We start from the raw sequence: 55719 nt of genomic DNA, 5'->3' as shown, positions 1-55719 counted from the left end.
AGCGCCCAGAACGACGCGAGCGGCACCAGCGTCACGACGATGACCGCACCGACCGACGCGCCACCGGCGACGCCGATGATCGTCGGATCGGCGAGCGGATTGCGCGTCACGGCTGGATCGCCGTACCCGCCACCGCCAGCGCGACACCGGCCAGCAGCGCTACCACCACAGCCCGACCACAGCCCGCGCGTTGGGCCTGTCGATCCCGTCAATAGTCGCGTCGTGCCAGCGAGACCTCGAGGATCGATCCGACGCTGCCCGCGCCCTTGCTGAAGAACTGGATCTAACAACTCGCTGCGAAGTCTGCCGATCGGCCGCAGAGTCTTGCGACAAACAGATTGGAGCAGTCGTGCCCTACTACTGCGTGAACATGAACGCTCAGTCAAATGGTGATCACGAGGTTCACGATGATACCGCCGACAAGTGGTCTCTACCGGCGCCCTCCAACCGACTGGGCCTCTCGGCTACCACGCCGATTGCTCCTCCGCCGTCCAGAAGGCCAGACGTCCTTCAGCAGCGCCAACGGCTGCGCGTGGTGCGCCTCTGCGTGCCACACCAGCTAGACCTTGCACCCATCCCGGAGCGACCACCGCGAGCTCGCGCACGATCCGTTGCTCAAAGATCTAGGTCGAACGCGGCTCGGATCGCCTGCGCCAGGTCGCTCTCCTGTGATTCGAGCAGATAGCCGATCTGCCGTCCCACCGATTCCACCGGCACGGTCACGATGTTGTCGCAACTCACGACGCTGTCGTGGTCGAGTCCATTGATCGAGCCGACAGGCACCTCGGTTGACAGCCCGCGAACCGTGCTCGTGATGGGAGCAACGGTGACTCGGCTGAGATGGGGACGAACGACCTCACGGGTCAGGATCAGCACCGGCCGAGTCTTGTCGAGACGGGCCATGTGGATCGGACGCATCAGTCGAGGTCGTCCATCGACACGCCGGCCGCGAACTCTGCGAGTCCGTCCATGTCGTTGTCTCTCGGTGAAGCAGCGAGGATCGCAGCGTCGCGTTCGGCGACCTTGCGGCGCTGCTCACGCTGGAGCGCCCGAGCGACTACTGCGGCACGGCTCGGTGCGTCGCCCTGCCGTACGAGTTCGTCCACAAAACCGACGAGTTCATCGTCCAAGCGCACTGCGATCTGGGTGGTCATACCAGGACGGTACCACTGTGGGATTCATTTGCTGGGCCTCGATCGCTTCGCGCCTCGACCGGCGGAGGGTGGTGGTCTCGATCGCTTCGCGCCTCGACCGGCGGAGGGTGGTGGTCTCGATCGCTTCGCGCCTCGACCGGCGGAGGGTGGTGGTCTCGATCGCTTCGCGCCTCGACCAGCGACCGGCGTACGAGTCAGCGCTCCGCGAGTGCCACGCCGTGGCGGCTGGTGACTGAGAGGATCGCCGCCATCGAATCCTCCACCGGCCGGTCCGCAGGGACCGAGCTGGCGAAGTCCGCGAAGAATCGCCCGGCACCGTCGCCGGAGGTGATCGCCACGAACCGCGCGGACTCTCCGTCGACGCCGAACGTGCTCGGTGTTCCGGCTGGGAAGACGACCACGCCGCCGGGCTCCACCTCGTACGTGGTGCCGTCGACGACGGCGGTGATCCGGCCCTCGATCAGGAACAGCACGCCGGTCCAGGGCGACACGTGCGGCGGTGCCATCGGCGCGGCAGGCGCGATCATCTCAAAGACCTCGAAGGCCCCGCCGTCGTCCTTGATGGCGACCTTCGCAACGTGGTCGCCGTCGATCATCGAGTAGTGCTGACCCTCTCCGGGCTGGACGTAGACAGTGTTCATGGCTCCTCCTCGGGCTGCGTACGACCAGCCTCGAGCGACGGAGCAGCGGGGACGCGAGTAGTGCGTTACTCGACTCCGAGGATGTCCGCCATCGCGGTGCGCTCGGACACGCCGAGCTTGTGGCCGGCGCGGTAGAGGTGGCCCTCGACCGTTCGCACGGACACGGTCAACCGCTCGGCGATCTCCTTGTTCGAGAACCCACGAGCTGCCAGCTCGGCGATCTCGCGCTCACGCGCGGTCAGCGGGAGCGGCCGGGCCGCGACCGCCAGCGCCGGCGTATGAGCACCGGACCTTCCGGCGAGCTTCTGCGCGAGGGCCGCAGCCGAGAGAGCGGAACCCTGCCTACGGTGCCGGCGGTGCTGGTCGGCAGCCTGAGCCGCCGCATCGCCCGCGGCGACGAGGTCGCCGAGCCGGGACCACGCTTCGGCAACTTCGAGGAGCGCGTCGCCGTCTCCATACACCCAGGCCCGCGCATGGTCGCAGGCCACCACGGCGCGGGGCCCGAGCTCGGTGAGTTCCGCGAGGTGAGCCACCGCCGCAGTCGCGTCGCCGAGCTGGACCGCGGTCTGCCAGGCGAGCACCTCGTAAGCGGGCGTGCCCATCTGGCGCGCGAGGTCAGCGGCGGCGACGGCGTGGCCGACGGCCTCGGTCGTGGATCCTTCGGCCGCCGCCCCCCACGCCCGCGCGAGGAGGTCGTCGGGGAGGAAGAGCCGGTACGCCGGGTGCTGCTCGGCGGCGATACCGGCCAGCAGCGGGGCGGCCTGCTCCGCCTCGCCAGCCTGCCCCAGCGCCGTTGCCAGCAAGGTACGGCAGCGGAACCGGAACTCGTGCCCCGAGTCCGCCAGCCCGGCCCATGCCTCGCGCAGCGCCAGCAGCGCGTCGTCGACGCGGCCCGCGGCGAGGGCGGCATGTCCGGCGACGACGAGGCCCATCAATCTCGCGGGGCCCGGCAGGTCGGCGGAGGCCACCTGCATCCTCCGCGCCTGCGCCTCGGCCACGTCCGGCGTTCCGGCGAGGCGGTGGCCGAGGACCTGCAGGTCCGCGAGCCCGAAGCCGGGGATGCCGGTGGGGACGCGGTCAGCGGTGAGGCCGCCGGCGACCGCAGCCTCGTCGAGCAACTTCCGCTCGCCGGTGACGGCGGCCGCTGCGGACACGGCGGACGCGACGAGGATGCGGGCGAGGTCGTCGGGCAGCTCCTCGCGCAGGAGCGCCGGACCACGGTCGAGGACGGGCGCGAGGTCTCCGGCAGCGGCGAACCACGCGAGCGACATCGCCGCGACGTACAGCGGAGCCGCCCCGGTCACCTCGGCCGCGGCCAGCGCCTCGTGCGCCTCGTCGGGCCGAGCCATCGTCCAGAGCAGGTTGCCGGTGCGGTGGAGGTGCGCCATCGCGCGCGTCCCCGCGTCCGGTGCACTCGCCGCGAGGTCGGTGAGAATCACCTCGGCCTCGTCGCCGCGACTGAGCCAGGACAGCGCCCCGGCGTGCACGAGTCGGGCGAGGAGGTCGCCGGTGGCGGCGGCCGCGCGGGCCAAGCGCTCGGCCAGTGGCAGGTCGTACAGGCGCGTCGCCGCCTCGGCAGCCCTCAGGAACAGCGCAGGATCCGGAGGCAGGTCGGAGTCGAGGGTGAGCACGGCCCTCGGGATCGGGTCCGGCTCCGCGTCGAGGGTCTGCGCGACCCGGCCACGAAGCCGGCGCGCGCGCAGCGTACCCATCGTGGCGCGGCGGACCTCGCCGTACAGGGGGTGCGCCAGCCGGGCCACCAGGCCGTCAGTACGCACCAGGCCGCGGCCCTCGGCCTCCTCGAGGTCGGCAGGCGAGGTGAGCGCGGACAGCGTCGGGACCGCCACCGGCTCGGCGAGCGCGACGACGTCGACGACCTCCTGTACGCCCGCCGCGAGAGCGCCGATCTCGCGCTCCAGCAGGTCGGTCAGCTCCGGGGAGATCGCGAGCTCGCTCGTCCACAGCCAGATGCCGGACGTCGGGGCGAACCGGCCCGCCGCCACCTCCCCGGCCAGCAGGTGCCGCAGGAAGAGCGGGCTCCCCTCGGTCAACGTCCACAACCGCTGCGCGGACGCCGAGTCGACCGGACCGCCGAGCACCCGAGCGACCAGGCTGGTGGTCTCGGTGACGTCGAGCGGTGCCAGCTCCAGGCGGGGGAGGTGGTCGTCCTTCCACAGCGACGTCACCGTGTCAGGAGCGGGCTCCCCGCTCCGGAGGGTGACCACGACGGTTGCCAGCCGCCGTACGACCAGGCGGTGCAGCACGATCGCGGAGTGCTCGTCGAGCAGGTGCGCGTCATCGACGGCCAGTACCAGCGACTGCTGCCGGGCGAGCTGGTCCAGCGCCCGGCCGATCGTGTCGGCGGCGTCGCCGGTCGGGACGTCGATGAGCCCGGCGAACGCGCCGAGCGGGAACGGATGGGCGGCCGCGCTGCCGTGGGCCCAGAGGACGGTGCTTCCGCGACCTTGGGCGATCGCAAGCGCCTGGCGGGCGAGCCGAGTCTTGCCGAGCCCAGCGGGGCCCGCCACCACGATCCCCGCCGCACCGGGCCGGATCGCCGCCGCAACCCTGCGCAGCTCCTCGTCCCGGCCGGTGAGCGGCCACGGCCGCTCCATGGCACTCAGGGTAGCGACGCGTGATTCGAGTACCGGACTACTTGCACCGCCTGTGCCGGTGCGCGAGAGCGTCGGTGCATGAGCTCTCGTACCGTCCTCGTCACCGGCGCCGGCCGCGGGATCGGCCGCGCCATCGCCGTACGTCTGGCCCGCTCGGGCTGGGACGTGTACGGCGGGGTCCGCACCGACATCGCGGGCAAGGAGCTGGCCGCGGAGTCCGACCGGATCACACCGGTCGAGCTCGACGTCACCGTGCCCGACCACGTCGCCGCGCTCGACCGCGACCTTCCCGAGCGACTCGACGTGCTCGTCAACAACGCCGGCATCGCGGTTGCCGGCCCGGTCGAGACGCTGTCCCGGGACGCGATGCACCACCAGTTCGACGTGAACCTCGTCGGGCCGCTCGCGCTGACCCGGTCGATGCTGCCGCGGCTGCGCCGTACCCGGGGCCGGGTCGTGTTCATCTCCTCGATCAACGGCCGGGTGTCGTTCCCGTTCACCGGGATCTACAACGCCTCGAAGTACGCGACGGAGGCGGTGGCCGACTGCCTGCGGGTCGAGCTGCACCCCTTCGGCGTGCAGGTCGGACTCGTCGAGCCGGGCGTCATCGACACCGATCCCTGGCACGAGATGGACCAGATCATCGACGAGCTCGAGGCTGGCCTCGACGCCGAGCAGCGTGCGCTCTACGCAAGGCAGTTCGCTGGTGAACGGATGCTGGTGGGGAAGATCCGGAAGAACGCCAAACCGCCCGAGCGCGTCGCCGCCGCCGTCGAACGCCAGCTGAACCGGCGACGGATGCGGCCTCGGACCCTGGTCGGTGCTGACGCGCGGATGATCCTCGCGATGAAGGCGCTGCTACCGACCCGCGCCCTCGACGCCCTCTGGGGGCAGGGCATCGAGAGATGACTGACCGTCAGCGGGGGCGGTACACGTCGGCGCGGTGTGCGATACGAGTCACCGTCACGCGGCTGATGTCATCCTCGATGCGATAGAGGACGCGATAGCTGCCGCGGCGCGCGCTCCACTCGCCGTCGAAGTCCTCGCGCAGCGGCTTGCCGACACGGTACGGCTCACGTGCGAGAGGTCCGTACAAGAACTCGATCACGGCAGGCACGACCCGGGGAGGTAGTCGGTCCAGGTCCCGAATCGCCGATCCGGACAGCTTCACCGACCACGCGCGGTCAGCCGTCACCGCGGTTCACGCCGTACCGCTCACGCACCGCGTCTTCGTCCCACAGCTCATCCGCACCTGCTTCCTTGCGGCTGGCGTCAAGGTCATCACGGACGCCAGGTTGAGACTGCCAGTAGATCGTCTCCTCGATCGACTCGAGGTCATCGACGCTGATGAGGACGACTGCCGGACGACCATGCTTCGTGATCGTCACGCGCTCGTGCGTCGACACGGCCTCGTCGACGAGCTCGTTGAGGCGTGTCTTCGCCTCCGTAAGCGGGATTGTGGGCATGACGCGATCGTAGCGCGGAAACAGATCTGAATAAAGGTCTGTTTATCCGGTTTACTCAGTGCGCGGCAGCGCTTCTGCGGCGGTTTCCCAGCATCACTCCACCGCCGATGAGGAGTCCGAGTCCGACCGCCGAGGTCAACGCCGCATGACGCACCGCTGAGCGTGCGTGACTGATGCAGTAGTTCTCGATCAGATCATCACGGCGGAAGCTGCGGGGTTCGCCATTGAGGTCCCAGGTCGGAGTTCGCCACACACCCTGAGCAGAGCCGCAATTGTGCGAGCCCTCGACACTCGCGCCGTATCGGTTGTACGGCGCGACGACGTCCGTCAGGAGGAGTCGGGCCGCGAAGACGAAGGCGAGCAACCCCGCGAGCGCAAGGGCGACTGCGATCGGGACCGACTTGGAGCGGAGGCGCGGGGGCATGGAGCGATCCTGGCAGGGGAATGGTCTCGATCGCTTCGCGCCTCGACCAGCGGAAAGGAGGCGCCTCGACCAGCGAAAAGGAGGCGCCTCGACCAGCGGTCACACCCTCCGGCGGGACTTCCTCAGCAGGTAGAAGAAGTACGGCGCACCGACCAGCGCGGCCAGCAACCCCGCCGACAGCTGCGTCGGCGCCGCCACGGTCCGACCGAGCATGTCCGCGAGCACCAGCAAGATCGCACCCAGCAGCGCCGCCACCGGGATCACCAGCACGTGCCGCCGCCCGACCAACGAGCGCGCAGCGTGCGGAGCCACCAGCCCGACGAACGCGATCAGCCCGATCGCCGCCACCGCCGTTGCCGTCAGCAGCACCGCGCACCCGAGCAGCAGGAACCGCGCCTGCGCCGGGCGTACACCCAGGACCCGCGGCGTGTCCTCGTCGACCGACAGCAGGTCGAGCTGCCGGTAGCCCACCAGCACCGCAGGCACGAGCACCACGACGCCGATCATCAACGGCACGAGGTGCTCGTACGACCGCCCGTAGGTGGATCCGGCCAGCCAGGTGAGCGCCTTCGAGGCGTTCCACGGGTCGGTGGTCACGATCATGAGCTTCACGAGCGCCTCGCAGGCGAACGAGACGCCCACACCGATCAGCACGAGCCGGTCCGTCGCGAACCCGCCGCGCGCCGACAGCCCGAACACGATCGCCGCCGCGATCAGCGCACCCAGACCGGACGCCCCGGCCAGCGCCCAGAACGACGCCATCGGCACGAACGTCACGATGATCACCGCACCGACCGACGCACCGCCGGCGACGCCGATGATCGTCGGGTCGGCCAGCGGGTTGCGGGTGACGGCCTGGATCACCGTGCCCGCCACCGCGAGCGCCACGCCCGCGAGCAGGGCAGCCACGACCCGCGGCACGCGAGCGCCCATCACGTTCGTGACGATCGGCCCCGCGTTGCCCGTCGCCCAGTTCACGAGATCGCCGAGCAGGAAGACCTTGTCACCGACCAGGATCGCCGCCACGACGATCCCAAGAAGGACCACCGACAGCACCGCGAGCAGCACGCCCGGGTGCCGCGTCCCCACACCCCGTACGTCCAGCGCGTTGGCTGAGTTGTCGAGCCGCGACGCGCGCAGCCGGAACGCGAACCACACCAGCACGACCGACCCGAGCAGCGACGTCACGACACCCGTCGGCACCTCGACCGCCCGCTGCGCACCGAGCGTCGCGCGGATGAGGACGTCCGCACCGAGCACGATGACGACGCCCACCAACCCCGACACGGGGATGAGCGCGCGATGCCGGTGAAGCCCGGGCACGATCGGCGCCGCGAGGCGGGTCAGCGCCGGAGCGGCAAGGCCGATGAACCCGATCGGCCCCGTGATCGTGACCGCAGCCGCCGACAGGACGACCGCCGTCACCAGCACGATCAGCTGCGTCTGGCGGACCGGGATGCCGACCGTACGAGCGGCGTCGTCGCCGAGCACCATCACGTCGAGCCGGTGCCCCAGGACGAGGAGCAGTGCGAGCCCGGCCGCGATCACCGGCACCATCGCGCGTACGCCGCCGAAGCCGTTCTGGCTCAGCAGCCCCGACTCCCACGCCTGCAGACCCTGACCCTCGATCGGGTTCAGGATGATCAGCGTCGTCGCGACCGACATGAGCACCATCGCGACGACGGTGCCGGCGAGGACCAGGCGTACGGTCCCGTAGTCGGTCCCCGCGAGCGCGAATACCACGGCCGCGGCCACGAGGCCACCGACGAACGCGAGTACGAGGTCACCGAAGATCAGCGTCGGCAGCCCGACCGTCGCTGCGACCGTCAGCGCCAGGAACGCACCCGCGTTGACCGCGAGCGTGTCCGGCGACGCCAGGGCGTTGCGCGAGATCGACTGCAGGACGCAGCCGGCGCCGCCGAGGGCGATGCCGACGACCAGCGCCGCCGCGACGCGCGGCAGCCGCGAGTCCACCACGACCGCAGCCGCCTGCTGCTCGGCGGAGCCGGTGACCCACGCCCACAGCTCGCCGAGCCCGACCTCCGCGGTCCCCTGCACGATGTCCACCGCGGCGAGGACGACGATCAGTGCGATCAGTCCGACGACCACGAGCGAGAGGCTCCAGGTCACCCGACGGGTGTCGTCCAGCCTTGGGGGTTCGGAGGGTCCTGCGGTGGCGGGCTCGGCGGTGAGGGTCATCTGCGGATCAGGACACCGTCTCGACGACCGCGTCGATGAAGTCGCCCATCGCCGCCGGTCCACCGAACATCCAGATGCCGTAAGGCAGGCGCTCGACGTTGTCGTCCTCGACGAACGGCAGCGAGGTCCACACCTTGTTGTCCGGGAGCGAGTCGGTGTAGACGTCGGCGTCGGTCTCGCCGGCGATGTACCAGTAGAGCGTGTCGTCGGGCAGCTTCGTCAGACCCTCGACGTCGGTCGAACCCAGGCCGTACGCCGGGTCGCCCTCGATGCCAGGAACCTGGCTCCACGCGTTCTCGAAGCCGAGCTCGGCGAGGATCGATCCGAGCTGCGAGCCCTCGAGGAACGGACGCACGGTGACCGCGCCGCCCTGCTCCCACGCGTCGTTGAAGGCGACGGGAGCACCGGCGGCGTCGGTCGACGCGATGGTCTCCTTGGCGTCGGCGACCTTGGCGTCGAAGTTTTTCTTCAGCTCAGCGGCCTCGTCCTCCTTGCCGGCGGCCTGCGCGACGAGGTCGACGTTCTTCCACATCTGACCGATCTGGTCCTTGGCGTCTCCACCGGGGATCACGATGACCGGCGTCGTCTTCTCGATCTGCGCGATCGCGTCGCCGACGAGCTGGTCGGTGACGATCACCAGGTCGAGGTCGAGCGTCGCGAGCGTGTCGATGCTCGGCTCGCCGCGGGTGCCGATGTCGGTGGCGCTGTCGTCGAGCTCGACCGACTTGTCCCACGTCTCGAAGCCCTTGATGTCGGAGACGCCGACCGGCTGCACGCCGAGGGAGATCAGGTACTCGGTCGCGTTCCACTCGGTGGTCGCGATGCGCTCCGCGGGACCGTCGAGGGTCACCTCGGTGCCGCGCGCGTCGGTGATGGTGATCGGCTCACCGGCGGCCGCTGTGGAGTCGTCGCCGGCGTCCTCGGTCGTACCGCAGGCAGCGAGCGCCAGCGTCAGCGCCGCCGCGGACGCGACGAGCAGGGGTCGGTTGAGCTTCACGAGGGTGTTCTCCTTAGTGGGGTGCTTCAGGCAGAGGTGGACGCAGGCGCGATGCGCGTTGCCCGGCCGTGGTGGCGGGCACGGGCGCGCGTACGGAGGTGGCCGTCGAGCGGATCGACGTGCACGTCGACGGTGACCCCGTACGCCGGGGAGAGGATCTCGGTCGTCAGCACCTCGTGCGGGGCTCCGACCGCGGTGACCCGCCCGTCGACCAGCAGCACGACGTCGTCGGCGACGGCGGCAGCCTGGTCGAGGTCGTGCAGGACAACCCCGACGGCGATGTCGTGGTCGTCGGCGAGGTCGCGGATGATGTCGAGCAGCTCGACCTGGTAGCGCAGGTCGAGGAACGTCGTCGGCTCGTCGAGCAGCAGGACCGGCGTGTCCTGGGCGAGGCAGCTGGCCAGCCAGACGCGCTGGACCTGGCCCCCCGAGAGGGTGTCGACAGCGCGGCCGGCGAGGTCGGTGACCCCGGTCATCGCCATCGCGCGCTCGACGATCATCTTGCCGTCGGGGTCGCCACCGCCCCAGCGGGTGCGGTGCGGGTGGCGGCCGTACTCGACGACCTCGCGCACCGTCACACCGCCCGGAGCCGAGCGCGACTGCGACAGCAGGGTCAGGCGGGTGGCGAGGTCGCGGGACTTCAGCTCGTCGACGGACTCGCCGCCGCGCAGCTCCACCCGGCCGGCCTCGGCGCGGTGGAGGTGCGCGAGAGTACGGAGCAGCGTGGACTTGCCGCTGCCGTTCGGGCCGATCAGCGCGGTGACCCGCCCGGGGACCAGAGCCACGCTGACGTCGTCCACAACGACGGCAGACCCGTACGCGGCGCGCACTCCGTCTGCGCGCAGCTCGGGCGCACGGTCGTCAATGTTCACCCCACCAAGGTAAGGCATACCTATGCCGACAGGAAATGCCGGGGGAGTGTGACGTGCCTACGGTTTGCCTGGCCGCGCCGGGTCGGTCTCGAACGATGCCTTGAGCCCGTCCATCACCGTCGTACGTTCTCGAAGCGCCATCCGCCGGAAGATCGGTGCCGCCAGCCGGTAGGCGCCGTACAGGTTCAGCTTCGCGGAGTGGCGGACGAGCGTTCTGTCATCTGCCGTCGCCGACAGCTGGTAACCGGGCCATCCCTCGGCCTTGACCTTGCCCTTCTTCGAACTCTCCCACCAGTGGAACACCACCGCGGTCGGCGCCTCGAACTCGACGACGTCGCCCGGCGTCTGGCCGAGCTTCGTCTCGTCGACGAACGTCGTCCCCAACCCGACCACGCCCGGCGACGTCTGGCGCGTCCCTCTCAGGATGGTGCCCTTGGCGGGCATCCACTCGCCATAGCGATCGATGTCGACCAACCGCGCGAACACCCGGTCGACCGGGGCCGCGATCGTGCGCTCGATGACGAACTCGATGGACGGCATGCCTCGAGGATGCGCTCACACCGAAGCAATGAGCACGTCATTGTCGAAATCCGGTGGCCCCATTCGGCGTAGGGGTGAGAAGCCGCTCGGCACTAGGGTCGAAGCGTTGGAATTTCTACTGGAGGAACCACCATGCGCACACTGATCGTCACCGCATTCGTCTCCCTCGACGGAGTCATGGAGGGTCCGGGCGGCGAGCCCGGCTACCGCAACTCCGGATGGACCTTCAAGGACGTCGAGTTCGACGAGGCCGCGTACGAGATCAAGGGCCGCGAACAGACCGAGACGACGGCGCTGCTGCTCGGCCGCACGTCGTACGAGGCGTTCGCGCCGGTGTGGCCGACGATGGAGGAGTTCGCCGAGTACAACGCGATGCCCCGCTACGTCGTCTCCACCACGCTCGAGCAGGACGACGAGCGCTGGCCGGCCACGATCCTGCGCTCGCTCGACGACGTCGCGGCGCTCAAGGAGACCGAGGGCGGCCCGATCGCGGTCCACGGGAGCGCGACGCTCGGCCGCAACCTCGCCGACGCCGGGCTCGTCGACCGCTACCACCTGCTGACTTTCCCGCTGCTGCTCGGCGCCGGCAAACGCCTGTGGAGCGATGCCGACAAGGACACGACCAAGCTGAAGCTCGTCGAGTACGAGGCGTACGGCAACGGCATCCAGAAGCAGGTCTTCGACGTCGTGAAGTGACCGTACGAGAGGAGAGCACCATGTCCGCGACCTACACGTTCGACGTCTTCTCCAGCCTCGACGGCTTCGCTGCCGCCACCGGAGACTGGACCGGGTACTGGGGCAAGCAGGGGCCCGAGCTGCTCGAACACCGCCATGCCTTGTACGACGAGGACCAGCGGATGGTCTTCGGGGCCAACACCTATCGCGTGTTCGTGCAGCTGCTGAGCGCGAGCACCGAGGAGTCCGAGGTGCGTGACCCGTGGGTAACGCGGATGGTGAACCTGCCGGCGACGGTGGTGTCGACCACGCTCGAGGGGCCTCTCGACTGGCCCGACGCGACCCTCGTGAGCGGCGACGCCGTCGACGTCGTCGCCCGGCTCAAGGAAGAGTCCGACGTGCCGCTGCGCTCGCACGGCAGCCTGTCGATGAACCGCGCGCTGATGGCCGCCGGACTTGTCGATCGCGTCCAGGTGACGCTGTTCCCGGTGATCACCGGGCAGAACGGCCTGGAGCCGATCTTCGAGGACGCCGCCGACTTCGACCTCGAGCTGCTCGAGACGCGGACGCTCGACGGCAGCATCCAGGAGCTCGTCTACCGGCCCTCTCTGCACGGCTGAGTCCTTCGCAACTGTCGGCGTCCAGGCGCACACTGACGGCATGGCGTACGACGAGGAGCTGGCGGAGCGGATCCGCGACGTGGTCGCCGGCGAGGAGGAGCTGTCCGAGCAGCGGATGTTCGGAGGGCTCGCGTTCCTCGTCGGCGGCAACATGGCTGTCGCTGCGAGCGGGCAGGGCGGTCTGATGGTGCGGGTCGATCCCGAGCACGTCGACGCGCTCCGCGAGTGGGTCGGCCGCGGCTTGGCATCTGCACGAGCGCTCCCACGAAAGTAGGCTTCTCCTACCAGCGGATGGCCGACCGTACGGGTCGCTGGTCCCGAGAATGGAGCCGTCCGTGGCCTCGACCGTGCCCGTGTCCTCCCGACACCGGGTCCCCGCAGAGCACCGCTTCCTCGGGCTCGACCGGAGGACGTTCAAGTACGCCGCCCCCGCGGTCGTCGTCTATCTGCTCTGGGCCTGGATCGTCCCCTGGGTCGACAGCCAGGTCGCCTGGGAGGACCAGACATCGACCGGCGACGTCATCCAGATCGCCGACGAGGTGACGATGACGCCGCAGCCCGGATGGGGGCTCATCAGCGGGCTGCGGACGAGCGACAGGACCCGGAGCGGCGAGCTCGCCGCCGACGAGACAGTCCTGGTCAAGGACGGCGTGCTCTTCCTCGTGCAGCAGGGCCCCTTCGACGGCTCGACCCGTACGCTGCTGCGCCAGATCGAGCGGATCAACAGCACGACGGCCGACAAGGGCGGCTTCAGCGTCGTCGGGGGCCCGCGCCCGATCGCGACCGACTCCGGCCTGAAGGGCATCGCCGAGGGATACCAGTCGCAGCGCAACATCGGTGTGACGGCTGCCTTCGTCGCCGGCGACACGGGCATCCGGGTCCAGGTCGTGGGGGCGCCAGAGGCGATGACGCAGCAGGCCGACGACGTCGAAGCCATGATCCAGAGCATCACCTACCCCCCCGAGGACGCGCGATGACCGCGACGACGGCACCGCGCGAAGACGACGTGCTCCAGCAGCGCCGCGATGCGATCGAGGTCTCGGGCTGGGGGGCACCCTTCCGGTTCCTGCAGCCGCACAACGCCTGTTTCTGGGTCTATCTGCTGCTCGTCGGCGCAGGCCTCTGGAAGCTCCTCGAGATCGCACTCCCGACGGCGGAGATCTTCGCCCAGGCCAACACGACAGCCGTCGTCACCTCCGCGCTCTTCGGCCTGGTCTTCCTGCTGTTCCTGCGGTGGTCCGACCGATTCGAGAAGACACCGGGGCGGCTGGCGGTCGCGGCGTTCATCGGCGGCGGCATCGCTGCTCCGTGGGCCTTCGCCCTCCCCGGCAACGCCGCGATGATGGACCTGTACGCCAAGCTCTTCGGCCAGGCGTTCGCCGAGGACTGGAAGGCCGGGCTGACCGCGCCCTTCGTGGAGGAGACGTCCAAGGCCGTCTTCTTCGTACTCCTGCTCGGGCTCGCGCCGGTGGTCATCCGGACCGTGTACGACGGCCTGATCGTCGGCGCGTACGTCGGCCTCGGCTTCCAGATCCTCGAGGACATGCTGTACGGCCAGAACGCGGCCGCCCAGCACTTCGGCACCGACCAGGCGTCGAGCGTGCTGCACACCTTCGCGCTCCGGGCCGTCGCCGGCATCCCGTCGCACGCGCTCTACACGGCACTCTTCTGCGCGGGTCTCGTCTACCTCATCGGGACGGTCGCGCAGCCGCGCCGGATCGGGCGCGGGATCGCGCTGATCGCGGCATCGATGCTCGCCCACGGCATCTGGGACTCGATGTCCGCTCTCTCCGGACCGCTCGGCGGAATCGGTGTCCTCGCGGTCATGCTGCTCGTGACCGTCCTCTTGCTCGCCGCACTGATGATCGCGATCCGGCTCGGCGCCGGGCGCGAGCGCGGCTACCTGCGCGCGATCCTCCAGCCCGAGGTCGCCAACGGCACGATCACCGACGCGGAGCTCGAGGCGGTGGCCGGTGAGCGGAAGCGTCGCAAGCACGACCGCCGAGCCGCGATCAAGGCCCGCCCGGAGGGTGTCAGTCGGCGGCGCGAGAAGCACGTCCTCACGGCGACGATGGACCTCGCGCACGACCTTGCCGCGTCCCGCGGCGAGGAGAGCGTCGACGTCGCCCTCTCCCGGTCGGAGATCGCGCGTCTGCGCGGCGGTCACTGACCGTCGAGCACCTCCCGCAGCCGTTTCGCGAACGCCTCCGGGTCGCCGTGCTGCCCGAACTCTCCACCGAGGAACCCGCCGTGGCCGCCGGGGAAGACGACGGCCTCCTGACCGAGAGCCTCGGCCAGGGCCTCCGAGCTGCGTCCAGTGATGAGACCGTCCGACTCCTCCCCGACCGCGACGACGATGCGCGTCGGGCAGGAGGCGAGGGCGTCCAGCGCCGGTTCGTACGCGGTGACGTCGTTCGAGTCGCCGGCGAGGAGCGGGTCGTCGCGTGAGCCGTCGTCCTCGGTGGGCAACCCGAACGCCTCCGGATCGGGACCGCCGTCGGAGAGGAAGTCGTCGGGGTACTCGCCCTTCCAGGACGTCAGCGCGATGAACGCCGCCATCCCGTGGCCCCACCCCTTGTCCTGATAGATCTCCTGGACCCTCCGTTCTGCGGCCAGGGCCTGCTCGACGTCGGGGAGCAGGGCTTCCAGGGGAGGTTCGTGCGCGACGAGGACCGACACGTCCTCCGGGTGCGCGACGATCAGCGGAAGCGCACTCACCGCGCCGCCACTGCTTCCGAGCAGCTCGACCGGCGCGATGCCGAGCTCGGTGATGATCGCGTGCATGTCGTCGGCGTTCTGCTCCGGCGTGTGCGCGGAGGACGCATCCTTGCGGGTGCTGCGTCCGACGCCGCGCGGATCGTACGTGACGACGGTGCGGTCGGAGAAGTACGACGCGAGCGAGTTGAACCCGCTCGCGTCCATCGGCGCACCGACCATCATCAGCACGGGGCGGTCGTCGGCGGGCGGCAGCGGGCCTCGTACGTCGTAGGCGAGCGTGGCGGCAGGCGTCTCCAACGTCCGTGTATCGGTCATGCTGATGAGACTGTCCCCGCGCCGTCGAACTCATCGGTCTAGCCTGACCGGATGAGCGAGCTGGACCTCTTCGCCGGAATCTACGTGAGCGACCTGGAGGCGTCGAAGGCGTGGTACGCCCGGCTGCTCGGCGACGACGAGGCGTTCATGCCGAACGACGACGAGGCGGTGTGGGAGCTCGCCGAGCACCGCTTCCTCTACATCCAGCTGATGCCGGAGCACGCCGGCCACGCGCTGCACACCATCTTCCTCGAGGACCTCGACACGGCCGTCGACGGGATCACGGAGCGTGGCATCGAGCCGGCCGACCGCGAGACGTACGAGAACGGCGTCCGCAAGATCACCTACCGCGACCCGGACGGCAACGAGATCGGGTTCGGCGGCGGGCCGAGCGGCGACGCGCCGCAGGCGGAATGACCGACGGGGCCATCGTGGTTGCACGTCCTCATGACGACGTACATGGCCACCGACGTCCGGCACGACACGTTCACCGTGACGATCGACGTCCCGGCACCTCCGACCCGGGTGTACGAGGCGTTCGCCGACCCGGACGTACGGCGGCGGTGGTTCCGGCTGCCGGGTCGCGACGCGACGTACGAGCACGACTTCCGCGTCGACGGCGGGGAGTCGGCACGGAGCACCTTCCAGACGCTCGACGGTGCGACCGAGCGGGTGGCGTACGACTCGCGCTTCGTCAACCTCGTCCCCGCTCGGCAGATCGTGCTGACCTACGAGACGCACGTCGACGACGTGCTGCGCTGGACATCACTCGTCACGGTCGCGCTGGCGCCGGAGGGTGACGGCACGACGCTCCGATGGACGGAGCAGGTCGCGTTCGTGACTCCGACCGGTGATGGCGCGCACGACCTGCCGCACGTACGCGGCGGGATCCGGCTCCAGCTGAACGGCCTCGCCGCCGCGCTGGGGGTTTAGCTACCCGTCGGACGAGAGGAGGTCGGCGACGGCCCTGACGAGGTCGAGGATCGCCTTCGCGTCCTTCGAGACCGCGGCCATCTCGCGCAGCTGGGCGCGCCAGTCGTACGCAGGTCCGCTGTCGATCCGCGCCGCCTCGGCCGCGCTGAGCTGCGAGACCACGACGCCGAGGTCGCCGCACGCCTGAACGACCCGGTGACAGGCCTCGACCGCGGGCACCGTCGCCTCCACCCACGGCTGCCCGAGTGAATCGGGTGGCGGGTCGGACAACGGGACGAGGAGGACGGTCACGGCGCCGTCAGGCACAGGGAAGTGCACGGCCACGACCTGCACCCCGTTGATCGCCCCGGCTCCGTAGCGGGCCAGCGCGACGGCCTCCGCCGCGTTCTGCTCGAGGAGGACGGCGCCGGGGCTACCCGGTGCGGAGCGGCCCAAGGTGAGGGCGAGCGCCATGTCGTCGGTGATCGAGAGCATGACGTGCGGCAGCTTCGGGTCCGGGTCGACCCACCACCGGACCCAGCCCCCGACGTCGGACCGTGTCTCGATCTCGACCATCGAGCTCGTGCGCCGGAACCGGTGCCCGTCGAGCTCGGCGAAAGGCTCGGCCTCGCCCTCTGCGGTGTGCCAGTAGCGGCTGAGGTCAGCGGTCTCGATCTGAGGCACCTGAGCGAGCGCGGCGATCCGCCGACCACCCCCGAGTCCATCGTGCCCGTGCGTCATTCGACCAGTGTCTGCCGCCGACCACACCGTGCGGAGGCGTTTGCCTCACACCGACCGCGCCAGCAGCCCGAGCAGCAGCGCGACCCGGTCCTCCGCCACGTCGAGCCGGGCACCGGTCAGCTCCTCGACCCTCGACATCCGGTTGCGCAGCGTGTGCCGGTGCACGCCGAGCGCACGCGACGCGGTCTCCCAGGAGCCGTTGTGCCGCAGGAAGACCTCGAGCGACTCGCGCAGGACCCGGTCGCGCTCGGTGCTCCCCTCGAGCAGCGGCGCCAACGGTGACTCGGCCAGCGACGCGACCCGGGCGCGTACGGCGTCGTCGTCGAGGATCGCCTCCAGCGTCAGCGTCCCGTACCAGCCGACGGGTTGGTGCGATGCCCGCGCCGATGCCGCGGCGTGCGTCGCGGCCGCGCGCCCTGCCGCTGCCCGCGCTGTCGGGAGCGCCCCGCTGACGCCCACGACCACGTCGTGCCTGCCCGCGCGGGTGAGCGCGTCGACCACCGCACCGACGCCACCGGCTGAGTCCTTGTCACGGACCAGGACGAGGACGTCGTCGCCGGCCACGGCCTCGACGTGCGCGACCGACTCGGCGTCGAGCGCGTGAGCGACGACGTCGAGCGGCGCCGTACGACCGTGGCCGGGGGCCGCGACGACCATCCGCACCCGGTCGGACGGCTCGAAGCCGAAGTGACCGAGGTGCCGCACCACCGCAGGGGCGACGACGTCGGCGTCGAGCAGCATCTCCAGAAGCGTGGCACCGAGACGGTGACGTGCGCCGACGAGCTCGCGCGGGTGCTCGCGCTGGAGGGTGAGGAGCGAGACGGCCTGGTTGAGCAGCAGGCGGTCTCCGACGGATAACGCGCTGGGGACCTCGACCGCGAGCCACCCGCTCGGTCGCTCCAGACCGCCAAGCCGCTGCACCGCCATCGTCCCGGCGCCGGAGACCACCGCCACGCTCGCACGGCCCGGTCGCGCCGCCAGGTTGACGAGCTCGTCGGCCACGCGATCCATCAGATCGGCCTGCGCGCCTGCAGAGGCCACCGTGTTCTCGAACTCGTCGAGCACGACCACGCCGGCGCCGAGCTCACGCGCGAGCGCCGACGTCAGCCCCGCCGTACCGCCCTCGAGCGCCGCCCGCGTCATCTGCTGCTGGAAGGCGAACGCGCGCCGCATCACGGTGTTCTGCTGCTCCGCCTGCCGCGCGGCGACGGCCTGCGTGATCGCGACGAACGGCGTCGGAAGGGGGACCTCGACGAGCGGCATGCCGACGCGGCGGCACGCCTGCCGCAGGCCGACCGGGATCGTCTCGAACCGCACCCCCACTCCGAAGGCCAGCCCGACCACACCGGCGGCGGCGAGCCGATCGACGTACGCCGCCTGCTCGGCGCGTGCCCGCGGCATCCGCAGGCCGGTGGTGAGGACCAGCTCGCCGCCGCGAAGGAACGGCGTCGGGTCGAGGATCTCGATGGAGTGCGCCCAGCGGATGCCGACGGTGGGATGGTCTCGATCGCTTGTCCTGAGGTCTCGATCGCTTCGCGCCTCGACCAGCGGGGAGGTGGGCTCGACGAGGCGGAGGCCCAGCTCTTCCTGGGCGAGGAGCCAGGCCAGCGGGACATCCGCGACCTCCTCGGCGGGGCCAGGCTCGACGAAGGACATGGACACAGTGTCCACCTTTCCGGCTCACCACACTCCCTTTCGGCAGGGTCGCCACCCCTTGCCGTACCCCTAGCGTCGCTCCCAACCCCCACCGCTCGTTCCCAGGGAGAATCCCGTGACGGCATCGCATCTCGACCCAGCCCAGGACGCCGACGACGCGCACCTCGCGTCGCTCGGCTACAAGTCCGAGTTCAAGCGCGACATGAACCTCTGGGGCAACTTCGCCCTCGGGTTCACCTATCTCTCACCGGTCGTCGGCGTCTACTCGTTGTTCGGCAGCTCGCTCGCCACGGGTGGTCCGCCGATGATCTGGGCGATCGTGCTCGCCGCGCTCGGCCAGCTGCTCGTCGCGCTCGTCTTCGGCGAGGTCGTCGCGCAGTATCCCGTCGCCGGCGGCGTCTATCCGTGGGCGCGTCGCCTGTGGGGTCGCCGCTGGGCCTGGATGACCGGCTGGGTCTACATGATCGCGCTCACCGTCACGATCGCCGCCGTCTCGTACGGCGCCGGGCCGTTCGTGGCGATCGTCCTCGGGATCGACGCGACGACCGCGGTGACGATCTGGTGCGCGATCGGTCTGATCGTGCTCACCACGCTGCTCAACCTCGGCGGCACGAAGCTGCTCGCCAAGATCGCGTTCTTCGGCTTCGCCGCCGAGCTCGTGGGCGCGATCGTCGTCGGTGTCTGGGTCCTCCTCACCGAGCGCCACCACAGCGTCGGCGCACTGTTCGACACCTACGACGTGCAGGGCAGCGGCTCGTACTTCCCGGCGTTCGCCGCCGCCGCGCTCCTCGGCCTCTACCTCTTCTACGGCTTCGAGGCCTGCGGTGACGTGGCCGAGGAGGTCAAGGACCCGGGCCGCCAGATCCCGAAGGCGATGCGGATGACGATCTACATCGGCGGCGCCGGGGCCTTCTTCATCACGTTCGCGCTCCTCCTCGGCGTCCCGAGCTTCGCTGCCGTCTTCTCCGGCGGGGATCCTGATCCGGTCTCGACGGTGCTCGAGAACGCATTCGGGTCCGTCGGGTTCCGTGTCGTGCTGGTGATCGTGCTGATCTCGTTCCTGTCCTGCGTGCTCAGCCTGCAGGCGGCCGCGAGCCGGATGATCTATGCGTACGCCCGCGACGACATGATGCCGGGGAGCCGTCTCCTCAAGAAGTTCTCGCAGGCGCGGCACGTCCCGCCGTACGCGCTGTCGCTGGCCGCACTGATCCCGATCGTGATCATCCTCGGCTCGCAGGTCTCCGACAACGCGCTGGTGCGGATCATCTCGTTCGCCTCGTTCGGCATCTACCTCGGCTTCATGATGGTCGTGCTCGCTGCCCTCCGCGCTCGCCTCAAGGGCTGGAAGCCGTCCGGCAAGTTCACCCTCGGCCGCTGGGGGCTGCTCGTGACCGCCGCGGCCCTCGCGTACCAGCTGCTCGCCTCGATCAACATGATCTGGCCCCGCACCCCCGAGGCGCCCTGGTACGACAACTGGATCGTCGCCCTCGGCGCCGCGGTCGTCGTCGGCGTCGGCCTCGTCTACATGCTCATCGCCAAGCCGTACCGCCACTCCGACGCCGCCCACGGCGACGCCGCGTCCGTGACCACCCCGTACCAAGGAGACTCCGCATGACCGACACCGTTCACGTCCAGAACTTCGTCGACGGCGCGCTCGTCGACACCCGCGACGGGCGGCGTACCGACCTCGTCGACCCGACCACCGGCGAGAAGTACGGCGACGCACCGCTGTCCGGGCAGGCCGACGTCGACCTCGCGTACGAGTCGGCGGCCAAGGCGTTCGACACCTGGCGACGCACGACGCCGTCGGAGCGCCAGCAGGCCATCCTCAAGATCGCCGACGCGATCGAGAAGCGTGCGGAGGAGCTGGTCGAGGCGGAGAGCCGCAACACCGGCAAGGTCGTGCCGGTGACCATGGCGGAGGAGATCCCGCCGATGGTCGACCAGATCCGCTTCTTCGCCGGGGCGGCGCGCGTCCTCGAGGGGCGCGCGTCCGGCGAGTACATGGCGGGGCACACGTCCTGGATCCGGCGCGAGCCCGTCGGTGTCGTCGGCCAGGTGGCGCCGTGGAACTACCCGATGATGATGGCCGTCTGGAAGTTCGCCCCGGCCCTCGCGGCAGGCAACACGGTCGTCCTCAAGCCGAGCGACACCACGCCGGTGTCGACGGTGATGATGGCCGAGATCGCGGCCGAGTTCCTCCCGCCGGGCGTGCTCAACGTGGTCTGCGGCGACCGTACGACCGGGGCTGCCGTCGTCTCCCACCCGACGCCGGCGATGGTGTCGATCACCGGCTCGGTGGGTGCAGGGCGCCAGGTCGCGGCTGCGGCGTCGAACGACCTCAAGCGGGTGCACCTCGAGCTCGGCGGCAAGGCGCCGGTCGTGGTGTTCGACGACGCCGACATCGCTGCGGCGGCCGAGGGCATCGCGATGGCGGGCTACTTCAACGCCGGCCAGGACTGCACCGCGGCCACGCGCGTGCTCGTCCACCCTCGGGTCCACGACGACTTCGTGGCCGCGCTCACCGAGCAGGCTAAGGGCGCTGCCACCTCGTACGAGAAGGGTCGTCACGACGAGGACGTCTGGGTCCCGCCGGTCAACAACGCCAACCAGCTCGAGCGCGTCCTCGGCTTCCTGGACCGCGTGCCCGACCACGCGACCGTCACCACCGGCGGCCAGCGCCAGGGCGACCGCGGCTTCTTCATCGAGCCCACGGTCATCGACGGCCTGCAGCAGGAGGACGAGCTGATCCAGAGCGAGATCTTCGGCCCCGTCATCACCGTCCAGACCTTCGAGCACGAGGACGAGGCCATCGCGAAGGCGAACGGCGTGCCGTACGCGCTCGCGTCGTCGGTGTGGACCAAGGACCTCGGTCGCGGGCTGCGCATGTCCAACGCGCTCGACTTCGGCTGCGTCTGGATCAACACCCACATCCCGCTCGTCGCGGAGATGCCGCATGGTGGATTCAAGCACTCCGGGTACGGCAAGGACCTGTCGATGTACGGCCTGGAGGACTACACGCGGATCAAGCACGTGATGGCCAACCTCGAAGGATGATGACGATGACCGAGCAGAAGCGACTCCTCAAGACCGCGATCCCGGGCCCGCGCTCGGAAGCGCTGCACGAGGCCCGCTCCAAGCAGGTGGCACGAGGTTTCGGCATCACGCTGCCCGTGTTCGTCGACCACGCCGACGGTGCGCTGCTGGTCGACGTGGACGGCAACCAGATCATCGACCTGGGGTCCGGGATCGCCGTGACCAGCGTCGGTGCGGCTGCCCCGAAGGTCGTCGCGCGCGTCGCGGAGCAGGCGGCGAAGTTCACGCACACCTGCTTCATGGTGACCGAGTACGAGGGCTTCACCGAGGTGGCCGAGGCGCTCAACCGCTTGACGCCGGGCGACCACGACAAGCGCACCGCGCTCTTCTCGACCGGCGCGGAGGCGGTGGAGAACGCGGTGAAGATCGCGCGTGCCGCCACGGGGCGTCCCGCGGTCGTGGTGCTCGACCACGCGTACCACGGGCGCACCCTGATGACGATGACGATGACGGCGAAGAACGTGCCGTACAAGGAGGGCTTCGGGCCGTACGCGCCGGAGGTCTACCGCGCGCCGATGGCGTACCCGTACCGCTACGACGGAGACGAGAAGGCGTGCGCGGCGGACGCGCTGGCGAAGCTCAAGGACATCGTGCTCACACAGATCGGCGCGCACAACGTCGCCGCGATCGTGGCCGAGCCGATCCAGGGCGAGGGCGGCTTCATCGTGCCGGCCGAGGGGTTCCTGCCGGCGGTCGTCGAGTTCGCGCACGAGCACGGCATCCTCTTCGTCGCCGACGAGGTGCAGACCGGGTTCGCACGGACCGGCCGCATGTTCGCCAGCGAGCACGAGGGCATCGTGCCCGACATCGTGACGACCGCGAAGGCGCTCGCGGGCGGCATGCCGCTGTCCGCGGTCACGGGGCGCGCCGAGATCATGGACGCCGTCGCGCCGGGCGGGATCGGCGGCACGTACGCCGGCAACCCGGTCGCGTGCGCGGCGGCGCTCGGGGCGATCGAGACCATCGAGAGCGAGGGCCTGGTCGCACGAGCGGCGGAGATCGAGCGCATCGTGAAGCCGCGGCTCGAGGCGCTGCGGGCCGACACCGGCGGCGTCATCGGCGACGTCCGCGGGCGCGGGGCGATGCTCGCGATCGAGCTCGTCGAGCCGGGTACGAAGGATCCCGCACCGCGGCTCGCGCTGTCGCTCGCGAAGCACTGCCACGCCGAGGGTGTGCTGGTCCTGGTGTGCGGCACGTACGGCAACGTGATCCGGCTGCTCCCGCCGCTCGTCATCGGCGACGACCTGCTCGACGACGCGCTCGGGGTGCTCGAGGCCGGGGTGCGGGGGCTGTCGTGACGTCACCGCTCCGTCCGCGATTTGTGCACCTCCTCAAGGAAATCGGGTCGCCATTCCTTGATCAACTCAGCAAATCGGGGACGGGAGGGGGTGTGCGATGACGGCTGACGTCTCGTACGACCCGCGGACGGGCGGCGTGAACGGCGAGGTGCCGATCACGCCGGAGGCCGAGGTGGACGCGATCGTCGCGGCGGCGGCGGCGTGCGCGACGGAGGTGGCCGCGGTGCCGCCGACGGAGCGGGCGCGCTGGTCGGGGGCGATCGCCGACGCGCTCGAAGCGGCGCGAGACGAGCTCGTGGACCTCGCGGACTCCGAGACAGCGCTCGGACGGAAGCGCCTGGAGGGCGAGGTCGGCCGGACCGCGGGGCAGCTCCGCTTCTACGCCGACGTCGCGGTCGAGGGGTCCTACCTCGGCGCCACGATCGACCACGCCGCCGGCGCGAACCCTGCCCTGGTGCGGGTCAACGTGCCACGCGGCCCGGTCGCGGTCTTCGGTGCGAGCAACTTCCCGTTCGCCTTCAGCGTGCTCGGCAACGACACCGCGTCCGCGCTCGCCGCGGGCTGCCCGGTCGTGGTCAAGGGACACCCCGCGCACCCGCTGCTGAGCCGTCGCCTCGGCGCCCTCGTGACGGAGGCGCTGCGCGACGCCGGCGCGCCCGAAGGCGTCTTCGGGATCGTGCACGGCTTCGACGCCGGCGTACGGCTCGTCGAGGCGCCGCAGATCACGGCCGTCGCGTTCACCGGCTCGCAGCGCGCGGGCATGGCGCTGCGCGACGCGGCCGAGAAGCGTGACGTGCCGATCCCGGTGTTCGCCGAGATGGGCACCGTCAACCCGGTCGTCGTCACCGCTGCGGCAGCGCAGGCGCGCCTCAGCGAGATCGCCTCCGGCTTCGTCGGCTCGTTCACGCTCGGCACCGGCCAGTTCTGCACGAAGCCCGGCCTCATGCTCGCGCCCCGCGGCTCGGGCGCCGCTGAGGCGGTCGCCGAAGCGCTCCGGGAGGCGTCTCCGCAGGGTTGGTCGCTCACGCAGGGCATCGCCGAGGCGGCCAGCACGGGCGTACGCGAGCTCGTCGACGCCGGCGCCGAGGTCGTCGCACAGGTCGACGGCCCGGACGCCGGCTGGTCCGTGGCCTCCACCGTCCTGTCCGTACCCCTGGACGCCCTCGAGCCCGGGAGCCGTCTGCTCGAGGAGTGCTTCGGCCCGGTGGCACTGGTGGCGGAGTACGACGACGGCGAGGCGCTCGCGCGTACGGTCGGTGCTCTCCAGGGCACGCTCGCCGCGGCGATCATGGCCGAGGGCGACGAGGACCCCGACCTTCCCGGCACGCTGGCGCAGCTCACCACGAAGGCCGGCCGGGTGACGGTCGGCGACTTCCCGACCGGTGTCTCGTACACGTGGGCTCAGCACCACGGCGGCCCCTGGCCCGCGACCTCCGACCCGACGGCGACGTCGGTCGGCGCCGCGGCGCTCACGCGGTTCACCCGCCCGGTGACCTACCAGTCCGTGCCCGACCCCGCCCTGCCCGCGCCCGTGCGCGACGACAACCCGTGGGGGATCCCGCGGCGCGTCGACGGCCGACTGGTGCTCCCGTGAGCGCACCCCTCGACGGGGTCGTCGTCGCGGACTTCAGCCGGGTCCTCGCCGGACCGATGGCGACCTCGATGCTCGCCGACCTCGGCGCCACCGTCGTGAAGGTCGAGCGACCGGGAGCCGGCGACGACACCCGGCAGTGGGGTCCGCCGTGGACCGCCGACGGCACCGCGTCGTACTTCGAGAGCGCCAACCGCACCAAGCGCAGCGTCACCCTCGACCTGCGCGACGCGGGCGACCTCGCGCTCGCGCGCACCCTCGTACGCCGGGCCGACGTCCTCGTCGAGAACTTCCGCACCGGCGCGCTCGACCGGCTCGGCCTCGGCTACGACACCGTGAGCGCCGACAACCCCGGCCTCGTCTACTGCTCGATCACCGGATTCGGCAGCGGCGCCGGCGCGGAGATGCCGGGGTACGACTTCGTGGTGCAGGCCGTGGGCGGGTTGATGAGTATCACCGGCGATCCCGACGGCGACCCGACCAAGGCCGGCGTCGCGCTCGTGGACGTGCTGACCGGCAAGGACGCCGTCATCGGCGTCATGGCCGCCCTCGCCGAGCGCGAGCGAAGCGGCCGCGGGCAGCGGGTCGAGGTGAACCTGCTCTCGAGCCTCCTCGGCTCGCTCGTCAACCAGGCGTCGAGCTACCTCACGACCGGTCGCTCACCCGGCCGGATGGGCAACCAGCACCCCTCGATCGCGCCGTACGAGATCCTGCACTGCGCCGACGGGACCCTCGCGGTCGCGTGCGGCAACGACGGCCAGTTCGCGCGGCTGTGCAAGGGGATCGGTCGGCCTGAGCTCGCCGACGACCACCGCTTCGCCACCAACGGAGCGCGTGTCGCTCACCGCAGCGACCTCGTGGCGGTCCTGGAGGAGGCGCTCGCTGCCGACACGGCGGCCGCCTGGCAGCAGCGGCTGTCCGACGCGGACGTCCCGGTCGGCGAGGTCGGCGACATCGGCGCCGCTCTCGCGCGCGCCCGCGAACTGGGCCTCGAGCCGACCGTGGAGGTCGGCGACGGCCACCCCGCGCAGGTGCGCCACCCCATCACGTACTCACGCAGCACCCCGGTGACGCCGACCGCGCCACCGGGTCTCGGACAGCACGACGACGAGATCCGCCGCTGGCTGGCGGACGATACGGAGACCCGATGAGCACCACCTCCCGCCTGCCCGCGTTCGACCCGATGGATCCCGCCGGCATCGACGACCTCCTCAGCGCCGACGAGCTCGCGGTCCGCGACTCCGTACGGCACCTCTGCGCGGAGCGCGTCGACCCGTACGTCGCGGACTGGTTCGAGCGCGGCGAGATCCCCGACATCCGTGGCCTCACCAAGGAGCTCGGGGCGCTCGGCGTCCTCGGCATGCACCTCGAGGGATACGGCTGCGCCGGCATGAGCGCGACCGAGTACGGCCTCGCGTGCCTCGAGCTCGAAGCCACCGACTCCGGGCTGCGCTCGCTGGTGTCGGTGCAGGGGTCGCTGGCGATGTACGCGATCTGGCGGTGGGGAAGCGAGGACCAGAAGGAGACCTGGCTCCCGCGGATGGCCGCCGGCGACGCCATCGGATGCTTCGGCCTGACGGAGCCGGACCAGGGCTCCGACCCCGGCGGCATGCGGACCCGCGCGCGTCGCGACGCCGGCGGCGACTGGGTCCTCGACGGCCGCAAGATGTGGATCACCAACGCGCCCGTCGCCGACGTCGCGGTCGTGTGGGCCCAGACGTCTGACGACCCCGCCGACATCCGCGGCTTCGTCGTCCCCACGAGCACGTCCGGCTTCTCGGCGCCCGAGATCAAGCACAAGATGTCGCTGCGGGCCTCGGTCACCGGTGAGATCGTGCTCGACGGCGTACGTCTGCCGGCCGATGCCGTCCTGCCCGACGTGACCGGGCTCCGCGGGCCGTTGTCGTGCCTGAACGAGGCGCGGTACGGCATCGTCTGGGGCGCGATGGGAGCGGCACGGTCCGCGTTCGCGTCCGCGCTTTCGTACGCCGGTGAGCGGGAGCAGTTCGGCCGTCCGATCAGCGGCTTCCAGCTGACGCAGGAGAAGCTCGCGAACATGGCCGTCGAGTACACGAAGGGCGTCATGCTCGCGCTGCATCTCGGCCGCCGCAAGGACGCCGGACGGCTGCGCCCGGAGCAGGTCAGCCTCGGCAAGCTGAACAACGTCCGCGAGGCCTTGGAGATCTGCCGGACCGCCCGCACGATCCTCGGCGCGAACGGGATCTCGCTGGAGTATCCCGTCATCCGCCACATGAACAACCTCGAGTCCGTGCTGACGTACGAGGGCACGACCGAGATGCACACGCTCGTGCTGGGCCAGGCGCTGACGGGGCAGCCGGCGTTCCGCTGAGACGTGACGTGGCCCCCGGTCCCGGGAGGGCGGAACCAGGGGCCACGTACCCAGTGCGGCCCTGACGCGCCAGCGCGTGGCACGCCAGGACCGCACACCTGCTACCGGCGCACGACCCTGACCTTGATGGTCTTGGTCGCCGCACCGGTGGTCGCGTTGCCGAGGTAGCGGACCTTGAGCGTCCCCTTGCCCGCCTTCGGCAGCTTCTTGAGCCGCAGCAGCGCGGTGCCGTTCCTGCTCAGCGTCGCCGTGCCGACCTTCTTGCCGCGGAAGTAGACCGCGACCTTCCCGGACGGCGTGATGCCACTGGCCTTCACGGTGACCCGCACCTTGGCGCGGGTCTTCTTGACCACGACCTTCTTCGTCGTGACCTTCGCGGCGACCGCTGCCTTGGCCTTGGTCACCGACACCCGCACCGAGGTGGTCGACGGCTTCGTCGACGTGTCACCGAGGTAGCGCACCGCGAGGGTGTGCGTGCCCGGCTTGAGCGCCGTACGAGGCAGGAGAACGGACGCACGACCGCCGACCACCGTCGTACGGGCGAGCACCTGCGTGCCCCTCAGGACCTCGACGCGACCGCCGGCCGACGGCGACACGCTGACCGCGATGCGCGACGACGTGCCGTACCGGGTCGCCGACGCCGACGCCCGCACCGTCGTTGCGGCCTTCCCGACCGTGACCGTGACCTTGGCCGTCGCCTCGTGGGACCCGTCGCTCACCGTGTAGGTGAACGTGTCGTTGCCGACGAAGCCCGCCTTCGGCGTGTACGTCGCCTTCGCGCCGTCCACCTTGACCGTGCCGTGGCTCGGCGCGGCTGCCTCGTACGAGAGGTCCTGGCCGTCGGGCTCGGTGCCCTTCAGCGTGACGGCGACGGACTTGCCGGCGGTCGTTGTGGCCATGACGTCGGAGGCGGTCGGCGGGTCGTCGACCTCGACGGTGCCGATGGCGAGGTTCTCACCCTCCATTGCGGTGCAGTCGAGGCCCACCGTCTTGATGAAGCCGCCGATGACGCCCGGCGTGAGCTCCGAGGTGATGAACATCTTCTTCGGCATCGACACGGTGAGAGCACCGGTCTCCGGGGCCGTCAGCTCGGGCAGCCCGCCCTTGACGGGGATCGCCACGCCGTCGGCGGGGACCGGGGTCGTCATGGGCACGGTTTCCGACTTCAGGCCGGACATCGGGATCTCGTACGACTCCCCGCTGGCCGTCTCGGTGAAGACGGCCGTTGCCTTGGCGCCGCCGGCGACGGCAGTCTGACCGAAGCCCGCCTCCTCGACCGGCGGGTAGCTGCCGGCCGGGGTGGTGGTGAAGTCGGTGCCGCCGAGCAGCTCGGCCATCGGCTGCGCCATCTTCAAGGTGATGTCGGTGTCCGGGACGGTGAACTTCTCACCGGGCGCCAGCAGCGCGGGCATGTGCGCCTTCACGTCGACCCGGAAGGTCGCGTCACCGCCCATGATGCCGCCGACGATGTCGCTCCAGAACGGGTCGATCGCGGCGTCGGGATCGCTCGTCGGCATGCCCGAGGAGTCGACGCCGATCGCGAACTCACAGCGGTAGCGCACGTCGTTCAGCACGCCCGGCGCCGCGGCGGCCGGCTCGTCGACCTTGATGGTCACGGTGCCCGTCGACGAGTCACCGGTCTTGTCCGTCATCGTCACGGTGAACGAGTCCGTCCCGACGAACCCGGGGTCGGGCACGTAGGTGTACTTGTGCTGGATCGCCGCAAAGATCGACGCCGTGCTCGCCGGGTCCGCGTCGGCCTCGAAGAATGTCTCGATCGTCCCGTGCTTCGGCTCGCCGTAGGTGAACCGGGTCTCGTTCACGTTCCAGACGAAGGGGCCCTGCGAGTCGAGGTCACGTGCCCATGGCCAGCCGTCGAAAGGCTTGTCCTTGGTCGTGGTGAAGGTGCGGTCCTTGACGATCGGTTCGGCGTTCACGACGGTGAAGCGGACCGTCGACGTGCTCGACTGTCCCGTCGTGTCCGTCGCCGTGTAGTCGAAGCGGTACGCGCCGGGGGGTGTGTCCTCCGACGGCGTCACGGCGACCTCGTCGCCCGTCAGGGTCAGCGCGACGTTGGTGCCGGCGCCCTCGACCCTGCCGAGCTTGTACGTGAGGTCACCCTCGCCGCCACTGCCGGCGAGCGTGACCGACCGCTGGGTCGCGAAGGCGCCGCGGTAGAAGGGCTCGTCGACGGTGATGTCCTCCGTCGTGACCGAGCCGGCGGCTCCCTGGACCTTGACGGTGACGGTCGCGGTGGTCTGGTTGACGCCGTCGCTCACGGTGTAGGTGAACGAGTCCGTGCCCACGTAGCCGTCCGCAGGCGTGTAGGTGAGGTTCGGCGCGTCACCGCTGAGCGTGCCGTGGCTCGGCGCGGTCGTCGCGTACGAGAGGTCGGCGCCCTCGGGATCGCTGGCGTCCAGCGTCACGGCGACGGCGCTGCCCGCGTCTGTCGTCAACGAGAGGTCGGCGGCGACCGGTGCCTGGTTGACCGGCTCGTCGATCGGGATGACGCCGAGGACGTCGTCGTCACCGGAGAGGTTGCACCGCATCGTGACGGCGTTCTCGCCGCCGATCGAGGTGCCGGCTGCGTCCTTGATGGTCGCGTTGACCGTGAAGGCGGACGGCATGTGCAGCGTCGCACCCTCGGTGGCGCCCACCGGCACGGTGATCGCCGGGACGTCGCCCTGCGTCGGGATCGTCCACGTCCCGCCCGGCCCGGGCACCGGCCCCTGCGGCGCGGCGAGCCCGTTGATGCCGACCTCGAGCGGGTCGTCGACTCCCGGAGCGGTGATCGAGATCGACGCGTCCGAGGACGAGCCGCCCGCAGAGCGGGCACTGAGCAGCCCGTACGTCGCGGAGCGCAGCGTCTCCGGCATCGCCAGCGTGATGGTCGTCCGTCGCTCCGGGATCACCTCACCGGCCGCGACGGAGTCGGGGACCTCGACCTGGGCGCGGACACCGACGTCGTGCGTACCGATGCTCAGGCCCGACGCGGTGACCGCGCAGGCGTACACGAAGCTCTTGTCGAGCTGGGTCGCCGCGGCTGCGGGACCGGCCGCAGCCAGTCCGAACGCACCGAGCGTGCCGGCCACGAGAGCGCCGGCGGTGACTGACCCGACGGCGCGGCGACTCCGTGCCGCGACCCCAGGCAGCCGTGTGGGCTGGTTCATCGTTCTCCCTCCAGAGAATGCACTTCACAAATTCACAATGCATAGAATTAACTCAGTGTGACACACCGGGATACAGGTCGCGTGAGATTTGAAGAACTGCTCCGGGAGCCCGACTTTCTCCATGCGCCGTGATCCGTGTCACGTAGTAATGGTTGATTCAATCAACTTGCCCGAGAAGCCCGTACGCCGGGGTCCTCGAGTCTGCTCGACCGACCGCGCCGGACCCGTCACGCGCTTGCAACGTCGACGCCATACCCTCGAAGGGTGACCGACTCGCCGCTGGTCCATTGGGCCGACTACGACGCTGTCCTGTTCGATCTCGACGGGGTCCTGACGCCGACCGCCGAGGTGCACATGCGCGCCTGGGCCGCCCTGTTCGACGCCTACCTCTCCGAGCACGACATCGCCCCTCCGTACACCGACGCGGACTACTTCGCCTACGTCGACGGCAAGCCGCGCTACGACGGCGTGCGCTCGCTGCTCGCCTCGCGCGGCGTGGTCCTGCCCGAGGGCCTCCCGACCGACCCCCCGACCGCCGAGACGGTCTGCGGGCTCGGCAACCGCAAGAACGCGGAGTTCGAGCGCGAGCTGAAGGAGAACGGCGTCGTCGCCTACCCGGGCTCGGTCGCCCTGCTCGACGAGCTCGCCACGCTCCCCATCGCGCTCGCCGTCGTGTCCAGCTCGGCGAACGCCACCTCTGTCCTGGCTGCCGCCGGCATCGCCGACCGCTTCGACGTCGTCGTCGACGGGCTCGTCGCTCGAGCGCAGCAGCTGCCGGGCAAGCCCGCTCCGGACACCTACGCGTACGCCGCCAAGTCCGTCGGCGTGACCGACGCACGCTCGATCGTGGTCGAGGACGCCATCTCCGGCGTGGAGGCCGGCGCCGCCGGGGACTTCGGGCTGGTCGTGGGCGTGAACCGCGGCGTCGGACGGCAGTCCCTGCTCGACCGGGGCGCGGACGTCGTGGTCGACGATCTCGCCGAGCTGCTCTCGACCGATGCTGCGCGCGACGCACGCGGCGGTGCCGCATGAACCCCGTGCCGCGCGACAACCCTCGCCGCGTCAACGACTACCTCGACCGCCACCGCTGGCCGGTCGACCGGTGGCGGCTCGTCGAACGCTTCTTCAGCGCCGACGACCTCGGCCGTACGGAGACGCTGTTCGCGCTCGGCAACGGCTACCTCGGCCTGCGCGGCAACGTCGAGGAGGGTCGCGAGTCGCACGCGCACGGCACGTTCATCAACGGCTTCCACGAGACCTGGAAGATCAACCACGCCGAGGAGGCGTTCGGCTTCGCCCGCGTGGGCCAGACCATCGTCAACGCGCCCGACGCCAAGGTCATCCGCCTGTACGTCGACGACGAGCCGCTCCTGCTCCCCGTCGCCGACCTGATCGACTACGAGCGCTCGCTCGACTTCCGCAGCGGCGTGCTGGCCCGCGAGATCGTGTGGCGTACACCGGCCGGCAAGCGCGTACGGATCCGGTCGCAGCGGATGGTCTCTTTCACCCAGCGTCACCTCGCGGTGATGACGTTCGAGGTGACGGTGCTCGACGCCGCCGCGCCCATCACCTTGTCGTGCCAGCTGCTCAACCGGCAGGACGGCGAGGACGAGTACCACGTGCGTGCCGCCGCGATGGGCGAGGGCGCCGACCCCCGCAAGGCCGAGCGCTTCGGCCGTCGCGTCCTCGAGCCGGAGCTGCAGGACCTCGACGAGGACAACGCGCGGGTGATGCTCGGCTACCGGGCCGCGGAGTCGGGGATGACGCTCGGTGTCGGTGCCGACCACACCATCGAGACCGAGGACCCGGTCCAGCGGACCATGCACCTCTCGGAGGACATGGCCAAGGTCGTCTACCAGGTCGACGCGCAGCCGGGACACACCATCCGGCTCACGAAGGTCGCCGCGTACCACACGTCACGCGGGGTCCCGGCCCGCGAGCTGCTCGACCGCTGCCGACGCACCCTCGACCGCGTCGCGGAGGAAGGCATCGGGCGCCAGTTCGCCGACCAGAAGGCGTGGCTCGAGGCCTTCTGGGCCCGCGCGGACGTCGAGATCGACGGCGAGGACTCGCTCCAGCAGGCGATGCGCTGGAACCTCTTCCAGGTGGCGCAGGCGTCCGCGCGCGCCGAGGGCGCCGGCATCCCTGCGAAGGGCGTCACCGGCACGGGCTACGGCGGCCACTACTTCTGGGACACCGAGATCTACGTCCTGCCGTTCCTGACGTACGTCTACCCACAGCTCGCGCGCGCCGCCCTGCGGTTCCGCTACAACATGCTGCCTGCCGCGCGCCGTCGAGCGCGCGACCTGTCCCAGCGCGGAGCGCTGTTCCCGTGGCGCACGATCAACGGCGAGGAGGCGTCGGCGTACTACGCGGCCGGCACCGCTCAGTACCACATCGACGCCGACATCTCGTACGCCCTGAGCCGCTACGTCGACGCGACGGGCGACACCGACTTCCTCATGCGCGAGGCCGTCGACATCCTGGTCGAGACCGCCCGCATGTGGGCCGACCTCGGGTTCTGGCGCAACGAGGGCGCCGGATCGTTCCACATCCACGGAGTGACCGGCCCCGACGAGTACACGACGGTCGTCAACGACAACCTGTTCACCAACGTCATGGCCCGGTTCAACCTGCGACGAGCCGCACGCGCCGTCCGCGAGCTCGAGTCCGCCTGGCCGCAGGCGTACGCCCGCATGGTGGCGCGCCTCGACCTCGACCCCGACGAGATCGACGAGTGGGAGCGCGCCGCCGAGGCGATGGCGATCCCGTACGACGACCACCTCGGCATCCACCCCCAGGACTCGCACTTCCTCGAGCGCGAGGTGTGGGACCTCGCGCACACACCGGCGGAGCAGCGGCCGCTCCTGCTCCACTACCACCCGCTGGTGATCTACCGGTTCCAGGTGCTCAAGCAGGCCGACGTCGTGCTGGCGCTCTATCTGCAGGGCGACCAGTTCACCGTGGAGCAGAAGCGCAACGACTTCGAGTACTACGACCCGATCACCACCGGCGACTCCACGCTCTCGGCCGTCGTCCAGTCGCTCATGGCTGCGGAGGTCGGCTACTCCGACCTCGCGGTGCGCTACTTCACCGAGGCGCTGTTCGTCGACCTGGCCGACCTGCACGGCAACGCCTCCGACGGCGTCCACGTCGCCTCGACCGGAGGCGTGTGGAGCGCGCTCGTCAGCGGGTTCGGCGGGTTCCGCGACTACAGCGGGGAGTTCTCCATCGACCCGCGGTTGCCGGCCGCCTGGGCCAACCTGACCTACCGCGTGATGATCCGCGGCTCGCGTCTGCGCGTCCGCGTGACGGCCGACTCTGTCGAGCTCACGATCGAGCAGGGCGCTGGGGTGAAGATCTCCGTCCGCGGCAAGATCGTGCACGTCACCGCGAAGGAGCCGGTCATCGTGCCGCTCGACGGGCAGGGTCCGGCGCTCGGAGGCACTCCTGGTCCGGGTCCGCTCGACGGCGTACGCCGTGCCGACGGCTCGATCATCACGGCCACCGTCCCGCACCCGTAAGGCTCCGACGACGAGCGACTGCCCTGGACCCCCACTCAGGTCCAGGGCAGTCGTCCCCCTCGGAGGGTCAGTACGGCGTCGCCGCCGTGGCCGAGACCCGAGTCGTACGGGGTGGTGCGCCTACTTCTTGACCTTGACCTTGATGGTCTTCTTCGAGCCGTTGCTCGACGCGGACCCGCTGTAGGTCAACTTGATCTTGTAGGTGCCCTTCTTCTTGAACTTCTTGAGCTTGATCGTGGCCTTGCCGTTGCGGACGGTGCCCTTGCCGACGGTCTTCTTGCCGAGCTTGGCGGTCACCTTGCCGGTCACCGGGACGCCGGGCGAGCTGACGCGCACCGCAAGCTTGGCCTTGGTCTTCTTGGCCTTGATCTTCTTCGGGCTCACCTTGGCCGAGACCTTGGAGGCGGCCTTCGCGATGCCGATCTTGGCGAGGGTGCGGTCGCCCGTGGTCGAGCAGTTCATGATGACGCCGTCGGTGCTACCGATCTTCGCGCCGCTCGCGTTGTACAGCGTCGCCCTGACCGTGAACTTGACCGGCATCGAGACGGTGCCGAGCGACTTCGCGCTGGTCGGGATCTTGACCGCGGGCACGCTGCCGCGCGTCGGGATGTTCCAAGGGGTCCCCTTTGTCCCCGGGACGGGGACCGGCGGCGTTCCGAGGTTCGCGATCGTCAGAGTCTGCGTTGCCGCACCCGGAGCGGCGATCGTCACCGATGCATCACGGGAGTAGCCGCTCACCTTGCGAGCACCCAGCAGACCGTACGTCGGCTCGCGGAGCGACTCGGGGATGGTCAACGTGATCGCCGTGCTCCGCCTGGCCAGCGTCTGACCGGGAGCGACGCGGGTCGGCAGGTCGACCGATGCCTTCACCGGCACCGTCGACGTCGGGAGCGGAAGCCCGTTGGCCGTCACAGTGCAGGTGTAGCTGAAGGTCTTCGTCACGTTGACCGCGTTGGCGGCGGGTGCGCCGGCGAGCACGAGGCCGCCGACTCCGGCGACGAGTGCGGCGCTGGTGGACGCGGCCGCAAGGCGTGTGCGGCCCTTCGTCCGAGCAGACTTCGTCTGAAGCATGGTTGTCTCCCTCCGAGGATTGGTGCGATCTGCACCACATGCGAAACCGAGTTCAACAGCGAGTTACCCACAAGGGAACCCGAGGGTGACATCCGTTACCTTATCGTGACATTGACTCTGCAATCATCGTGCGACGCGGACCAGCAGGACCCCTGGTTCGACCGTCGCGCGCAGCTCGGTGTGCTCTCCGATCGGGTCGCCGTCGAGCTGCATCGGCGTCGGCCGGTCGGCCCGGATCGTGACGGTGCGACCCGCCATCCGGTCGAGACGCTCGTCGGTGCGCTTGCGGCGGGCGATCAACCGCAGACCGACCCGCAGGAACGCGAACTTGTGCGGCGGCGCGATCACCACCACGTCGATCTGGCCGTCGTCGATCTGCGCGTCGGGCAGCAGCGGCAGGCCTCCCTGGAGGAAGCCGACGTTGCCGACGACCACCGTCAGCGCGCGGCGGCGTACGAGGAGCTCGCCGTCGTCGACCGAGATCTGCACCCGCGTGTTGGGGAACCGGAACAGCTGCTTGACCCCGGACACGACGTACGCGAGCCAGCCGACCTTCTTCTTCAGGTCCTCGTTGGTGCCGGTCATGATCGCCGCGTCGAAGCCGAGGCCCGCCATGACGAGGAAGGTCGTCGTGTCCTCCGCGCCGTCGATCTGGAGCCGTACGAGGTCGACCGCACGGTCCTGGCCGGTGAACGCGTTGTCGATCGCATCCACCATGTGGAGCGGGATCGAGAGGTTGCGGGCGAGCAGGTTGCCCGTGCCGAGCGGGACGATGCCGACACCGATGCCGGTGCGCGCGAGCTCGCCGCACGCCTCGCGCACGGTGCCGTCGCCGCCGGCCACGATCACCAGGTCGGCCTCGCCCTCCAGCGCGGAGATGGCCTGGCCGCCCCCCGGGTCGTCGACCGTCGTCTCGAAGAACCGCGGTTCGGCCCACCCGTGGCGGGTGGCCGCCTCCGTGACCTTCGCGCGGAAGGCGTCGACGTCGCCGACCTTCACCGGGTTGAGCACCACGCCGACCTGACGGCGGCCGGTCCCCGCGATGGCGGGATGGGCCGGCTCCTCGACCGCGAACACCGGCCGCATCAGCAGCCACCACAAGGCGAGCGGGATCGCGGTGCCGAGCGCGAAGCCCGCGAGGACGTCGGAGACATAGTGCACCCCGAGGAAGATGCGGTCCAGGCCGGCCGACAGCCCGAGCAGGATCCAGACCGTGACGACGGCCTTGCGCAGGAGCCCTCGTCGCAGCACCAGCAGCGTCACGATCACCATCACCGTCGCGAACGACGCCCCGGCAGTCGCGTGGCCGCTGGGGAACGAGTACGAGGAGAGGAGCTGGAAGGGGTCGTCGAACGACGGCCGCGGACGGTCGAAGATCCGCTTGATCCCGTAGACGGCGAGGAACTGGATCGGGATCGTCAGGGCGATCCAGACCGCCACCCGGTAGGCGCGCTGCCACACCGCGATCAGGACCGTCAGCCCCATCACGATGCGCAGCGTCCACGGCCCGAGGCCGTCGGCGATCCACAGCAGGATGTCGATCAGGGTCTCCCGACCCGAGACGGCGTCGTGCGCCGCTTCGGCCACGGACTGGTCGAGGTCCATCAGCGGCGGCCACTCCCACCACACCATCGCGGCCAGCGCGAGGAACACCGCGAGGAGGATTCCGACCAACGTCGGCAGCAGGGCGGTGCGCGCGGGGCGGGCGCGACGGACGTCGATCGGCACCTGCTCAGGGTAATGGTGTCGCCCCCGCAGATAGGCTGGGGGAATGATCGACGTTCGCACGCTCCGTGACAACCCCGACGAGATCCGCGAGGCACAGCGCCGCCGCGGCGAGTCGGAGGCGATCGTGGACGCACTCATCTCTGCCGACGAGGCACGCCGCGCGTCGATCGGACGCTACGAGGCGCTGAGGGCCGAGCAGAAGCAGCTCGGCAAGAAGGTCGCCCAGGCCTCCGGCGACGAGAAGGCCGATCTGCTCGCCCGTACGAAGGAGCTCGCCGTCGAGGTGAAGGCGGCCGACACGGCTTCCACGAACGCCGCCCGGGCGTTCGACGTCCTCTTCTCGGGCCTCCCCAACCTGGCCGCGCCCGAGGCGCCCGCCGGCGGCGAGGACGACTTCGAGGTCCGCGAGATCGTCGGAGAGCCTCGTGACTTCGCGGCCGAGGGCTTCGAGCCACTCGACCACCTCGAGCTCGGCAAGCGCCTCGGCGCGTTCGACATCGAGCGCGGCGCCAAGGTCAGCGGCGCACGCTTCTACTTCCTCACCGGCATCGGCGCACAGCTCGAGCTGGCTCTCGTCTCGATGGCGATGGACCGGGCCGCGGCCTGGGGTTTCACGCCGATGATCCCGCCGGCGCTCGTCAAGCCGTCGGCCATGGAGGGCACCGGGTTCCTCGGCCAGGCCGCCGATGACGTCTACCACCTCCCCAAGGACGACCTGTTCCTCGTCGGCACGTCGGAAGTGCCGCTCGCGGCGTACCACTCCGACGAGATCCTCGACGCCGAGACTTTGCCGCGTCGTTACGCCGGGTTCAGCCCCTGCTACCGGCGCGAGGCAGGCTCGTACGGGAAGGACACCCGGGGGATCTTCCGGGTGCACTGGTTCGACAAGGTGGAGATGTTCGTCTACTCGACGCCCGAGGACTCGTACGCGGTCCACGAGGAGCTGCTCGCGCACGAGCAGGACTGGCTCAATGCGCTCGAGCTCCCGTACCGCGTCATTGACGTCGCCGCCGGCGACCTCGGTCTGTCCGCGATCCGCAAGTTCGACTGCGAGGCGTGGATCCCGACCCAGGGCAAGTACCGCGAGCTGACCTCCACCTCCAACTGCACGCAGTTCCAGGCGCGGCGACTCAGCATCCGCATGCGTGACGGCGACCAGGTGAGGCCGCTGTCGACGCTCAACGGCACCCTCATGGCGTCGACACGGACGATCATCGCCCTCCTCGAGAACCATCAGCAGGCCGACGGCTCCGTCCGGGTCCCGAAGGCGCTGCAGCCCTATCTCGGTGGACGAGAGATCTTGGAGCCGCTCTCTTGACGTTGACCTCGCACACTGCCGACGAGGCCGCCACGACCTGGCGACCTCGCATGATCGCCCTCGACGTCGACGGCACCCTCGTCGACTACGAGAACGCGATGACCGACGCCGTACGCGACTGCGTCCGTGCCGCTGCCGACGCCGGGATGCACTGCGTGATCTCGACCGGACGCGCGCTGCCCGGTGTGCTGGACGCGGCCGAGAAGCTCGGGTTCACCGACGGCCTGGCCGTGGCCAGCAACGGGTCCGTCGTCTTCCGGTACGACCCGGTGGAGATCCTCCACACCGTCACGTTCGACGCCGGTCCGGCCGTACGCGCGCTGATGGAGGCCGTTCCCGACGCGGCCGTCGCTGTCGAGGAGATCGGCCGGGGGTTCCGCGTCAACAAGCCGTTCCCGAACGGTGAGCTGCACGGCGACCTCGCCGAGGAGTCGATCGACGACCTCGTCGCGCGCCCGGTGACCCGCGTGATCGTACGCAGCCCGCAGAGCTCGGCCGAGGAGTTCGCTGAGCTCGCCCACGAGATCGGGCTGGAGGGCACCAACTACTTCGTCGGCTACACGGCGTGGCTCGATCTGGCGCCGGAGGGCGTGTCCAAGGCGACCGGGCTCGAGCACGTCTGCGCCGAGCTCGGGGTCGCGCGCGCCGACGTCCTCGCGATCGGCGACGGCTCGAACGACGTCGAGATGCTCGAGTGGGCCGGCCGCGGCGTCGCGATGGGGCACGCCCCGCTGCACGTCCAGGAGGTCGCCGACGACGTCACCGAGACCGTCGAGAACGACGGGGTCGTGCGGGAGATCGCGCGCTACCTCTGAGCCCTCGCCCCCGACACTTTCCGTTGGCCCCAACACAGAGTGCGTCTCCCACCGGAACGTTGCGGTGGGGCCGACACTCTCGGTGGGTCCCCACACAGAGTGCGAGGCCGGACGAACCCCTCCGGGCCGGCCGCCCCCGTGCGCGGCCGGCCTGCGGGATCAGGCCGTCAGCGCACAGATGGGCGCGTTGCCGACGACCTCGTCGAACACGTCGAGCACCTCGTCGACACTGGGACGGGTGGTGCGGCCCGCCCGCGGCTTCGTCGTCTGCCGAGGGCGGGTCGCCGCTTCGCGGAGGTGACGCTTGATGGTCGAGAGCGAGCACCCGAGGCGCTCGGCGAGCTGGGCGAACGTGTCGTTCGGGTACGCCCGCCGCGTGGCGAGGATCGACTCGTGGTCGATCGGCGAACCTGAGGACCGGACTCCGGCGATGCGGTCGATGTCGGGAGCGGTCACCGTGACGCCGAGCCGGCTGCGGATCTCGGCACGGTCCTGCGGCGAGGTGCACGCCGCGTAGCCGGCGACGTCGTCGTCGACCACCGCGCGGTAGAGGCACTGGACGAGGAGGGGGCATCCGGCACAGGCTTCGACGGCCTGGTCGTGCGCCGCCTGCCACGAGTCCCACGAGTCGCTGGAGCGAGAGATGTCCTCGAGCGGCTCCGCGAGCGTGTCGTAGACGTCTGCCATCGAGGCGCACGGTGGCACCACGTCGAGCGGAGCGCCGACAGGGTGCCGGTCGGGAATGGGTCGTTCCTGAAGCGTTCTCATGATCCTGCATCTCCTCTGTTGCTGCGAGATGCTGGAAGTCAAACAGTCAGGGACGTGCCGGGATCACCGTGCAGATACTCATTCGTCGGTGAAACGGCTACTCAACGCCGGGCGAGTAGCCGACCGGCACCACTCAAAGTACCTGTGCCGGGGGTCACACCCCCGCGAGCAGCAACGACGGATGCGCCGAACGCCGATCAGAGGTACATGCCGGGGCCGTGCGGCGGGGCGTCCTCGGTCGGCTGCTGGCCCGGCACGCCGGGGTGCATGCCCGCCTGCTGACCCCCGGGCAGTGCGCGGCGGATCTGCTGGAGCTGCGACTGCGCTGCCATCTGCTGGGCGTAGATCGCCGTCTGGATCCCGTGGAAGAGACCCTCGAGCCAGCCCACGAGCTGTGCCTGGGCGATCCGCAGCTCGTCCTCCGACGGCGTCGCGTCGTTGAACGGGAGGCTGAGGCGTTCCAGCTCCTCGACGAGCTCGGGTGCGAGGCCGTCCTCGAGCTCCTTGATGGAGGTCTGGTGGATGTCGCGCAGGCGGGCCCGGCTCGCCTCGTCGAGCGGCGCGGCCTTCACCTCCTCGAGCAGCTGTCGGATCATGCTGCCGATCCGCATGACCTTCGCGGGCTGCTCGACGAGCTCGGTGAGCGAGCGCTCCTCGTCGTCGTCGGCCTCCGGCTCCTGCGCCGTGACGGGCTGGCCGTCGGGTCCGACGACGAGATGAGAATCGGAGGAGGCGGGATCGAACGACTCTGCAGACATGCCGCCCACTGTAGTCAGGACCTGGACAGCGTCCACGCGAGCACGTGCTGCTCGCCCGGCTGCAGCACGACGAGGTCCTGACCGGTACGGAACGCGTTCGCCGGGCTCGAGCACGGCTCCACCGCGAGCGAGCCGCGACCGACGGGCGTGTATACCTGGATCCACCGCACCCCGGCCGTGCCCCGCAGCAGCGTCCGCCCGACGTGTACGGTCACGACACCGTCGGCGTCGCGGACGAGGTCGGTGTACGGGGTGTCGAGCTCGGCCCCGTCGAGCGGGCGCGGCGCGCGGAAGTCGTACGCCGAGCCGTCCACGTCGTGCAGCGCCACGGGGAGCTTGCGGTCCGGGCTGGACTCGACGTAGCGGGCAGCCACGAGCTCGATCGAGGTCGACTCACCGTCGTCCAGCGTGAGGTACGGGTGCATGCCGGACGCGTACGGCGCAGTCTCCGCGCCGACGTTCGTGGCGACGAGCTCCGACGCGAGCCCGTCGGCGCTCAGCGCGTACGCGACCTCGAGCCGCACCGCGTACGGGTAGCCGTCGGACCGCGGCACGTCGACCGCCAGGCGTACGGAGTCGGCCTGCTGCTCCACGGTCGTCCAGGTCAGCTCGACGACGAGGCCGTGCAGCGCCGTCGAGCCCTCGGGCTCGTTGATCGCCACCTGGTGGGGACGCCCCTCGAACACGTAGGCGCCGTCCTCGAGCCGGTTCGGCCACGGCGCCAGCACCGCGCCGCGGTAGAACGGGAACCCGCCGTCCCCGGGCTCCCGCGGCTCGACCACGTCGCGTCCGTCGTGGCGCAGCGTCGTGAGCCCTGCTCCGTACGGGTCGACCGTCGCCGTCCACGCCCCGCTGGCGAGCGGGATCACGGGGTCAGCACGACCTTGCCGACGTTGCTCGACTCGTCCAGGATCCGGTGCGCGTCGCGGACGTCGGCGAGCGGCAGGACCTTGTGGATCACGGGCCGCACCGACTCGTCGGCGAACAGCGGCCAGACGCTGTCGACGAGGCTGGCCACGATCTCGCCCTTCTGGGCGACAGGGCGACCGCGGAGGCTGTACGCGCCGATCGTGCCGCGCTTGGCGAGCAGCGCGCCGAGGTTGACCTCGCCCTTGACCCCGCCCTGCATCCCGATCACGACGAGGCGTCCGTCGTAGGCGAGCGCGGCGACGTTGCGCGGCAGGTAGGAGGCGCCCATGTTGTCGAGGATCACGTCGACGCCGGCCCCCTCCGTCGCGGCGCGGACGACCTCGACGAAGTCGGTCTCGCGGTAGTTGATCGCCAGGTCCGCGCCGAGCTCGCGGCACGCGTGCATCTTCTCGTCGGAGCCGGCCGTCACCGCGACCCAGGCCCCGAACGCCTTCGCCATCTGGATCGCCATCGTCCCGATGCCGGAGGCGCCGCCGTGGACCAGCAGGCGCTCGCCGGGCTGCAGGGAGGCGGACATGAAGACGTTCGACCAGACGGTCGCGGCGACCTCCATGATGCCGCCGGCGAGGACCGGGTCCAGGCCCTCGGGCAGGGGCGCGAGCTGCTGCGCGGGCACCAGGACCTTCTCGGCATAGCCGCCGCCGGCCAGCAGCGCGACGACCGGGTCGCCGACCTTCCAGCGCGTCACACCCTCGCCGACGTCGGACACGATGCCCGAGGCCTCCAGGCCGAGCACGTCGCTCGCGCCGGGCGGCGGCGGGTAGTGCCCCTGGCGCTGGAGGACGTCGGCACGGTTCACTCCTGCCGCCACCACGTCGACGACGACCTCGCCGGGCCCGGCGACCGGGTCCTCGAGATCGACCACGTCCAAACCTTCGGGCCCTCCGGGCTCCGTCACGACCACGGCACGCATGGGGTTCACCGTACCGGCGGTCCACGCGTCCCGGTGATGCCTCCCGGTCACGCCTCCCAGCGCGAGGCGAGAGCCGTGACCTGGTCGAGCGCCTGGTCCACGTCGGCGGCGCTGCCCCCTGCCATCGCCGCGGCGTAGCCGATGAGGAACGCAGTCAGCGGTGCTGCCGGCCGTTCCACGCCGTGGGCCACGTCGCGGGCAGCGTCGAGGATCGCGTCGACGTCGTAGTCAGGCTCGATGCCGAGCTCGGAGCAGACCGCGTCGCTCCAGTCCTGAACACTCATGAAGTCGACGGTAGATCCTCAGGGCGGTCGATGTCGCGTGCCTCGCGACCTTCGGCCGTAAGGCGACGCGTGGTCAGCGGCGCGATCAGCCGCCGTACGGACCCACCGGTCCAGTCCGGCCTGGTCGCCACGGCCCGGCCCAGGGCCTCCCGCCGCCAGGCGCTGCACAGGAGCTGGTCGCGCCCGCTCTCGTCGACGAGCATCACGCCGTCCGCGGTCGGATCGGCGTCCAGCGCGCTCAGCAGGCGGACGACGGTGGTCGCGGCGACGTACGGCAGGTCGCCCGCGAGCAGCACCGCGTACGGCGCCTCGCACCCGCGCAGCCCGGCGACGACCGCGTTGGCGGGCCCGGATCCCGGGGGATCCTCGCGCGTCCAGACCACCGGCACCACCGTCTCGCGCTCGGGTCCGACGACGACGCACCGCTGCGCGTCGGCGACCGAGGCGAGCACCCGGTCGAGCAGCCGGACGCCGTCGACGACCACGCCGAGCTTGTCCGCCCCGAACCGCCGCGCCTCCCCGCCGGCCAGCACCACGGCGTCGTACGGCGGGCGTTCGAGCGACACCGTCGGCAGCTTCTCGGGCGGGACAGAGAGGTCGTTCACGCCCTCACCCTGCCGGAGGCTGGGGGGCGGCTGCAAAGATGGAGGAATGCAGGTCGCCCTCGTCCAGCTGAGCGCGACGACCGACGCCGCCACGAACCGCACGTTGGTCGACGACGTCCTCAGCACCCTTGGTCCGCACGACGGACTCGACCTCGTCGTCCTCCCGGAGGCGACGATGCACGGGTTCGGCGACCCCTCGTACGACCTGCGCGGTGCCGCCGAGCCGCTCGACGGACCGTTCTCCGCGCTCCTCGCCGGCCACGCGAAGCGCCTCGGCGCCCACGTGGTCGCCGGCGGGTTCGAGCCTCGGGTCGACGACTCGGGCGAGCCCGACCTTCCCTACAACGTGCTCCTCGCGCTGGCGCCGGACGGCACGCTCGCGGCGTCGTACCGCAAGATCCACCTGTACGACTCCTTCGGCTATGCAGAGTCCGAGCGGCTGGCGCCGGGTGAGATCACGCCCGTCGTGCTCGACGTCGCGGGGCGCCGGGTGGGGCTGATGACCTGCTACGACCTGCGCTTCCCCGAGCTCGCCCGGATGCTCGTCGACGCCGGCGCCGACGTGCTCTGCGTCCCGGCCGCCTGGATGCGCGGCCCACTCAAGGAAGACCACTGGCAGACCCTGCTGCGGGCTCGCGCGATCGAGAACACGGTCGACGTGGTCGCCGCCGGGCAGTGCGCACCGTACGTGGGCCACAGCATGGTCGTCGACCCGCTCGGGGTGGTCGTCGCGGCCGCCGGCGAGGAGCCTGCGGTGGTCCGCGCGACGCTGTCGGCCGAGCGCCTCCAGCGGGCCCGCGCGACCAACCCGTCCCTCGCGAACCGCCGCATCGGCGTACCCCCATCCGCTGACCCGACCGAGGGAGCCGACTCGTGAGCACCGCTGGAGGCCGTCGCGCAGCGCCGCGCCGACGGGCGAACGACACGATCAGCTACCTCCCGCCGGTGCGCGAGCCCCGCTTCAGCATGAAGGCGCTGCGGGCCGCAGGCGTCAGCGGACTGTTCCTCGCCTGGCTCGGCGGATTCGCGGTCGCGCTCACGTCCGTGGTGGCGGTGGGCTTCCCCGATCGCTACGCCCGCTACGGCGCCGCGGTGCTCGCCGTGGTCTTCACCGCCGGCGTCGCGCGGCGCAGCGGCGGGCGCAGCACGCTGTGGGCCACGCTCGTCGCGGTGCTCGCCGGCATCGCGCTGCTCACGGACTGGTCGTGGGCGATGGCGGGAGCGTCGGTCATCACGGCGACGTTCGGCGCCGTGCTCGCCGTCCTGCTCACCCGCCCGTCGGCGACGCTGTCAGGGGTGGTCCGTGAGTACGTGATCGCCCTGATCGTCGCCACCAGCGCCGCCGTCGCGGTGGCCGCGTGGAACGCGCCGCTGATCTACACGCGCTTCTACCTGATCGTGCTCGGGGCCGCGCTGGTGACCGCGTTCGGCATCGTCTGGAGCCTCGGTGCGGGTCTCCACGGGCTGGGCCGGCGCGGTGTCGGCCTCATCCTCGGCGGCGCACTGATCGTCGTCGTGCTGCTCGTCTACGGGTCGATCGTCCGGTCGTACGGCTCACCCGGCGTGGTCGATGCGATCGACGACGCCGTGGTCTGGCTGCGCGACACCGTCGGCGGCGTCCCACGGCCGACCGAGGTGCTGATCGGCTTCCCCGCGCTCGTGTGGGGCATCAGCACGCGCTCCAACCGCCGCCAGGGCTGGTGGATGTGCGCGTTCGGCGTCGTCGGCACCGCCGTGATGGCGTCGGCGCTCGCCTCCCCGAACGCGGACATCAAGTACGTCGCGCTGTCGACGCTCTACTCCGCGATCATCGGTCTCGGCCTCGGCCTCGTGGTGCGCGCGCTCGACCCCGGATCCACCTCGCGCTCCGGCCGTCGAGCAGCCCGCCGCGACGGCGACACGTACGTCCGTCCGGAGCCGCCGCGCTTCGCCGCCCTCAAGTAGCCCGCGCCGGTCGACCACTTTCCGGTGGTCCCCACGGAGAGTGCGTCGCCCACCTGAACGTTCCGGTGGGCGAGCGACTCTGCGTGGGGCCCGACGAAGAGGGAACCACGCGGCCGGCCCGTACGCCCTGGGTGCGACAATCGGACACGGCGCCGTGCTCGCACGGTTCCAGGAGGGGTGCCGGAGTGGCCGATCGGAACCGCCTTGAAAGCGGTCGCTGGCAGAAGTGTCAGCCGCGGGTTCGAATCCCGCCCCCTCTGCTCCATGACTGACACGATGAAGCCCACCACGTACCGCCTCACGCTGATCCTGGCGCTGAGGCTCTTCGGCATCCGCATGATGATCGCCGCGTTCGGAGCGGTGCTGTCCGCCGTGCTCATCACGATCGGCGGCAAGGCCACCGCGTGGGGCGTCCTCGTCGCCGTGCTGGTCGCACTCCTCGTGCTCGCCTCGCTGATCGCGCTGCGGTGGCCGCCCCGACTGATCTCGCTGACGACCACCGGCTACCAGGTCCACCGCGTCCGCGGCGCCGGCGTCCGGCACGCGATGTGGTCGCAGGTCGAGCGTGTCGACGACAAGCCGGCGACCGACGGCAGCGCGATCCTGGTCATCGGCCTCGAGCACGGGCGTACGACGGAGCTGCCGATCGGCCTGTTCGGCCTGGAAGGGCTCGACGTCCAGCGCGACATCCGCGGGCGCCTCGATGCGGCGCACGGCTATCGCCAGCTCCCTCCCACCGACAGCAGCAGCGGTCAGGACGTGTAGGTCTGCTCGACGATCCGCGACGCGGTCTCTGCCAGCGGCTCCTCGGCAGCTTCGCTGAGCTCGATCAGGCGCTGGAAGGACTCGGCCATGTCGAGGTCGTGCAGCTCGCTGAGCACACCCTTGGCGCGCTCGATGACGACCCGTCCCTCCAGGGCGGCACGGAGGCGCTCGTCGAACGCGCCGAGGTCGCTGGCCTCGGGCGACTGCATGATGGCCAGGCTGCAGATGTCGGCGAAGGCCTGGGCCGTCCGGATCCGCTCCTCGTCCAACCGCTCCGGCTCGGTCCAGAACAGGTTGAGACCGCCGAGGATCCGGGATCGCCAGCGCAACGGCATGGCGTGCACGGCATGGAACCCTGCGCCGTACATGGTCGTGGCGAAGTCCGGCCAGCGATCCGCGATCTCGTCACCCACGGCGTGGATCGCGTACCCGGTCTTCACGGCGTCGAAGCACGGACCGGACCTCGCGTGAGCCTGGTGCAGCTCGAGCTCGGTAGCGCGGTGGGACGAGGCCACGAGGAGCTCGAGGTCGTTGTCCGCGAGGCGGACCAGGATGCCCGCCGTGTCAGCGGCGAGCAACGACAGGCAGTCCGCGACGAGGACGTGCACCGTGCTGGCGGCGTCGACACCGTGGACCATGGCCGCTGACGCTGCGGCGAACGCGTCACTGCTGCTGGTGGCTGTCATCGTCAGTCTCCCTCCACCTCAAAGTTCGAGAAGTTGATGCTGCGGTCGATGACGCGCTCCGCGACGTCGGCGACGTCCGTCTCCAAGGCGTACGCGTGTCCCCGCAGCAGGGCCAGCGCGTCACCAGGCGGCACCCGCAGCTGCGCCATGATCATCCCCGTCGCCTGGTGGACGACAGCGCGCGAGGACCAGGGATCGTCGTCACCGTCGTCGAGGCTGTGGTCAGCGGAGTCGGCCGCCAGCGCCGGTCCTGCCGCGTTGACCAGGAAGACGGCGTTCTCGGCGGGCTCGGCGAGGTCGGCACCGATCGGGGTGTAGAAGGTCACCACGCCCAGCAGCCCGTCACCGGCATCGAGCGGGATCGCGTGCAGCCGGAGCGGGCCGAACTGCTCGTCGACCGCTTGGGCGAGCATCGGCCACCTCGAGGAGCCGTCGATGTCTGCGACGACGGCCTCGGACGTACGAGCCGCATCCGGGCCCGGTCCCTCACCGAGGACCTCCTGCAGGCTTTCGAGACCGCTGATGACCTCGTCGGTAGCGCAGACGGTCGTCCGCGCGTCGGAGAGGTAGGCGATGGTGATGGCTGCGCCGTCCGCGCCGACGAGCTTGCGCAGCGCCTCGCACAACCGCCACGGCTGAGGTCGATCGGTGGGCAGCGACGCCAGCATCGCGGCCCATCGCGACAGGAGCCTGCCGCGCTCGCCGACCGAGGGCTCACGCACGTCGTCCTCGCCGCCATCCATCGCTCCGCCTCCCAAAATCCACCCTACGCGGCGGCGTCCGAAGCTGGCGAGCGCGCGTATTGTGAGGGGCAGGCAGTCTCGCACCTGGAGACCCGTCATGCGGAGGTGAGCTGATGGCTCGCGAGCTGGACGCACGGGAGTTCGCCGACATCGCCGAGGCGCTCCACACCAGGCCCACGCCGACCGACACGGCCGAGCAGGTCGTGGCCTATGCCCGGGACCAGCTCGACGCCGACTGGGCGGGCCTGACGCTCATCAGGGCCGGAGGCCGGCTCATCACGGCGGCGCCCAGCGATCCCCTCGTCGAGACCGTGGACCGGCTCCAGTACGAGCTCGACGAAGGCCCTTGCCGAGACAGCGCCTGGCACGATCGGACGCTCGTTGCGCGCGATCTGAGATGTGACCCGCGCTGGCCGCAGTGGGGCCCGAAGGCAGCCGCCCTCGGCATCACGAGCGCCCTCGCGGCCGAGCTGTCGAGCAGCGACAGGCGGATCGGCTCCATCAACCTCTACTGGCGCGAACGTCGAGACATCAGTTCCGACGACGCCGCGTACGCGCACATCTTCGCGCGCCACGCCGCGCTCGCCCTCCAGGAGTCGTTCAGCCATGCCAACCTGCACGTCGCTCTCGACACCCGCAAGCTGATCGGTCAGGCCCAGGGGATTCTCATGGAACGCTTCGGTCTCCAGGGCGACCAGGCGTTCGCGGTGCTCCGCCGCTACTCCCAGACCCACAACCTCAAGCTGCGGGCCGTCGCCGAGGAGCTCGTCGCCACACGACACCTGCCCGGCGACAGCGGGGGCGAGCTCCCCGGCTGATCCTGCCCCGACTGGTTCGCCGCACACCCGACCTTGTAGCCTTGAGCGGCACGCCTGGAGGTGTCGCATAGTGGCCTAGTGCGCCCGCCTGCTAAGCGGGTTGAGGTTGAAACCTCTCGCGGGTTCAAATCCCGCCACCTCCGCCGTACGACGAGACCCTGGTCAGCGACTGCTGGCCGGGGTCTTCGTCACGGTGCCGAGACCCGCAGGTCGCGCTCGATCTGGGCGGCGGCATCGAGGAGCGCCGGCAGCAGGCGCTCGCGTGCCTCGTCCACCGTGGTCGTGTTCGCGCTCATCGACACGTTGGCCGCGGCGATCGTGCGACCACGGGGATCGCGCACCGGGGCGGCGATCGAGCGCAGCCCGAGCTCGAGCTCCTGCTCGTTGAGGGCCCAGCCCTGGCGACGTACCTTGTCGAGCTCGCGCTTGAGCGCCGAGCGTGACGTCGTCGTGTGCGGGGTGAGCTTGGCCAGTGTCGACGCCTCGAGGGCGTCGTCGAGCTCGTCCTCGGGGAGGCTGGCCAGCAGCACACGGCCCATCGACGTCGCGTACGCCGGGAAGCGGGTGCCGACGCTGATCGCGACCGCCATGATCCGGCGGGTGGGCACGCGCGCCACGTAGACGATGTCGGGCCCGTCCAGGACCGAGACCGACGACGACTCGTTGACCTTGTCGGTGAAGGTCTTGAGGTGCGGCGTGGCGATCTCGGGGAGCGAGCTGGCGGAGAGGTAGGCGTAGCCGAGCTCGAGGACGCGCGGGCACAACCAGAACTCGCGGCCGTCCGTGGCGGTGTAGCCGAGCGTGACGAGCGTGTGGAGGAACCGGCGCGCGGTGGCCCGGGTCAGGTCGGTCTGGCGCGCGACCTCGGCGAGCGTCATCCGGGGGTGGTCGGCGTCGAAGGCGCGGATCACCGCGAGCCCGCGCTGCAGGGACTGGACCGACTCCATCGGTCTGCCGTCCGGGGGGATCGTCACGTCTCGCACCTTATCCGTCAGCGTGGCGGTCACCTGCCAGTTCGTCCGCGCGGGCGGCTTCGCGTTGACCTGTGACCTGGGCCATAGTAGGTTCGTCTACTGCACACACGTTCGCAATGCGAACGCTTCAGCCTAGCATCGCAGGAGGATCCGGCTCCATGCTCGAAGCATCCGTCTGGAACGAACGGATCTATCTCGGCGGGGAGTGGGTCGCACCGGCGGCCGGCCAGACGTACCCCGTCGTGGAGCCCGCCACCGGCGCCGAGCTCGGACGCATCGGCCGCGCGGGACCCGACGACGTACGGTCCGCCGGGCAGGTCGCCACCGAGGCCCAGCGCGCCTGGGCCGCCGTTCCGCACGCCGAGCGCGCCGCGGTGCTCCGCCGCGCCGGCGACCTGTGGAACACCCACGCCGACGAGGTCATGGACTGGAACGTCCGCGAGGTCGGTGCGATCCCCGGCATGGCCGGATTCGCCCAGAGCGTCGCCGCGCAGGAGTGCTACGAGGCGGCTTCCCTCCCGTCGCACCCGCACGGCCAGGTCCTCGCCACCGCCGAGCCGCGCCTCTCGCTCGCCCAGCGAGTCCCCGCAGGCGTGGTCGCGGTCATCGCGCCGTTCAACGTGCCGCTCATCCTCGGCATCCGTGCCGTCGCGCCGGCGCTCGCCCTCGGCAACGCCGTCATCCTCAAGCCCGACCCCCGTACGGCGGTCACCGGCGGCGTCACGATGGCCCAGATCTTCGAGGAGGCCGGGCTCCCGCCGGGCGTGCTCCAGGTCCTCCCCGGCGGCGCGGACGTCGGCGAGGCGCTCACGTCCGACCCGAGCATCCGCGTCATCGCCTTCACCGGCTCGACCGCGGCAGGACGCAAGGTCGGCGAGGCCGCCGGCCGGCACCTCAAGCGGGCCCACCTGGAGCTCGGTGGCAACTCGGCGTTCGTCGTCCTCGAGGACGCCGACGTCGACCAGGCGGTCAACCTCGCCGCCTGGGGCGCGTTCTTCCACCAGGGTCAGATCTGCATGACCGTCGGACGCCACCTGGTGCACGAGAGCCTGTACGACGCCTACGTCGAGAAGCTCGCGGAGAAGGCCGACCACCTCCCGGTCGGCAACCCCTCGACGGAGCAGGTCGCGCTCGGCCCGATCATCGACGAAGGCCAGCGCGACAAGATCCACGGGCTCGTCACCGCCAGCCAGGAGGCCGGTGCACGACTGGTCGCGGGAGGTTCGTACGAGGGGCTCTTCTACCGCCCCACGGTGCTCGCGGACTCCCCGATCGACGCGCCGGCGTTCGTCGAGGAGGTGTTCGGGCCGGTCGCGTCCGTCGCGAAGTTCTCGACCCTCGACGAAGCCGTCAAGCTCGCGTCGAGCGGCGACTACGGCCTGTCGCTCGGCATCGTGACCCGCGACGCGATGCGTGGCCTCGAGCTCGCGGGTCGCATCCCGTCGGGCATCGTCCACGTCAACGACCAGACCGTGAACGACGAGGCGAACGCCCCGTTCGGCGGCGTGGGCGCCTCCGGCACCGGGTCCCGTCACGGCGGCTCTGAGGCCAACATCGAAGCCTTCACCGAGACCCGTTGGGTGACGCTGCGCAGCGAGCCCCCGACGTACCCCTTCTGAGCCACCCCCTACAAGGAGACGACACCCATGCGCCGGATCACGAAGGTTGCCACCGCGGCTGCCGCGCTCACCCTCCTCGCTGCCTGCGGCGGCGGAGGTGACGACGACACGTCCGGCGGAGGCCCGGACGACGTCAAGGTCGGCGTCATCCCGATCGTCGACACCGCGCCGATCTGGCTCGGCAAGGAGAAGGGGTTCTTCGACGACGAGGACATCAACCTCGAGATCGTCACGACCACCGGCGGTGCTGCCGCGGTGCCCGGCGTGGTCAGCGGCGACTTCGACTTCGCGTTCGGCAACGTCGTGTCGCTCATGGTCGGCGCCGAGCAGGGCCTGCCGCTCCAGTTCGTGACCAACGGGACGTCGTCGGCGGGCGTCGACCCCGACTTCGGTGCCGTCCTCGTGCCCGAGGACTCGCCGATCCAGTCGCCCGCGGACCTCGCCGGGAAGACTGTCTCCGTCAACAACCTCAAGAACATCGGCGACACCACGATCCGCGCCGCCATCGAGAAGGACGGCGGCGACCCCGAGGACGTCAAGTTCGTGGAGGTGCCGTTCCCGGACGCGCCCGCCGCCCTCACCAAGAAGCAGGTCGACGCGATCTGGGTGCTGGAGCCGTTCATGTCGGCGGCGCTCGCCGACGGCGCGCGTGTGGTCACGTACAACTACCTCGACATGTCGCCCAAGCTCGACATCGCCGGCTACTTCACGACCAAGCAGTACATCGGCGAGAACGAGGACCTCGTCGAGCGCTTCACCCGGGCGATGAACAAGTCGCTCGAGTACGCCGGTGAGAACGATGACGAGGTCCGCGACATCGTCGGCACGTACACCAAGATCGACGAGCCCACCCGCGCCAAGATGGTGCTGCCCGTGTTCCGCCCGGAGTTCGACGAGCCGTCGATGGAGCAGCTCGGCGCCGCGGCGGTCGAGTTCGGGACCCTCGAGGACGAGCCGGACCTGGACGCGCTGCTTCCATGACCTCCGCAAGTGCGTCCCCGCCCGTGAGCCAGACGTCACCCCCGGGTCTGGCTCACGGGCGGGGCATCCGTCTTCCGTCCTCGGTCCTCGGCGTCCTCGGGATCGTCGGCTTCCTCGCGACCTGGGAGCTCGTCGTACGCTCCGGGCTGGTCGAGGCGGAGTACCTTCCCGCGGCGTCGACCGTGGTTCGCGAGATGGTCGAGATGGCCGGCACCAGCGAGTTCTGGGCGGCGCTCGGTCGTACGGTCCGCACCTGGGCGATCGGTCTCGCGATCGCCGCGAGCGCCGCGGTCGTCATCGGCCTCGTCATCGGCCCCAGCCGCTTCCTGCGCCGGGCGACGCACTCGACGATCGAGTTCCTGCGGCCGATCCCGTCCGTCGCACTGATCCCGCTCGCGGTCCTGCTGTACGGCACCTCGATGCAGGCGACCCTCCTTCTCGTCGTGTACGCCGCGTTCTGGCAGGTCCTCATCCAAGTCCTGTACGGCGTCGGTGACGTCGACCCGGTCGCCTCCGACACCGCCCGCAGCTTCCGGCTCGGCGGCCTGGCCCGGATCCGCTACCTCACGTGGCCGACCGCGCTGCCGTACGTCATGACGGGCCTGCGGCTCGGGGCGGCCGTCGCGCTCATCCTCACCGTCACCGGCGAGCTCGTCATCGGGGGCGGCGGCATCGGCACCGAGATCGCGCTTGCGCAGTCCGGTGGCGCCGTGCCCCAGATGTACGCCCTGGTCGTCGTGGCCGGCCTCATCGGCGTCGTCGTCAACCTCGTCGCCCGTGTCGTCGAGCGCCGCGCGCTCCACTGGCACGTCTCCGTCCGGAGGGAGGCGCTGTGAAGGTCCTCAAGAGCATCGCGTACGCCGTGACACTGCCCGTGCTGCTGATCCTCCTGTGGTGGGTCCTCACGATCGACTCGACCAACTTCTACGTCCCGAAGCCCGGGGAGCTAGCGACGACGTTCGTCGACACGTGGTTCGGTGAGCGGTTCCGCGAGGACGTGCTGCCGAGCATCGCCCGGTTCGCCGCCGGCACGCTGCTCGCCATCGTGCTCGGCATCGCCGCCGGCGTCTGCATCGGTTCGATTCGCTGGTTGCGGTCGCTGCTGGAGCCGATGCTCGAGTTCTTCCGCGCCATCCCGCCGCCGGTGCTCGTCCCGATCCTGATGGTGCTCGTCGGCATCAACGACCGCATGAAGGTCATCGTGATCGTCTTCGGCGCCATCTGGCCGGTGCTCCTCAACACCATCGAGGGCGTCCGTGCCGTCGATCCCGTCCTGGTCGACACCGCCCGGACGTACGGGCTGACGCGCTGGCAGAGGCTCCGCACCCTCGTCCTGCCGAGCGCCGCGCCCCAGATCGCCGCCGGGATTCGGCAAGCCCTGTCCATCGGGCTGATCCTGATGGTGATCTCGGAGATGTTCGCGTCCTCGTCCGGGCTCGGCTTCACCATCGTGCTGTTCCAGCGGTCGTTCGCGGTCACCGAGATGTGGAGCGGCATCGTGCTCCTCGGCCTGATCGGGGTCGCCGTGTCGATCGTCTTCCAGGTCTGCGAGCGCAGGGTCCTGCATTGGTACTACGGCCAGAAAGAGGTGCAGCATGGTCGGTGACAGCGCCACCGTCGCGTCCGGTCCTCGTGAGGACGTCGGCGCCCCCGTCGCACTCTCGGTCCAGGGACTGCAGAAGATCTACACGTCCGACAACGGAGACGTCGAAGCGGTCCGGGACCTCACCTTCGAGCTCCGTCAGGGCGAGCTGGTCTGCCTCGTCGGACCCTCCGGCTGCGGCAAGACGACCCTCCTGCGATGCATCGCCGGGCTCCTCACGCCGACCGCCGGCACGGTGACCCTCGACGGCGCCGTGGTCTCCGGGCCGCCGAAGAAGATGGCGGTCGTGTTCCAGGAGTACGGGCGGAGCCTGTTCGCGTGGATGACCGTCCGCCAGAACGTGGAGCTGCCGCTGAAGAACGCGGGCATGCCGAAGGGCGAGCGCAAGCAGGCCGTCTCGGAGGCGCTGCACGCCGTGGGTCTCGAGCACGCCGAGTCGTCGTACCCGTGGCAGCTCTCGGGCGGCATGCAGCAGCGCGTCGCGATCGCGCGCGCCGTCGCGTACAAGCCCGAGGTCCTGCTCATGGACGAGCCGTTCGCCGCGGTCGACGCGCAGACCCGCGCCGACCTCGAGGACCTGATCCGCCGCGTGTGGAAGGAGCTGGGCGTCACCGTCCTCTTCATCACGCACGACATCGACGAGTCCGTCTACCTGGGTGAGCGGGTCCTGATCCTGTCGAACTCGCCGACGGTCATCCAGGAGGACCTCACGATCGACCTGCCGGCGGACCGCGACCAGCTCACGACGCGGTCGATGCCGCGGTTCACCGAGCTCCGGACGCACGTGTACGCGGAGATTCAGAAGGCGAAGCGCGGCAAGGGCGGCGACGCGGCGTGACCACGGTCCGGGAGGCGACGTACGACGTCATGCGCCGCCAGGCGATGACGACGATCTTCTCCAACCCCGGTTCGACGGAGGTCGCGTTCCTCGTCGACCTGCCCGACGACCTCGACTTCGTCCTCGCGCTGCACGAGGGCTCCGTCGTGGGGGTCGCGTCAGGGTGGGCGATCGCGCGACGTGAGCCCGCCTTTGTGCTGCTCCACACCACGGCCGGGCTCGGCAACGCGGTCGGCGCGATCGCGACGGCCCGCGTCAACCGTGCGCCGATGGTGATCGTGGTCGGCCAGCAGGACCGTCGCCACCTCGCGCTCGAGCCGTTCCTCGCGGGGCGGCTCGAGGGCCTCGCGGGCGACTACCCGCTGGAGGTCATCTCGCCCGTACGCGCCCAGGACGTGCCCTCGGCGGTCGCGCGCGCGACGCACCGAGCACGGCGCGACCAGGGCCCAGTGATCGTCGTCGTCCCGATGGACGACTGGGAGGCGCCGTACGACGCGGCCGACGTGTCCGCCGCCCGCGTGGTTCGCACGCCCGTGCCGCGCACCGTCGACGTCGCCGACCTGGCACGGATGGTCGCCGACGCGGCGCACCCGGTCGTCGTGGCGGGCTCCGGCAACGACAGCCTGGACGGCTGGGACCGGCTGGTCGCGCTCGCGGAGCGGATCGAGGCGCCGGTGTGGCAGGAGCCGTTCGGGTCGCGGGCAGGGTTCCCGCAGGACCATCCACTGTTCGCCGGCCACCTTCCGGCGGACCGGCCCCGCGTCCGCGAGGCGCTGGCCGGCGCCGACCTGCTCCTGGTCGTCGGGTGCGCTGCTCTGCGCCAGTACCCGTACGCCGAGGGTCCCCTCGTCCCCGACGGCGTCCGCGTCGCGGTGGTGTCCGCCGACCCCGACGAGGCGTACCGCTCACCCGCGGAGCTTGCCCTGGTCGCCGACCCGACGGAGGTCGTACGCGCCCTGCTGGCCCTCCTCGGCCCCGCCCCCACCGACGCCGAGCCACCGCGGCCCCCGCTGGTCGAGGCGCGGACACCCCCGCTGGTCGAGGCGCGAAGCCCTTCGGGACGCCCTCGCGAGCTCGGGCTCCTCAGGACGAGCGATCGAGACCACCACTCTCCGCTCCGCTCCGCCGACGTCTTCCGCGCGCTGGCCGACGTCCTCCCACGCGACACGGTCCTCGTCGAGGAGTCGCCGTCGTCGCGTCCGCTCCTGCAGGCGATGGTCCCCGCGCGCGAGCCGCTCGGGTTCGTCTCCGCCGCGATGGGCGGGCTCGGCTTCGCGATGCCCGCCGCGATCGGCCTCAAGATGGCGCTGCCGGACCGGCCGGTCGTGGCGGTGGTCGGCGACGGGTCGGCGATGTACGCGGTGCAGTCCTTGTGGACCGCTGCGCAACGCGACGTCGGCGTGCTGTGGATCGTGATGGCCAACGGTGGCTACGCCGTGATGGACCGGCTGGCCGAGCGTGTCGAGGGCAAGCCGCCGTGGCCGTCGTTCCCCGAGCTGTCCGTCGGCAGGATCGCCGAGGCACTCGGCTGCCGCGTCGTGCACGTCGACGACGAGACAGCACTGGCCGACGCCCTCGACGACGCAGGATCACGGCTGCGGGAGCCCGGCGGCCCGCTGCTCATCGAGGTCGCCGTGGCGCCCGACACCAGCTTCGCGCCCTAGCGGCGCGACACCGACCACGTGCCCGCATCGCGTCCACACCCCCGGGGAGGCGAGGCGGGCACGTTGATGCGTACGGTCGCGCGTCCGTACGGCCCATCACTTTCCGTTGGTCCCCACGGAGAGTCGCGGCACCACCGGAACGTTCAGGTGGGGCGTGAACGCTGCGTGGGGGCCAACGGAAAGTGAGCGCGGCGGACTGCGGCGACGACCGCCGAGGAGCGCCTCAGTCCTCGAGCCGGCGTACGGCGACGGGCAACCGCTCGCGCAGCTCGTCGACCGAGATGCCGTGCGTCTCGCGTACGACCACGCCGTCCGCGCCG

At 70.6% G+C, this 55719-nt stretch carries 55 protein-coding genes, 2 tRNA genes and 1 pseudogene (2 of these 58 only partly in view); 30 read left to right on the top strand and 28 right to left on the bottom strand.

Features of this window, described 5'->3' with window-relative positions:
* The 5 genes and pseudogenes from AB3M34_RS00820 to AB3M34_RS00800 all read right to left on the bottom strand — a co-directional run.
* A pseudogene (locus AB3M34_RS00820) lies at nt 1–110 on the bottom strand (iron chelate uptake ABC transporter family permease subunit); it reaches 648 nt to the left of the window's first position.
* A 505-nt stretch (nt 111–615) separates the two neighbouring features.
* Complete coding sequence (locus AB3M34_RS00815) at nt 616–903, bottom strand: type II toxin-antitoxin system PemK/MazF family toxin (protein WP_370620106.1); 288 nt, start codon at nt 901–903, stop codon at nt 616–618.
* A gap of 14 nt (nt 904–917) precedes the next feature.
* Complete coding sequence (locus AB3M34_RS00810; protein ID WP_370617181.1) at nt 918–1154, bottom strand: antitoxin; 237 nt, start codon at nt 1152–1154, stop codon at nt 918–920.
* Nucleotides 1155–1348: 194 nt separating this feature from the next.
* Nucleotides 1349–1795: a cupin domain-containing protein gene (locus AB3M34_RS00805; RefSeq protein WP_370617180.1), complete on the bottom strand. Its 447-nt coding sequence runs from the start codon at nt 1793–1795 to the stop codon at nt 1349–1351.
* Between the two features lie 65 nt (nt 1796–1860).
* The gene (locus tag AB3M34_RS00800; RefSeq protein WP_370617179.1) at nt 1861–4410 is read right to left on the bottom strand and encodes a LuxR C-terminal-related transcriptional regulator; all 2550 of its coding nucleotides are present in this window, start codon (nt 4408–4410) and stop codon (nt 1861–1863) included.
* Nucleotides 4411–4488: 78 nt separating this feature from the next.
* Here AB3M34_RS00800 and AB3M34_RS00795 point away from each other — a divergent pair, with 78 nt between their 5' ends.
* On the top strand, nt 4489–5319 hold the full coding sequence (locus AB3M34_RS00795; RefSeq protein ID WP_370617178.1) for an SDR family oxidoreductase: 831 nt from the start codon (nt 4489–4491) through the stop codon (nt 5317–5319).
* 7 nt (nt 5320–5326) lie between these two features.
* Here AB3M34_RS00795 and AB3M34_RS00790 read toward each other — a convergent pair whose 3' ends face one another.
* The 7 genes from AB3M34_RS00790 to AB3M34_RS00760 form a co-directional block, all read right to left on the bottom strand.
* Complete coding sequence (locus AB3M34_RS00790) at nt 5327–5581, bottom strand: type II toxin-antitoxin system RelE family toxin (RefSeq protein ID WP_370620104.1); 255 nt, start codon at nt 5579–5581, stop codon at nt 5327–5329.
* 13 nt (nt 5582–5594) lie between these two features.
* Nucleotides 5595–5876, bottom strand: a complete 282-nt coding sequence (locus tag AB3M34_RS00785; protein ID WP_370617177.1) for a type II toxin-antitoxin system Phd/YefM family antitoxin — start codon at nt 5874–5876, stop codon at nt 5595–5597.
* 55 nt (nt 5877–5931) lie between these two features.
* Nucleotides 5932–6300 (bottom strand): hypothetical protein, encoded by a 369-nt coding sequence (locus AB3M34_RS00780; RefSeq protein WP_370617176.1) that lies wholly within the window; start codon nt 6298–6300, stop codon nt 5932–5934.
* Nucleotides 6301–6399: 99 nt separating this feature from the next.
* Nucleotides 6400–8499 (bottom strand): iron ABC transporter permease, encoded by a 2100-nt coding sequence (locus AB3M34_RS00775; RefSeq protein ID WP_370617175.1) that lies wholly within the window; start codon nt 8497–8499, stop codon nt 6400–6402.
* 7 nt (nt 8500–8506) lie between these two features.
* Nucleotides 8507–9496 (bottom strand): ABC transporter substrate-binding protein, encoded by a 990-nt coding sequence (locus tag AB3M34_RS00770; RefSeq protein WP_370617174.1) that lies wholly within the window; start codon nt 9494–9496, stop codon nt 8507–8509.
* 26 nt (nt 9497–9522) lie between these two features.
* Nucleotides 9523–10368: an ABC transporter ATP-binding protein gene (locus AB3M34_RS00765; protein ID WP_370617173.1), complete on the bottom strand. Its 846-nt coding sequence runs from the start codon at nt 10366–10368 to the stop codon at nt 9523–9525.
* A gap of 57 nt (nt 10369–10425) precedes the next feature.
* Entirely contained in the window at nt 10426–10908 is a 483-nt protein-coding gene (locus AB3M34_RS00760; protein WP_370617172.1) for an SRPBCC family protein, read from the bottom strand.
* A gap of 132 nt (nt 10909–11040) precedes the next feature.
* On the opposite strand from AB3M34_RS00760, the gene AB3M34_RS00755 reads away from it, so the two are divergent.
* The 5 genes from AB3M34_RS00755 to AB3M34_RS00735 all read left to right on the top strand — a co-directional run bounded on the left by AB3M34_RS00755 (nt 11041) and on the right by AB3M34_RS00735 (nt 14373).
* Nucleotides 11041–11604, top strand: coding sequence for a dihydrofolate reductase family protein (locus AB3M34_RS00755; protein WP_370617171.1), 564 nt, complete (start codon nt 11041–11043; stop codon nt 11602–11604).
* 20 nt (nt 11605–11624) lie between these two features.
* Nucleotides 11625–12203 (top strand): dihydrofolate reductase family protein, encoded by a 579-nt coding sequence (locus AB3M34_RS00750; protein WP_370617170.1) that lies wholly within the window; start codon nt 11625–11627, stop codon nt 12201–12203.
* A 40-nt stretch (nt 12204–12243) separates the two neighbouring features.
* Entirely contained in the window at nt 12244–12477 is a 234-nt protein-coding gene (locus AB3M34_RS00745) for a TfoX/Sxy family protein (RefSeq protein WP_370617169.1), read from the top strand.
* A 61-nt stretch (nt 12478–12538) separates the two neighbouring features.
* Nucleotides 12539–13180 (top strand): hypothetical protein, encoded by a 642-nt coding sequence (locus AB3M34_RS00740; RefSeq protein WP_370617168.1) that lies wholly within the window; start codon nt 12539–12541, stop codon nt 13178–13180.
* Nucleotides 13177–14373 (top strand): PrsW family intramembrane metalloprotease, encoded by a 1197-nt coding sequence (locus AB3M34_RS00735; RefSeq protein WP_370617167.1) that lies wholly within the window; start codon nt 13177–13179, stop codon nt 14371–14373. Before AB3M34_RS00740 ends, AB3M34_RS00735 begins: the two co-directional genes overlap by 4 nt.
* Here AB3M34_RS00735 and AB3M34_RS00730 read toward each other — a convergent pair.
* A complete protein-coding gene (locus AB3M34_RS00730; RefSeq protein WP_370617166.1) occupies nt 14367–15236 on the bottom strand; it encodes an alpha/beta fold hydrolase in 870 nt (289 codons plus the stop codon). The two genes, AB3M34_RS00735 and AB3M34_RS00730, sit on opposite strands and share 7 nt — an antisense overlap.
* A gap of 51 nt (nt 15237–15287) precedes the next feature.
* Between AB3M34_RS00730 and AB3M34_RS00725 the strand changes: the two genes are divergently transcribed.
* Nucleotides 15288–15653 carry a VOC family protein gene (locus tag AB3M34_RS00725; RefSeq protein WP_370617165.1) on the top strand — a complete coding sequence of 122 codons (366 nt, stop codon included), beginning with the start codon at nt 15288–15290 and terminating at the stop codon, nt 15651–15653.
* Nucleotides 15654–15683: 30 nt separating this feature from the next.
* On the top strand, nt 15684–16169 hold the full coding sequence (locus AB3M34_RS00720) for an SRPBCC domain-containing protein (protein ID WP_370617164.1): 486 nt from the start codon (nt 15684–15686) through the stop codon (nt 16167–16169).
* On the opposite strand, the gene AB3M34_RS00715 is transcribed toward AB3M34_RS00720, so the two are convergent.
* On the bottom strand, nt 16170–16889 hold the full coding sequence (locus tag AB3M34_RS00715; protein ID WP_370617163.1) for a hypothetical protein: 720 nt from the start codon (nt 16887–16889) through the stop codon (nt 16170–16172).
* A 45-nt stretch (nt 16890–16934) separates the two neighbouring features.
* Complete coding sequence (locus tag AB3M34_RS00710; RefSeq protein ID WP_370617162.1) at nt 16935–18545, bottom strand: PucR family transcriptional regulator; 1611 nt, start codon at nt 18543–18545, stop codon at nt 16935–16937.
* A 115-nt stretch (nt 18546–18660) separates the two neighbouring features.
* Here AB3M34_RS00710 and AB3M34_RS00705 point away from each other — a divergent pair, with 115 nt between their 5' ends.
* From AB3M34_RS00705 to AB3M34_RS00680, 6 genes are all read left to right on the top strand, one after another.
* Nucleotides 18661–20160 (top strand): APC family permease, encoded by a 1500-nt coding sequence (locus AB3M34_RS00705; RefSeq protein WP_370617161.1) that lies wholly within the window; start codon nt 18661–18663, stop codon nt 20158–20160.
* Entirely contained in the window at nt 20157–21602 is a 1446-nt protein-coding gene (locus AB3M34_RS00700; protein WP_370617160.1) for a gamma-aminobutyraldehyde dehydrogenase, read from the top strand. The genes AB3M34_RS00705 and AB3M34_RS00700 overlap by 4 nt, the downstream gene beginning before the upstream one ends.
* Nucleotides 21602–22939 (top strand): 4-aminobutyrate--2-oxoglutarate transaminase, encoded by a 1338-nt coding sequence (gabT, locus tag AB3M34_RS00695; protein ID WP_370620102.1) that lies wholly within the window; start codon nt 21602–21604, stop codon nt 22937–22939. The genes AB3M34_RS00700 and gabT overlap by 1 nt, the downstream gene beginning before the upstream one ends.
* A 97-nt stretch (nt 22940–23036) precedes the next feature.
* The gene (locus AB3M34_RS00690) at nt 23037–24533 is read left to right on the top strand and encodes an aldehyde dehydrogenase family protein (RefSeq protein WP_370617159.1); all 1497 of its coding nucleotides are present in this window, start codon (nt 23037–23039) and stop codon (nt 24531–24533) included.
* Complete coding sequence (locus AB3M34_RS00685) at nt 24530–25681, top strand: CaiB/BaiF CoA transferase family protein (protein WP_370617158.1); 1152 nt, start codon at nt 24530–24532, stop codon at nt 25679–25681. Before AB3M34_RS00690 ends, AB3M34_RS00685 begins: the two co-directional genes overlap by 4 nt.
* Nucleotides 25678–26880 (top strand): acyl-CoA dehydrogenase family protein, encoded by a 1203-nt coding sequence (locus AB3M34_RS00680; protein WP_370617157.1) that lies wholly within the window; start codon nt 25678–25680, stop codon nt 26878–26880. Before AB3M34_RS00685 ends, AB3M34_RS00680 begins: the two co-directional genes overlap by 4 nt.
* Nucleotides 26881–26981: 101 nt before the next feature.
* Here AB3M34_RS00680 and AB3M34_RS00675 read toward each other — a convergent pair whose 3' ends face one another.
* Nucleotides 26982–30050 (bottom strand): DUF6801 domain-containing protein, encoded by a 3069-nt coding sequence (locus AB3M34_RS00675; protein ID WP_370617156.1) that lies wholly within the window; start codon nt 30048–30050, stop codon nt 26982–26984.
* Nucleotides 30051–30314: 264 nt separating this feature from the next.
* On the opposite strand from AB3M34_RS00675, the gene AB3M34_RS00670 reads away from it, so the two are divergent.
* Complete coding sequence (locus AB3M34_RS00670) at nt 30315–31082, top strand: HAD family hydrolase (RefSeq protein WP_370617155.1); 768 nt, start codon at nt 30315–30317, stop codon at nt 31080–31082.
* Nucleotides 31079–33574, top strand: a complete 2496-nt coding sequence (locus AB3M34_RS00665; protein WP_370617154.1) for a glycoside hydrolase family 65 protein — start codon at nt 31079–31081, stop codon at nt 33572–33574. Before AB3M34_RS00670 ends, AB3M34_RS00665 begins: the two co-directional genes overlap by 4 nt.
* A gap of 120 nt (nt 33575–33694) precedes the next feature.
* Here the strand turns inward: AB3M34_RS00665 and AB3M34_RS00660 are convergent, their stop codons facing one another.
* Complete coding sequence (locus tag AB3M34_RS00660) at nt 33695–34645, bottom strand: DUF6801 domain-containing protein (RefSeq protein ID WP_370617153.1); 951 nt, start codon at nt 34643–34645, stop codon at nt 33695–33697.
* A 123-nt stretch (nt 34646–34768) separates the two neighbouring features.
* Nucleotides 34769–36373, bottom strand: a complete 1605-nt coding sequence (locus AB3M34_RS00655) for a diacylglycerol kinase family protein (RefSeq protein ID WP_370617152.1) — start codon at nt 36371–36373, stop codon at nt 34769–34771.
* A gap of 43 nt (nt 36374–36416) precedes the next feature.
* On the opposite strand from AB3M34_RS00655, the gene serS reads away from it, so the two are divergent.
* Together serS and AB3M34_RS00645 are read left to right on the top strand one after the other, a co-directional pair.
* Nucleotides 36417–37691 carry a serine--tRNA ligase gene (serS, locus tag AB3M34_RS00650; protein ID WP_370617151.1) on the top strand — a complete coding sequence of 425 codons (1275 nt, stop codon included), beginning with the start codon at nt 36417–36419 and terminating at the stop codon, nt 37689–37691.
* Nucleotides 37692–37741: 50 nt separating this feature from the next.
* On the top strand, nt 37742–38506 hold the full coding sequence (locus tag AB3M34_RS00645; protein WP_370617150.1) for an HAD family hydrolase: 765 nt from the start codon (nt 37742–37744) through the stop codon (nt 38504–38506).
* Nucleotides 38507–38665: 159 nt separating this feature from the next.
* On the opposite strand, the gene AB3M34_RS00640 is transcribed toward AB3M34_RS00645, so the two are convergent.
* The 6 genes from AB3M34_RS00640 to mobA form a co-directional block, all read right to left on the bottom strand.
* A complete protein-coding gene (locus tag AB3M34_RS00640) occupies nt 38666–39274 on the bottom strand; it encodes a transcription factor WhiB (RefSeq protein ID WP_370617149.1) in 609 nt (202 codons plus the stop codon).
* A gap of 197 nt (nt 39275–39471) precedes the next feature.
* Nucleotides 39472–40032, bottom strand: a complete 561-nt coding sequence (locus AB3M34_RS00635) for a bacterial proteasome activator family protein (protein WP_370617148.1) — start codon at nt 40030–40032, stop codon at nt 39472–39474.
* Between the two features lie 14 nt (nt 40033–40046).
* Nucleotides 40047–40901 carry a galactose mutarotase gene (locus AB3M34_RS00630; protein ID WP_370617147.1) on the bottom strand — a complete coding sequence of 285 codons (855 nt, stop codon included), beginning with the start codon at nt 40899–40901 and terminating at the stop codon, nt 40047–40049.
* The gene (locus AB3M34_RS00625) at nt 40898–41875 is read right to left on the bottom strand and encodes an NAD(P)H-quinone oxidoreductase (protein WP_370617146.1); all 978 of its coding nucleotides are present in this window, start codon (nt 41873–41875) and stop codon (nt 40898–40900) included. The genes AB3M34_RS00630 and AB3M34_RS00625 overlap by 4 nt, the downstream gene beginning before the upstream one ends.
* A gap of 47 nt (nt 41876–41922) precedes the next feature.
* On the bottom strand, nt 41923–42159 hold the full coding sequence (locus AB3M34_RS00620; RefSeq protein WP_370617145.1) for a DUF6457 domain-containing protein: 237 nt from the start codon (nt 42157–42159) through the stop codon (nt 41923–41925).
* Nucleotides 42156–42764, bottom strand: coding sequence for a molybdenum cofactor guanylyltransferase (gene mobA / locus AB3M34_RS00615; RefSeq protein ID WP_370617144.1), 609 nt, complete (start codon nt 42762–42764; stop codon nt 42156–42158). Before mobA ends, AB3M34_RS00620 begins: the two co-directional genes overlap by 4 nt.
* Nucleotides 42765–42810: 46 nt before the next feature.
* Here mobA and AB3M34_RS00610 point away from each other — a divergent pair, with 46 nt between their 5' ends.
* The 4 genes from AB3M34_RS00610 (at nt 42811) to AB3M34_RS00595 (ending at nt 45473) form a co-directional block, all read left to right on the top strand.
* Nucleotides 42811–43641, top strand: a complete 831-nt coding sequence (locus AB3M34_RS00610) for a carbon-nitrogen hydrolase family protein (protein ID WP_370617143.1) — start codon at nt 42811–42813, stop codon at nt 43639–43641.
* Nucleotides 43638–44708, top strand: coding sequence for a hypothetical protein (locus tag AB3M34_RS00605; RefSeq protein WP_370617142.1), 1071 nt, complete (start codon nt 43638–43640; stop codon nt 44706–44708). The genes AB3M34_RS00610 and AB3M34_RS00605 overlap by 4 nt, the downstream gene beginning before the upstream one ends.
* Nucleotides 44709–44879: 171 nt before the next feature.
* Nucleotides 44880–44968, top strand: a tRNA-Ser gene (locus AB3M34_RS00600).
* Nucleotides 44969–44972: 4 nt separating this feature from the next.
* Nucleotides 44973–45473: a hypothetical protein gene (locus AB3M34_RS00595; protein WP_370617141.1), complete on the top strand. Its 501-nt coding sequence runs from the start codon at nt 44973–44975 to the stop codon at nt 45471–45473.
* Here AB3M34_RS00595 and AB3M34_RS00590 read toward each other — a convergent pair.
* Nucleotides 45461–46159: a GAF and ANTAR domain-containing protein gene (locus AB3M34_RS00590; RefSeq protein ID WP_370617140.1), complete on the bottom strand. Its 699-nt coding sequence runs from the start codon at nt 46157–46159 to the stop codon at nt 45461–45463. The two genes, AB3M34_RS00595 and AB3M34_RS00590, sit on opposite strands and share 13 nt — an antisense overlap.
* 2 nt (nt 46160–46161) lie before the next feature.
* Complete coding sequence (locus AB3M34_RS00585; RefSeq protein WP_370617139.1) at nt 46162–46902, bottom strand: GAF and ANTAR domain-containing protein; 741 nt, start codon at nt 46900–46902, stop codon at nt 46162–46164.
* 113 nt (nt 46903–47015) lie between these two features.
* Between AB3M34_RS00585 and AB3M34_RS00580 the strand changes: the two genes are divergently transcribed.
* On the top strand, nt 47016–47720 hold the full coding sequence (locus AB3M34_RS00580; protein ID WP_370617138.1) for a GAF and ANTAR domain-containing protein: 705 nt from the start codon (nt 47016–47018) through the stop codon (nt 47718–47720).
* A 56-nt stretch (nt 47721–47776) separates the two neighbouring features.
* A tRNA-Ser gene (locus AB3M34_RS00575) sits at nt 47777–47863 on the top strand.
* Nucleotides 47864–47908: 45 nt separating this feature from the next.
* Here the strand turns inward: AB3M34_RS00575 and AB3M34_RS00570 are convergent.
* The gene (locus AB3M34_RS00570) at nt 47909–48694 is read right to left on the bottom strand and encodes an IclR family transcriptional regulator domain-containing protein (protein ID WP_370617137.1); all 786 of its coding nucleotides are present in this window, start codon (nt 48692–48694) and stop codon (nt 47909–47911) included.
* A 158-nt stretch (nt 48695–48852) separates the two neighbouring features.
* Here AB3M34_RS00570 and AB3M34_RS00565 point away from each other — a divergent pair, with 158 nt between their 5' ends.
* The 6 genes from AB3M34_RS00565 to AB3M34_RS00540 are packed head-to-tail and all read left to right on the top strand — an operon-like array spanning nt 48853 to nt 55399.
* Nucleotides 48853–50313 carry a benzaldehyde dehydrogenase gene (locus AB3M34_RS00565; RefSeq protein WP_370617136.1) on the top strand — a complete coding sequence of 487 codons (1461 nt, stop codon included), beginning with the start codon at nt 48853–48855 and terminating at the stop codon, nt 50311–50313.
* 27 nt (nt 50314–50340) lie between these two features.
* Complete coding sequence (locus tag AB3M34_RS00560) at nt 50341–51294, top strand: ABC transporter substrate-binding protein (protein ID WP_370617135.1); 954 nt, start codon at nt 50341–50343, stop codon at nt 51292–51294.
* The gene (locus AB3M34_RS00555; RefSeq protein WP_370617134.1) at nt 51291–52130 is read left to right on the top strand and encodes an ABC transporter permease; all 840 of its coding nucleotides are present in this window, start codon (nt 51291–51293) and stop codon (nt 52128–52130) included. Before AB3M34_RS00560 ends, AB3M34_RS00555 begins: the two co-directional genes overlap by 4 nt.
* Entirely contained in the window at nt 52127–52900 is a 774-nt protein-coding gene (locus tag AB3M34_RS00550) for an ABC transporter permease (RefSeq protein WP_370617133.1), read from the top strand. The genes AB3M34_RS00555 and AB3M34_RS00550 overlap by 4 nt, the downstream gene beginning before the upstream one ends.
* Nucleotides 52890–53735: an ABC transporter ATP-binding protein gene (locus tag AB3M34_RS00545; protein ID WP_370617132.1), complete on the top strand. Its 846-nt coding sequence runs from the start codon at nt 52890–52892 to the stop codon at nt 53733–53735. The genes AB3M34_RS00550 and AB3M34_RS00545 overlap by 11 nt, the downstream gene beginning before the upstream one ends.
* Nucleotides 53732–55399, top strand: a complete 1668-nt coding sequence (locus AB3M34_RS00540; RefSeq protein WP_370617131.1) for a thiamine pyrophosphate-dependent enzyme — start codon at nt 53732–53734, stop codon at nt 55397–55399. The genes AB3M34_RS00545 and AB3M34_RS00540 overlap by 4 nt, the downstream gene beginning before the upstream one ends.
* A gap of 223 nt (nt 55400–55622) precedes the next feature.
* Here the strand turns inward: AB3M34_RS00540 and AB3M34_RS00535 are convergent, their stop codons facing one another.
* Nucleotides 55623–55719, bottom strand: partial view of a 3-oxoacid CoA-transferase subunit B gene (locus AB3M34_RS00535; RefSeq protein ID WP_370617130.1) — the final stretch only. It continues 590 nt past the right edge of the window; the window shows 97 of its 687 coding nt (coding positions 591–687); its start codon lies beyond the right edge, outside the window; the stop codon is at nt 55623–55625.

The organism is Mumia sp. Pv4-285, assembly GCF_041320275.1.
Classification (GTDB): Bacteria; Actinomycetota; Actinomycetes; order Propionibacteriales; family Nocardioidaceae; genus Mumia; species Mumia qirimensis.
The sequence above is the reverse complement of the archived record's forward strand: the minus strand, read 5'-3'. Positions and strand labels throughout refer to the sequence as shown.

Bases quoted from the DNA above. Each gene is read 5' to 3' on its own strand.
- AB3M34_RS00780 (WP_370617176.1), bottom strand. From the start codon at position 6,300: ATGCCCCCGCGCCTCCGCTCCAAGTCGGTCCCGATCGCAGTCGCCCTT.
- AB3M34_RS00800 (WP_370617179.1), bottom strand. From the start codon at position 4,410: ATGGAGCGGCCGTGGCCGCTCACCGGCCGGGACGAGGAGCTGCGCAGG.
- AB3M34_RS00720 (WP_370617164.1), top strand. From the start codon at position 15,684: ATGACGACGTACATGGCCACCGACGTCCGGCACGACACGTTCACCGTG.
- AB3M34_RS00810 (WP_370617181.1), bottom strand. From the start codon at position 1,154: ATGACCACCCAGATCGCAGTGCGCTTGGACGATGAACTCGTCGGTTTT.
- AB3M34_RS00760 (WP_370617172.1), bottom strand. From the start codon at position 10,908: ATGCCGTCCATCGAGTTCGTCATCGAGCGCACGATCGCGGCCCCGGTC.
- serS (WP_370617151.1), top strand. From the start codon at position 36,417: ATGATCGACGTTCGCACGCTCCGTGACAACCCCGACGAGATCCGCGAG.
- AB3M34_RS00815 (WP_370620106.1), bottom strand. From the start codon at position 903: ATGGCCCGTCTCGACAAGACTCGGCCGGTGCTGATCCTGACCCGTGAG.
- AB3M34_RS00725 (WP_370617165.1), top strand. From the start codon at position 15,288: ATGAGCGAGCTGGACCTCTTCGCCGGAATCTACGTGAGCGACCTGGAG.
- AB3M34_RS00755 (WP_370617171.1), top strand. From the start codon at position 11,041: ATGCGCACACTGATCGTCACCGCATTCGTCTCCCTCGACGGAGTCATG.
- AB3M34_RS00700 (WP_370617160.1), top strand. From the start codon at position 20,157: ATGACCGACACCGTTCACGTCCAGAACTTCGTCGACGGCGCGCTCGTC.
- gabT (WP_370620102.1), top strand. From the start codon at position 21,602: ATGACGATGACCGAGCAGAAGCGACTCCTCAAGACCGCGATCCCGGGC.
- AB3M34_RS00580 (WP_370617138.1), top strand. From the start codon at position 47,016: ATGGCTCGCGAGCTGGACGCACGGGAGTTCGCCGACATCGCCGAGGCG.
- AB3M34_RS00750 (WP_370617170.1), top strand. From the start codon at position 11,625: ATGTCCGCGACCTACACGTTCGACGTCTTCTCCAGCCTCGACGGCTTC.
- AB3M34_RS00795 (WP_370617178.1), top strand. From the start codon at position 4,489: ATGAGCTCTCGTACCGTCCTCGTCACCGGCGCCGGCCGCGGGATCGGC.
- AB3M34_RS00665 (WP_370617154.1), top strand. From the start codon at position 31,079: ATGAACCCCGTGCCGCGCGACAACCCTCGCCGCGTCAACGACTACCTC.
- AB3M34_RS00585 (WP_370617139.1), bottom strand. From the start codon at position 46,902: ATGGATGGCGGCGAGGACGACGTGCGTGAGCCCTCGGTCGGCGAGCGC.
- AB3M34_RS00690 (WP_370617159.1), top strand. From the start codon at position 23,037: ATGACGGCTGACGTCTCGTACGACCCGCGGACGGGCGGCGTGAACGGC.
- AB3M34_RS00735 (WP_370617167.1), top strand. From the start codon at position 13,177: ATGACCGCGACGACGGCACCGCGCGAAGACGACGTGCTCCAGCAGCGC.
- AB3M34_RS00680 (WP_370617157.1), top strand. From the start codon at position 25,678: ATGAGCACCACCTCCCGCCTGCCCGCGTTCGACCCGATGGATCCCGCC.
- AB3M34_RS00565 (WP_370617136.1), top strand. From the start codon at position 48,853: ATGCTCGAAGCATCCGTCTGGAACGAACGGATCTATCTCGGCGGGGAG.
- AB3M34_RS00745 (WP_370617169.1), top strand. From the start codon at position 12,244: ATGGCGTACGACGAGGAGCTGGCGGAGCGGATCCGCGACGTGGTCGCC.
- AB3M34_RS00710 (WP_370617162.1), bottom strand. From the start codon at position 18,545: ATGTCCTTCGTCGAGCCTGGCCCCGCCGAGGAGGTCGCGGATGTCCCG.
- AB3M34_RS00545 (WP_370617132.1), top strand. From the start codon at position 52,890: ATGGTCGGTGACAGCGCCACCGTCGCGTCCGGTCCTCGTGAGGACGTC.
- AB3M34_RS00595 (WP_370617141.1), top strand. From the start codon at position 44,973: ATGACTGACACGATGAAGCCCACCACGTACCGCCTCACGCTGATCCTG.
- AB3M34_RS00715 (WP_370617163.1), bottom strand. From the start codon at position 16,889: ATGACGCACGGGCACGATGGACTCGGGGGTGGTCGGCGGATCGCCGCG.
- AB3M34_RS00560 (WP_370617135.1), top strand. From the start codon at position 50,341: ATGCGCCGGATCACGAAGGTTGCCACCGCGGCTGCCGCGCTCACCCTC.
- AB3M34_RS00775 (WP_370617175.1), bottom strand. From the start codon at position 8,499: ATGACCCTCACCGCCGAGCCCGCCACCGCAGGACCCTCCGAACCCCCA.
- AB3M34_RS00635 (WP_370617148.1), bottom strand. From the start codon at position 40,032: ATGTCTGCAGAGTCGTTCGATCCCGCCTCCTCCGATTCTCATCTCGTC.
- AB3M34_RS00675 (WP_370617156.1), bottom strand. From the start codon at position 30,050: ATGAACCAGCCCACACGGCTGCCTGGGGTCGCGGCACGGAGTCGCCGC.
- AB3M34_RS00625 (WP_370617146.1), bottom strand. From the start codon at position 41,875: ATGCGTGCCGTGGTCGTGACGGAGCCCGGAGGGCCCGAAGGTTTGGAC.
- AB3M34_RS00730 (WP_370617166.1), bottom strand. From the start codon at position 15,236: ATGACCGATACACGGACGTTGGAGACGCCTGCCGCCACGCTCGCCTAC.
- AB3M34_RS00610 (WP_370617143.1), top strand. From the start codon at position 42,811: ATGCAGGTCGCCCTCGTCCAGCTGAGCGCGACGACCGACGCCGCCACG.
- AB3M34_RS00785 (WP_370617177.1), bottom strand. From the start codon at position 5,876: ATGCCCACAATCCCGCTTACGGAGGCGAAGACACGCCTCAACGAGCTC.
- AB3M34_RS00555 (WP_370617134.1), top strand. From the start codon at position 51,291: ATGACCTCCGCAAGTGCGTCCCCGCCCGTGAGCCAGACGTCACCCCCG.
- AB3M34_RS00660 (WP_370617153.1), bottom strand. From the start codon at position 34,645: ATGCTTCAGACGAAGTCTGCTCGGACGAAGGGCCGCACACGCCTTGCG.
- AB3M34_RS00590 (WP_370617140.1), bottom strand. From the start codon at position 46,159: ATGACAGCCACCAGCAGCAGTGACGCGTTCGCCGCAGCGTCAGCGGCC.
- AB3M34_RS00645 (WP_370617150.1), top strand. From the start codon at position 37,742: ATGATCGCCCTCGACGTCGACGGCACCCTCGTCGACTACGAGAACGCG.
- AB3M34_RS00620 (WP_370617145.1), bottom strand. From the start codon at position 42,159: ATGAGTGTTCAGGACTGGAGCGACGCGGTCTGCTCCGAGCTCGGCATC.
- AB3M34_RS00640 (WP_370617149.1), bottom strand. From the start codon at position 39,274: ATGAGAACGCTTCAGGAACGACCCATTCCCGACCGGCACCCTGTCGGC.
- AB3M34_RS00805 (WP_370617180.1), bottom strand. From the start codon at position 1,795: ATGAACACTGTCTACGTCCAGCCCGGAGAGGGTCAGCACTACTCGATG.